Source organism: Streptomyces sp. TRD_SC_5 (genome assembly GCF_056836825.1).
In genome coordinates, this window is record NZ_JBWZZS010000001.1 from 4,537,501 (window position 1) to 4,595,171 (window position 57,671).

Genomic DNA, 57,671 nt, shown 5'->3' on the forward strand with positions numbered 1-57,671 from the left:
GGTGCTGGTTGCTCATGGGTGGAACGTTGACTACTCGGCACGGTTTGGTGGGTTCACAAGTACTGCTTCGGCGTGGAAAGTGAGCACAGTAAATCGGGTCGGGCACGCTGTTGGGTATCTGAGGGTACGGACTTCGGTCCTTATCTTCGCGATGCCGGCCCCAGTGCACTCGCCCGTAAGGGTGGGGTGATGGGTGGCTGGTCGTTGCTTGAGAACTGCACAGTGGACGCGAGCATCTGTGGGCAAGTTTTTAAGGGCGCACGGTGGATGCCTTGGCACCAGGAACCGATGAAGGACGTGGGAGGCCACGATAGTCCCCGGGGAGCCGTCAACCAGGCTTTGATCCGGGGGTTTCCGAATGGGGAAACCCGGCAGTCGTCATGGGCTGTCACCCATACCTGAACACATAGGGTATGTGGAGGGAACGCGGGGAAGTGAAACATCTCAGTACCCGCAGGAAGAGAAAACAACCGTGATTCCGGGAGTAGTGGCGAGCGAAACCGGATGAGGCCAAACCGTATGCGTGTGATACCCGGCAGGGGTTGCGCATACGGGGTTGCGGGATCTCTTTGTCACAGTCTGCCGACTGTGAGACGAGTCAGAAACCGTATGGATAGGCGAAGGACATGCGAAAGGTCCGGCGTAGAGGGTAAGACCCCCGTAGCTGAAATTCATACGGCTCGTTTAAGAGACACCCAAGTAGCACGGGGCCCGAGAAATCCCGTGTGAATCTGGCGGGACCACCCGTTAAGCCTAAATATTCCCTGGTGACCGATAGCGGATAGTACCGTGAGGGAATGGTGAAAAGTACCGCGGGAGCGGAGTGAAATAGTACCTGAAACCGTGTGCCTACAAGCCGTGGGAGCGTCGCGCATTGAGTTTACTCAATGCGTCGTGACTGCGTGCCTTTTGAAGAATGAGCCTGCGAGTTAGCGGTGTGTAGCGAGGTTAACCCGTGTGGGGAAGCCGTAGCGAAAGCGAGTCCTAATAGGGCGATTGAGTTGCACGCTCTAGACCCGAAGCGGAGTGATCTAGCCATGGGCAGGTTGAAGCGGCTGTAAGAGGTCGTGGAGGACCGAACCCACCAGGGTTGAAAACCTGGGGGATGACCTGTGGTTAGGGGTGAAAGGCCAATCAAACTCCGTGATAGCTGGTTCTCCCCGAAATGCATTTAGGTGCAGCGTCGTGTGTTTCTTGCCGGAGGTAGAGCACTGGATAGGCGATGGGCCCTACCGGGTTACTGACCTTAGCCAAACTCCGAATGCCGGTAAGTGAGAGCACGGCAGTGAGACTGTGGGGGATAAGCTCCATGGTCGAGAGGGAAACAGCCCAGAGCATCGACTAAGGCCCCTAAGCGTACGCTAAGTGGGAAAGGATGTGGAGTCGCAGAGACAACCAGGAGGTTGGCTTAGAAGCAGCCACCCTTGAAAGAGTGCGTAATAGCTCACTGGTCAAGTGATTCCGCGCCGACAATGTAGCGGGGCTCAAGCGTACCGCCGAAGTCGTGTCATTCCAGCACATACCCCCAACGGGGGCTGGGATGGGTAGGGGAGCGTCGTGTGCCGGGTGAAGCAGCCGCGGAAGCGAGTTGTGGACGGTTCACGAGTGAGAATGCAGGCATGAGTAGCGATACACACGTGAGAAACGTGTGCGCCGATTGACTAAGGGTTCCTGGGTCAAGCTGATCTGCCCAGGGTAAGTCGGGACCTAAGGCGAGGCCGACAGGCGTAGTCGATGGACAACCGGTTGATATTCCGGTACCCGCTTTGAAACGCCCAGTATCGAATCCATTAATGCTAAGGCCGTGAAGCCGTCCTGGAGCCTTCGGGCAAAGGGAAGTGGTGGAGCCGCCGGCCCAAGGTGGTAGTAGGTAAGCGATGGGGTGACGCAGGAAGGTAGTCCAGCCCGGGCGGTGGTAGTCCCGGGGTAAGGGTGTAGGCCGAGGGGTAGGTAAATCCGTCCCTCATTGAGGCTGAGACCTGATGCCGAGCCGATTGTGGTGAAGTGGATGATCCTATGCTGTCGAGAAAAGCCTCTAGCGAGTTTCATGGCGGCCCGTACCCTAAACCGACTCAGGTGGTCAGGTAGAGAATACCGAGGCGTTCGGGTGAACTATGGTTAAGGAACTCGGCAAAATGCCCCCGTAACTTCGGGAGAAGGGGGGCCATCACTGGTGATCCGTTTTACACGGTGAGCTGGGGGTGGCCGCAGAGACCAGCGAGAAGCGACTGTTTACTAAAAACACAGGTCCGTGCGAAGCCGTAAGGCGATGTATACGGACTGACGCCTGCCCGGTGCTGGAACGTTAAGGGGACCGGTTAGTGCGCTTTCGGGCGTGCGAAGCTGAGAACTTAAGCGCCAGTAAACGGCGGTGGTAACTATAACCATCCTAAGGTAGCGAAATTCCTTGTCGGGTAAGTTCCGACCTGCACGAATGGCGTAACGACTTCTCGACTGTCTCAACCATAGGCCCGGTGAAATTGCACTACGAGTAAAGATGCTCGTTTCGCGCAGAAGGACGGAAAGACCCCGGGACCTTTACTACAGTTTGATATTGGTGTTCGGTTCGGCTTGTGTAGGATAGGTGGGAGACTGTGAAGCATGCACGCCAGTGTGTGTGGAGTCAATCTTGAAATACCACTCTGGTCGTGCTGGATGTCTAACCTCGGTCCGTGATCCGGATCAGGGACAGTGTCTGATGGGTAGTTTAACTGGGGCGGTTGCCTCCTAAAGAGTAACGGAGGCGCCCAAAGGTTCCCTCAGCCTGGTTGGCAATCAGGTGTTGAGTGTAAGTGCACAAGGGAGCTTGACTGTGAGACCGACGGGTCGAGCAGGGACGAAAGTCGGGACTAGTGATCCGGCAGTGGCTTGTGGAAGCGCTGTCGCTCAACGGATAAAAGGTACCCCGGGGATAACAGGCTGATCTTCCCCAAGAGTCCATATCGACGGGATGGTTTGGCACCTCGATGTCGGCTCGTCGCATCCTGGGGCTGGAGTCGGTCCCAAGGGTTGGGCTGTTCGCCCATTAAAGCGGTACGCGAGCTGGGTTTAGAACGTCGTGAGACAGTTCGGTCCCTATCCTCTGCGCGCGTAGGAATATTGAGAAGGGCTGTCCCTAGTACGAGAGGACCGGGACGGACGAACCTCTGGTGTGCCAGTTGTCCTGCCAAGGGCATGGCTGGTTGGCTACGTTCGGAAAGGATAACCGCTGAAAGCATCTAAGCGGGAAGCCTGCTTCGAGATGAGTGTTCCCACCCCCTCTGAGGGGTTAAGGCTCCCAGTAGACGACTGGGTTGATAGGCCAGATGTGGAAGCCCGGTAACGGGTGGAGCTGACTGGTACTAATAGGCCGAGGGCTTGTCCTCAGTTGCTCGCGTCCACTGTGTTTGTTCTGAAGTAACGAACTGTGCCTTTACCGGTTTGTTCAACTTCATAGTGTTTCGGTGGTCATAGCGTTAGGGAAACGCCCGGTTACATTCCGAACCCGGAAGCTAAGCCTTTCAGCGCCGATGGTACTGCAGGGGGGACCCTGTGGGAGAGTAGGACGCCGCCGAACAATTATTGTGGGAAAGCCCCGCACCTTATGGTGCGGGGCTTTTCTGCGTTCAAGGCCCTGCCGTTCGTCGGCGGGGCCTTTCTTCGTAGGCGTGTGTCTTTACAGACGGCCTGCTGCTTTCAGTGCCAGATAGGCGTCGGCGAGAGCCGGGGCCAGGTCGTCCGGGCTGGCGTCGACGACGGTGACGTTGTGGCGGGTGAGCTTTTCCGCTGTGCGGCGGCGCTGTTCCTGGGACTGGGTGGCGGCAGCGGCTTCGTAGACCGCGTCCACTGTGCTCCGGCCGCCTGCCATGCGCTCGACGCGGGGGTCGGCCACCGAGGCCAGCAGGACGGTGTGGCGCCGAGTGAGCTGCGGGAGTACCGGGAGAAGGCCCTCTTCGATCGGGGCGGCGTCCAGGCCGGTCAGCAGCACGATCAGAGAGCCTCGTGGGGCGTTCGCCAGGGCTGTGGCGCTGAGGCCCCGCGCGTCGGTTTCCACCAGCGCCGGCTCCAGCGGGGCCAGCGCGTTGACCAGGGAGGGCAGGATGTCGCCTGCGGTGCGGCCCTGGGCCTGAGCGCGGACGCGCCGGTCGTAGGCCAGGAGGTCCACCCGGTCACCCGCTCGAGAGGCGAGCGCCGTGAGGAGGAGAGCCGCGTCCATGGAGGCGTCCAGACGCGGTACGTTGCCGACGCGGCCGGCTGAGGTGCGGCCGGTGTCGAGGACGATCAGGATGTGACGGTCGCGTTCCGGGCGCCAGGTGCGTACGGCGACGGTGTTCTGCCGGGCGGTGGCGCGCCAGTCGATGGAGCGCGTGTCGTCACCGGGAACGTAGTCGCGGAGGCTGTCGAATTCGGTGCCTTCGCCGCGGGTCAGGACGCTGGTGCGGCCGTCGAGTTCGCGGAGGCGGGCCAGCTTGGACGGGAGGTGCTTCCGGCTGGTGAAAGGGGGCAGCACGCGAAGCGTCCAAGGAACTTGGTGGCTGCCCTGGCGGGCGGCGAGGCCGAGCGGCCCGTAGGAGCGGACGGTGATGCGTTCGGAGTGGCGATCGCCGCGGCGGGTCGGGCGCAGAGCGGTGGTGAGGCGGCGTCGCTCGCCGGCCGGGACCGCCAGCTCGTGACGTGACGCTGCCTGTTCCGAGCCCGTTGGCCAGCTGCTGGGCGGCCAGGCATCGCGGAGCTGGGCGCGCAAGGGGCGGCCCGAGGGGTTCGTGACGGTCAGCTGGATCTCGGCACCGTCACCCAATCGAACTGACGTGTCACCACTTCGGGTGAAACGGAGCTTTCGTACTGGCGCAGCCAAGGCGTAGTCGCACAGAATTGCGAGTGTGAGGGGAGCGTTCACGGCGAGTACCCCGGACCAGTTCGGCGCGAGGACGCCGATGGGGATCGCGCCGAGGGCTGCGAGGAGTGCGGTTCGTCCGGTGAGGGCCACGGTCATCGCCTCAGCGGGGGACGGGGACGTGGGCGAGGATCGCGGTGATGACGGAGTCTGCGGTGACTCCTTCCATTTCCGCCTCGGGCCGGAGCTGGATGCGGTGGCGCAGGGTGGGCAGTGCCAGGGCCTTCACATCGTCGGGGATGACGTAGTCCCGGCCGGTGAGCCAGGCCCAGGCGCGGGCGGTGGAGAGCAGAGCGGTGGCGCCTCGGGGTGAGACGCCGAGAGTGAGCGAGGGGGATTCTCGGGTGGCACGGCAGATATCGACGACGTAACCGGTGATCTCGGCGGAGACCGCCGTCTTGGCCACGGCGGCGCGGGCCGCTTCCAGGTCGGCGGGGCCGGCGGCCGGGCGTAGGCCCGCTGCGTGCAGGTCGCGGGGGTTGAAGCCTTCTGCGTGACGGGTCAGGACGCCGATCTCGTCTTCGCGGGACGGGAGCGGGACCGTGAGCTTGAGGAGGAAGCGGTCCAGTTGGGCCTCGGGGAGGGGATAAGTGCCCTCGTACTCCACGGGGTTCTGGGTCGCCGCGACCAGGAAGGGGTCGGGCAGGGGGCGGGGCGTGCCGTCCACGGTGACCTGGCGCTCCTCCATTGCCTCCAGGAGGGATGCCTGCGTCTTGGGGGGCGTGCGGTTGATTTCGTCCGCGAGTAGGAGGTTGGTGAAGACGGGGCCGGGCTGGAAGGAGAACTCGGCGGTGCGGGCGTCGTAGACCAACGAGCCCGTGATGTCGCTGGGCATGAGGTCGGGGGTGAACTGGACGCGTTTCGTGTCCAGTTCGAGGGAGGCCGCGAGAGCGCGGACGAGCAGCGTCTTGGCCACTCCGGGGACTCCTTCGAGCAGCACATGGCCTCGGCAGAGCAGGGCTACGACGAGTCCGGTGACAGCGGGATCCTGGCCAACCACGGCCTTTGCGATCTCGGTGCGCAGGGCTTCGAGGGAGGCTCGGGCGCTGTCTGGGTTCTCTGCGGGCTGGGCGCTCATGAAGCGCGTACCTCTCTTTCGAGGGCGTCGAGTTCGTCTGCCAGGCGGATGAGGCCGGCGTCGTCGGGGGGTGCGGTGCCGAAGAGGAGGGCCGGGAGGTCCCGGTCGCTCGTCGGCAGGTGGGATGACACGGCTGGGAGCAGGGTGTCGGAGTCGTGGGCCCGCGAGGCGGGCGCGCCGAGAAGGGGGGCCAGGCGGATGCGGGTTGCCGAGCGCAGGGCCGAGGCTGCGCGGTCGCGGGCATTGGCTCTGCGGTAGAGGCGGGCACGGCCTTCGGTGGTCTCGGAGGCGCGGACGGCAACGGGGAGCTGTTCGGTGACGAGGGGGCCCAGCCGGCGGGCACGCCAGACGGCCGCGAGTGCGGCGGCCAGGGCGAGTTGGAGTGTTCCCCAGAGCCAACCGGGAGGGACCAGGTCGTAGAAGGTGCTTTCGCCGCCGTCGGTGGCGGAGGTGTCGCCGAGCGAGGGGAGGTACCAGACGAGATGAGGCCGGGAGCCGAGGAGTTGGAGGGCGAGCGAGGCGTTGCCCTGCTTGTCGAGACGGTCGTTGTAGAGGATGTCGGGAGCGCCCAGCAGGACGGTGTCGCTGCTTGCCGTGTGCGGTACGCGGAGGAGGGTGGCGAGGCCGTCGCTGAGGTAGCAGCTGTCGGCATCGGCTGCCTCGGCGGTGTAGCGGACGCCGCCGGTGTCGGCGTCGCCGGCGCGGAGCGCGGCGGGCAGCGAGCACTGGGGGGAGCGGGGCGAGACGCTGGTGCGCTTTTCGGCGCGTACGCCCGGGGCGAGGGTGGCGATCGAGGGGGCGCCGGGGGCGAGGAGGACCGTACGGGACGCGGAGTCCTGTGTGGTGGCGCGGAGTTGCCGCTGTTGGCGGGCCGTGAGGAGGTCGGGGGAGGTGACGAGGAGAGTGGTGCCGGGGGTCGCCGCGTCCGTGGCCTCGTCGAGGGTCGTGACCACGCGGGTGCTGACGCCGCGGTCCTTGAGCAGTTCGGCGACGGCGCGGCTGCCGTAGGGGTCCGCGGAGCGCGGGTCGAGCCGGCCGTGGTGGTCGCCGGAGCGTACGGCGGCGATGGCGATGCCGGCGACCAGGATGACGGCCAGGCCGAGGACGAGGCCGCGGGTGCGTGTCCAGACCTGGCGGGCGGTGGGGGATACCGAGGTGGAGCGTTGGGCGGCTCCGGTCATTCGGCAGCTCCTTGGGCCGCGCCGCTGAACAGTGGCTTTGTGCGGTCGACGTCCGTGTCGAGGTCGCTCAGGCGTCGGTACGCCTGCTCGTCGGCGGTGCGGCCGCCGTATGTGACGTCGTCGAACTCCCGGGCGGCGGCGCGCAGTCGGTCGGCGTGGCCGGGCAGGGACTGTCCGGCTTCCGCTGCGGCCTCGTCGGCGGTGCGGCCGGGGCGGTGGTCGAGAAGTGCGCGTTCTTCGAGTGAGCGCACGACGGCCCGCATCCGCTCCTGGACGGCCTGGTTCCAGCGGTGCGCGGCGGCGTGCGCCTCGGCGGTGGTGCGGTGCTCGGCGGCGCTGCGCGGGCTTTCGTCGAACAGCGTGCCCTCGGAGGGCGGGGTGCGCTGTGGGGTGCCGAGCCGCAGCCACAGGCCGACGGCGAGGAGTACCACGAGCACGACGACGACCACGAGCCCCACCGCGCCTCCGGGGGTTGCTCCGGAAGCAGCGCTGAACAGGTCGTTGACCCATTCCCAGAAGCGGTCGATGGCGCGTTCGAGGAAGCTCGGGTCGTTCTCGTGGTACATCGGCTCGGACAGTTCGCGCTCGGCGGCCTCGCGGGCCGGGACGCGCGGAGTGTCCACCGGTACGTCGTCGCTTGTGCGAGCCCAAAGGCTCGCTGCTGTCCTGCCCCCCGCTGTGGACACCGCATCAGCTCCCGGGTGTGGTGTCGGTGGACTGCTGGGGGCCGTAGCCGGGGATGCCTGCGGCGCGGGCGAGCTCGAGGTCGAGTGCCTCACGTCGGATGCGCTGGTCCACGTAGAGCAGGACGCTCACGCCGGCGTTGATGGGGTAGGTGATCGAGGAGGCGATCACGGCGCCGATGCCGGTGATGATCAGGAAGGGCCAGCCGAACTCGGGAGTCTCACCGGTGAGCAGACCGCCCAGGCCGTCGTCCGCGGCGTAGGCGATCAGTCCGAACGGCACGGCGATGATCATCGACACGATGAAGGTCAGCAGCATCGTGAGCAGCATGATGCCGAAGATCCGCCACCAGGCGCCGCTGACCAGCTTGGCCGAGCGGCTCAGGGACTTCCTGATGCTCTGTCGCTCCAGCATCAGTGCGGGGGAGGCGAGGCTGAACCGGATCATCAGCCACAGAACGACGACGAAGGCCGCGATACCGAGGAGCAGCGAAAGACCGATGCCCGCCCCGCCGCCGAGCAGGATGCCGGGCAGGATGCCGACGGTCATGATCGCGGCGGCCATGAGGGGGAGCAGCAGGGTCAGGCCGAGCAGCTGCGGCAGCTGGGGCTTGGCCTCGCGCCAGGCGTCGGCGAGCGTCACGGGGCGGCCGAGTACGGAGCGGCTGATCACCATGGTGAGCAGCGCCGTGGTGAAGAGCGTGCCGATGAGCGTGATCGCGAACGTGGGGGCCGTGTTGACCAGGGTGCTCTGCATCGCGTCGAGGGACTGGCTGAGGGCCTCGGTCGGTGTCGCGTTGGGGTCGACCTCGGGCGGCGTCGGGAGCAGGTAGCGCTGGATCAGGATGTCGCAGATCTGCGTGATCACCGCGACGGTGACCGTGATGCCGAGAACGGTGCGCCAGTGGGCGCGCAGGGTCGACACCGCTCCGTCGAGGATCTCGCCGACCCCGAGCGGGCGCAGCGGGATCACTCCGGGCTTGGCGGCGGGGGGAGGGCCGCCCCAGCCGCCTCCCTGAGGGCTGCCGCCCCAGTTCGGTGCCGGCTGCTGCCGCGGGGGGCCGGTGTGCCCGCCAGGGCCGCTGGGGGCGGACCACTGGCCTGCCGGGGGCTGCTCCTTCGACCACTTCGATGCGGAATCGCTCTGGTCGGTGGGCTCGGCAGGCCGGGGCACGCCCGGCTCCTGGCCGTCGGAGGGGGCGGATCCGGGCGAGGCCCAGCCCGGAGACTCATTCATTGTCGCTCCTTCACGGTGCCCGTCCGCGGTCGCGGCGGCAGGTTGGCAGCCATCGTGTCATGGGGCACTTGCCGGCGGACCGGGCCCCGTATCTCCTTCGCACCTTCAATTGTCGGTGCCTCAGCAGGCAGACTGGGCAGATGGCTGATCAGGACGCGCAATTCCCAGCGGGCGCCGAGCCGCCCGCGCTCCCTACGCTGCGCTGGGAGGAGCCGCCCGAGGGGCCCGTGCTGGTGCTGCTCGACCAGACGCGGCTGCCCGCGGAGGAGGTCGAGCTGGTCTGTACGGATGTCCCGGCCCTGGTGCGGGCCATCCAGACGCTCGCTGTTCGTGGAGCGCCTGTGCTCGGGCTCGCCGGTGCCTACGGGGTGGCGCTGGCTGCCGCGCGGGGGTACGACGTGGACGAGGCCGTCGGGCTGCTGGAGCGGGCGCGGCCCACCGCCGTGAACCTCGGGTACGGGGTGCGGCACGCGGCAGCGGCGTACCGGGCGGCCCTCGAGAAGGGGGCGGGCAGTGACCAGGCGTCGGCGTCGGCGCTGGCGGCCGCTCGGGAGCTGCACCGGGCCGACGCGGAGGCCAGTGTGCGGATGGCTGCGCACGGGCTGAATCTGCTGGAGGAGCTGCTGCCTGGAGGCGGGCACCGGGTACTGACTCACTGCAACACCGGGGCGCTGGTCTCGGGCGGGGAGGGCACGGCGTTCGCGGTGGCGCTGGCGGCGCACCGGGCGGGCAGGCTGCGGCGGCTCTGGGTCGACGAGACGCGCCCGTTGCTGCAGGGGGCCCGGCTCACGACGTACGAGGCGGCCCGGCACGGCATGGCGTACACACTGCTCACGGACAATGCGGCGGGTTCGCTGTTCGCGGCCGGTGAGGTGGACGCCGTACTCATCGGGGCGGACCGGATCGCGGCCGACGGTTCGGTGGCGAACAAGGTGGGGAGCTATCCGCTCGCGGTGCTGGCCAAGTACCACCACGTTCCGTTCATCGTCGTCGCGCCCGTGACCACCGTGGATCTCGGCACCCCGAACGGTGCGTCCATCGAGGTGGAGCAGAGGTCGGGGCAGGAGGTGACAGAGTTCACGGTGCCGTCGGTCCCGGTGGCTGGATCTGATGCCGGGATCGGGGCCGGGATGCCTGTGGCGCCGTTGGGGACACAGGCGTACAACCCGGCCTTCGACGTCACGCCGCCAGAACTGGTGACGGCGATCGTCACGGAGCAGGGTGCAATTTCCCCGGTCACGGGGGCCGCACTGGCGGACCTGTGTGCCAGGTCACGCCAGGTAACGATTAGCTAATGGGATGATGTCGTTTATGAAGGGACGCGTCCTTGTCGTCGACGACGACACCGCACTGGCCGAGATGCTCGGCATTGTGCTGCGTGGTGAAGGTTTTGAGCCGTCGTTCGTAGCGGATGGCGACAAGGCACTGGCCGCATTCAGGGAGGCCAAGCCTGACCTGGTGCTGCTGGATCTCATGCTGCCCGGACGGGACGGCATCGAAGTCTGCCGGCTGATCCGGGCCGAGTCCGGGGTGCCGATCGTCATGCTCACCGCCAAGAGCGACACCGTAGATGTGGTGGTCGGGCTGGAGTCCGGTGCTGACGACTACATCGTCAAGCCGTTCAAGCCCAAGGAGCTCGTCGCCCGTATCAGGGCGCGACTGAGGAGGTCGGAGGAGCCGGCGCCGGAACAGCTGGCAATCGGGGATCTGGTCATTGATGTGGCCGGTCATTCGGTGAAGCGGGAGGGGCAGTCCATCGCCCTGACCCCGCTCGAGTTCGACCTGCTGGTCGCGCTCGCCCGTAAGCCCTGGCAGGTGTTCACCCGTGAGGTGCTGCTGGAGCAGGTGTGGGGTTATCGCCATGCCGCGGACACCCGGCTGGTCAACGTCCATGTCCAGCGGCTGCGCTCGAAGGTCGAGAAGGACCCGGAGCGGCCGGAGATCGTTGTGACCGTCCGCGGGGTCGGCTACAAGGCCGGGCCGAGCTGACATGACCCGTGGCAGCGCTGCTCCGATGCCCGGGGGGCCGGGAGTCCGTGCGGGGCGGGCTGCCGGTCCTCGGCGAGGGTCGTCCAGGGTGGGCCGTTTTCTGCAGGGCGGTCCCGCCCTGCGGCTCTTCGCGCGCTGGGTGCGCCGGCCGTTGCTGCCTTCGTTGCGGCTGTGGCGGCGGAACATCCAGCTGCGCGTGGTCGTCGGCTCGCTGGTGATGTCGCTCGGCGTGGTGCTGCTGCTCGGGTTCGTCGTGATGTGGCAGGTCCGCAACGGCCTGCTCGACGCGAAGCAGGAGGCTGCCCAGAGTCAGGCGGCCGGTGGATTCGACGTGGCGGAGGAGAAGGCCCGTACCGTCGCGGGAACGGGTACGGGTACCGGTGCCGGCGACAGCGCGGAGGCCAGGGCCGCCGCGCGGAACTCCACCAACTGGAGGACCGAGCTGGTGGAACAGCTCGCCAGCGGCGGCCGGCAGGCATTCCATGTCGTGGCACTGAGTGCTGACTCGGACGACGAGAGTTCCAGCAATCGCGGGCCGCGTGCGTCGGGCGGTGTGAAGCAGAGCGAGAGTGTGCCGCAGAAGCTGCGGGACGCCATCGACCAGGGGACCGGCAAGGCGCACAAGGCCTTCGTCCGGATCACGTACGACGCTCAGGCGTCCGAGCCCGGCCTGGTCATCGGCAAACAGCTGAACGACAACAGCGGCCAGCCCTACCAGCTCTACTACCTCTTCCCGCTGACGCAGGAGGAGGAGTCGCTCAGCCTGGTGAAGACCACGCTCGCCACCGCGGGTGTGTTCGTCGTCGTCCTGTTCGGCGGCATCGCCTGGCTGGTCGTACGGCAGGTCGTCACGCCGGTGCGGATGGCCGCCGGTGTCGCGGAGCGGCTGTCCGCGGGCCGCCTCCAGGAACGTATGAAGGTCACAGGCGAGGACGACATCGCGCGGCTCGGTGAGGCCTTCAACAAGATGGCCCAGAACTTGCAGGTCAAGATCCAGCAGCTGGAGGAGCTGTCCCGGCTCCAGCGGCGCTTCGTCTCCGACGTCTCCCACGAGCTGCGGACGCCGCTGACGACCGTGCGGATGGCCGCCGATGTCATTCATGAGGCGCGTTCTGATTTCGACCCGGTGACTGCCCGGTCCGCCGAGCTGCTTGCCGGGCAGCTGGACCGCTTCGAGTCGCTGCTTGCCGACCTGCTGGAGATCAGCCGGTTCGACGCGGGCGCTGCGGCTCTCGAGGCGGAGCCCATAGATCTGCGTGAGGTCGTACGCCGGGTCATCGAGGGCGCCGAGCCGCTGGCCGAGCGCAAGGGCACCCGGATACGGGTGACCGGCGACGAGCAGCCGGTCGTAGCCGAGGCCGATGCCCGGCGGGTGGAGCGCGTCCTGCGCAACCTCGTGGTCAACGCCGTCGAGCACGGTGAGGGCCGGGACGTGGTGGTCCGGCTGGGCGCCGCCGGAGGGGCTGTCGCCGTGGCGGTGCGCGACTACGGCGTGGGGCTCAAGCCGGGCGAGGCGACCCGGGTGTTCAACCGCTTCTGGCGGGCCGATCCGGCGCGCGCTCGCCACACCGGCGGTACGGGCCTCGGTCTGTCCATCGCCGTGGAGGACGCGCGGCTGCACGGCGGCTGGCTCCAGGCGTGGGGCGAGCCGGGCGGCGGTTCGCAGTTCCGGCTGACCCTGCCGCGCACGGCGGACGAGTCGCTGCGCGGCTCGCCGATCCCGCTCGAGCCCGAGGATTCGCGGCGTGCGCGCGAGCGCGCGGAGGCCGACAGCCGGGTTACGGGCGCCCGCCCGGGCGGCGCCAACCGGCTCGCGACGGTGCCCGCTCAGCCGCGCGCCGAGCGGTCGCCGCTGCCTGCGGTGCCGCGTGCGGCGCCCGCGGCGGACCCGACGGCGTTGCCGGGCAGCGGTGCCCGGGTGGTGGCGCGGTCGTCGGGCGACGGTGACAGTTCATCGCAGGCGGAGCGGAAGGACATCACCCGTGGGCACTGAGCGATTGCGCGGCGGCCGGTGGCGGGTGCCGCGAGCGACGGTGCTGCTGGGGTGCGGCGGTCTGCTGCTGGCGGGCTGCGCGTCCATGCCGGAAAGCGGCGATGTGGAGGCGGTGGAGGCGTCCCCGCGCGGCGACTCGCAGGTGCGGGTGTACGGGATGGCGCCGCGGAAGGGGGCCCAGCCCAACGAGATCGTCGAGGGTTTCCTGGAGGCGATGACAGGCGACGACCCCCAGTTCGCCACGGCCCGCAAGTACCTGACGAAGACGGCTTCCAAGGAGTGGAACCCCGCCCAGGTCACGGTGCTGGAGAGCGGCCCGGTGCCGCAGGACCAGCGGGCCAATGACCGCGAGGGCGTGGCCTACACGTACGCGCTGACCGGCACGAAGATCGCCGAAGTGAACGAGCAGCGCGCGTACCAGCCGGTCAACCGTTCGTACCACGAGACGCTCCGTCTCAGCAGGCAGAACGGCCCGGACGGCAAGGAATGGCGCATCGACGGTCTGCCGCAGGGGCTGGTGCTCGGCGAGTCGGACTTCGAGCGCATCTATCACTCCGTCAACAAGTACTACTTCGCTTCCGGTACGGCGTCGGAGCGGACCGGCGCTGCCCACCCGTGGCTGGTCGCCGACCCGGTGTACGTGCGCAAGCGCATGGACCCGCAGACCCAGATGGACCAGGTCACGCAGACGGTCGAGGCGCTGCTGAGCGGCCCGACCAACTGGCTGAGGCCGGTGGTCGGTTCGAGCTTCCCCACGGGTACGGCGCTGAAGCTGGAGGACGGCGCCAAGTCTCTGGCGTTCGACGACCGCAACGCGCTCAAGGTGCCTCTCAACAACAAGGCGTCCAACGTCGGGCAGAAGCGGTGCAGGGAGATGGCGGCTCAACTGCTTTTCACCCTGCGGGACCTGACGTCGTACCGGGTCGGGCAGGTGGAGCTGCAGCGGTCGGACGGCTCCACGCTGTGCGTACTCGGCGGGGACCAGGCGGAGGACTTCGCTCCGGAGCGTGCGTCGGGGAGCCCGGACTACCAGTACTTCCTCGATACGAAGCAGCGACTCGTACGGATGGTGGCCAGCACCGAGAGCACCGGAGCCGACGAGGAGGCCGACCCCGTGCCCGGCCCGCTCGGCAACGGCGAGCGGCGCCTGAGCACGGTCGCGGTGGCGCGCAACGAACGGCAGGCGGCGGGTGTTTCGAAGGACGCGCGCTCGCTGTACGTGGCGTCCGTCGTCTCGGAAAGCGAGTCGGCGGAGCCGGTACTGACCAGCAGCGCGAAGCAGGAGAAGGACCGCCTCTCGGCGCCGAGCTGGGACGGCCGGGGCGACCTGTGGGTGGCGGACCGGGACCCGCGTCAGCCGCGGCTGCTGCGGCTGCCGGGCGGCGAGGGCGAGCCGCAGGAGGTCAAGGTCGTTGACGGCCTCGACGGTCTCGACGGGGCCCGTATCGAGGCTCTGAAGGTGTCGGCGGACGGCGTACGGATCGCGCTGCTGGTGTCGGACGGCGACCGGACGACTCTGAAGCTCGGCCGGATCGAGCGGCGCGGGCCGCAGGACAAGCCGGAGGTGTCCGTCACCGATCTGCGGCCCATCGCGCCGCAGATGGAAGAAGTGACGGCCGTGTCGTGGGCCGGGCGCAGCCGCCTGGTGGTGGTCGGCCGTGAGTCCGGCGGGGTGCAGCAGTTGCGGTATCTGCAGACGGACGGTTCGACGTCGGACGCCCAGTCGGTGCCGGGGGCGAACCGGGTGACGGCGGTCGCTTCGGCCGACGACGACCGGCTGCCGCTGCTGGCGCACTCGCTGGAGGACGGCATCGTGCGGCTGCCGCTCGGCGCGAACTGGAAGACCGTGGTCAGCGAGGGATCGTTCCCGGTCTATCCGGGATAGCCACCGGCCGGCCGGCTTCTCTCCGCTTGCGCGATCGCGTTGTCCACAGGGGTGGTTGCGGCGCGCGCGGCTGGGCACAGTGGATGCCATGCACGGGTGGTGGCGGGAATTCGCCGGTCTGGTGCTGCCGGTCGCGTGCGGCGGCTGCGGCAGGCCTCGCACAGTGCTGTGCGAGGAGTGCGGGCAGGCGTTGTACGGCGCCGGGGCGCGCCGGGTGCGCCCGTGGCCGGAACCGCCGGGGCTGCCGGTGGTTCATGCTGCCGCTCCGTACGAGGACGCGGTACGGGCCGTGCTGCTCGGCCACAAGGAGCGGGGCGCACTGGAGCTCGCGGGGGCGCTCGGGGGCGCACTGGCGGGCGCGGTGCGGGCCGCGGTGAGCGGGTTACCGGCCGGCGTGGCGGGGGCGGGACCGCTGTTGCTCGTACCGGTGCCGTCCGCGCGCGGCGCTGTCAGAGCGCGCGGGCACGATCCGGCGCGCCGTATCGCTCTGGCTGCCGCGGGAGCGCTGCGGCGCGCGGGGGGTGCCGTCCAGGGTGCTGGCGGTGCTCAGGCAGCGGCGGGCGGTCAGCGACCAGGCGGGCCTGAGTGCCGGTGAGCGCGCGGCGAATCTGGCAGGGGCTCTGGAGGTGGTCGCCGGGGGTGGGCGGCTCCTGGAGGGCGGCCGGGCCGTGCTGGTGGACGATCTCATGACCACGGGGGCTTCGCTGGCGGAGGCGGCCCGTGCACTGCGTGCCACCCGGGAATGGCCGGATTCCGTGTCCGGAGAGGTGAGCGCGGCTGTGGTCGCGGCTCCGTCGCTCTCGTTCGTAATAAACCGGAACTGACGGGGAACTCGGAACGTTGCAGGTAGAGAGAGGGGAAAAGCACTTGAATGGAGGTACGCGCCGGTAGCGGGTGCCGACATACGTCCGGGCGAGCTATGTTCGGTGGTGAGGAAAGCAGACCGTGCGCCTCACGTGTACCGGACGGGTGCGCTTCGGGTTTTCCTTCGACCCGAAGTCGATGGGGTGGGGATCTTGTCGACTGGGGAGGAGGAGGTGAAAGTCACCAAGTCCGAGGTTCCGGTGCTCACCGGAACCTGGTGCGAAAGGGAGACGCTCCGCCGCTGAAGCGGGGCTATCCGGGAACGGAGTTCTGCGTGGACATCGTCGTCAAGGGCCGCAAGACCGAGGTGCCCGAGAGGTTCCGCAAGCACGTGGCCGAGAAGCTGAAGCTGGACAAGATCCAGAAGCTCGACGGCAAGGTGATCAGCCTGGACGTCGAAGTGTCCAAGGAGCCAAACCCGCGGCAGGCCGACCGTTCCGACCGTGTGGAGATCACGCTTCACTCGCGTGGCCCGGTCATCCGGGCCGAGGCGTCGGCAGGCGACGCGTACGCAGCGCTGGACCTCGCCACGGGCAAGCTGGAGGCGCGGCTGCGCAAGCAGCACGACAAGCGCCACACGCGTCGTGGCACCGGCAGGCTGTCGGCCGCCGAGGTGGGTTCGACGGTGCAGGGCGCCGCGGCCATCAACGGCAATGGGGTACTGGTCGCCGAGGAGGCGACGCCGGCCATCCCCACCACCAGGATCGGATCGCTCGAAGTACAGGGCGAGGGACCGCTGGTGGTCCGCGAGAAGACACACGTCGCGGCCCCGATGACGCTCGACCAGGCGCTCTACGAGATGGAGCTGGTCGGGCACGACTTCTACCTCTTCGTCGACTCCGAGACGAAGGAGCCCAGTGTCGTCTACCGGCGGCACGCCTACGACTACGGTGTCATCCACCTGAATACCGACCCCCTCGCGGAAACCGAGGCGGGCGGCGCCGGCGGTGCACTCGGCGGGTGATTCGCCGGGCACGCTGAACCAATGCGGGCAGCGCGCCGTACCCATCTGTGGTGGTGGCCCCTGGAGCGCCTGTGCGCCCCCAGGGGCACCATCGTGCGACCGCAGGATCACCGCTCTGTCGTCCGGGCATGAAATCATGGCGTCGCAAGCCAATCGGTGCTCTGCACACTGTGGTTGGGGCAGCTCATGAATTTCGGGCCACGGCCTTCAGGGGGAGGAACGATGGCGGACAGCTTCGGTCCGGTGCGCGACGAGTCCGACATGGAGGACGCGGACGGCGGCGGCGGTCCCGGTACGGACACCGGGGGATCGCGCAAGGAGCCCATCAGGGTGCTGGTCGTGGACGATCACGCCCTGTTCCGCCGGGGGCTGGAGATCGTCCTCGCGCAGGAGGAGGACATCCAGGTCGTCGGCGAGGCCGCGGATGGGGCGGAGGCCGTGGACAAGGCCGCCGACCTGCTGCCGGACATCGTTCTGATGGACGTACGGATGCCCAAGCGCGGGGGCATCGAGGCGTGCACCTCGATCAAGGAGGTGGCTCCGAGCGCGAAGATCATCATGTTGACGATCAGTGACGAGGAGGCAGACCTCTACGACGCGATCAAGGCGGGCGCGACGGGGTATCTCCTCAAGGAGATCTCCACGGACGAGGTGGCCACCGCGATCCGTGCGGTGGCCGACGGCCAGTCCCAGATCAGCCCGTCGATGGCGTCCAAGCTCCTCACCGAGTTCAAGTCGATGATCCAGCGCACCGACGAGCGCCGGCTCGTCCCGGCGCCGCGGCTGACCGAGCGGGAGCTCGAGGTCCTCAAGCTGGTCGCGACCGGCATGAACAACCGCGACATCGCCAAGGAGTTGTTCATCTCCGAGAACACGGTGAAGAACCATGTCCGGAACATCCTGGAGAAACTGCAGCTGCACTCCAGGATGGAGGCGGTGGTGTACGCGATGCGGGAGAAGATTCTGGAGATCAGGTGAGGCGGTCTTCGGGTCAGGTCAGGCGGGACAGTTCGGCGGTCAGCGGCTCGCGCAGGTCCGGTGCGTCGACACGCTCCAGTCGTACGTTCGTGCAGCCGGCCCACTCCGCCGCCTCGACCAGGGCCTCGGCCATCGGCCGGACCGCCTTCCCGTTCTTCAGTGAGACCTGGCGCGCCACCAGCGTCTTGCCCTCGCGCGCCGGGTCGACCCGGCCCAGCAGTCGGCCGCCCGCGAGCAGCGGCATCGCGAAGTACCCGTGTGTCCGCTTGGGTTTGGGGACGTAAGCCTCCAGCCGGTGCGTGAAGCCGAAAATGCGCTCGGTGCGCGGGCGGTCCCAGATGAGGGAGTCGAAGGGCGACAGCAGTGTCGTGCGGTGGCGGCCGCGCGGGGCGCTCGCCAGGGCCTCGGGGTCCGCCCAGGCGGGCTTGGCCCAGCCCTCGACCTCGACCGGGACCAGCCCCGACTCGGTGATCACCGCGTCGACCTGCTCGCCCTTGAGGCGGTGGTAGTCCGCGATGTCGGCGCGCGTACCGACGCCGAGCGACTGACCGGCCAGCCGTACCAGTCGGCGAAGGCACTCGGTGTCATCCAGGTCGTCGTGGTAGACGGCGTCGGGGACGGCGCGCTCGGCGAGGTCGTAGACCCGTTTCCAGCCGCGCCGCTCGGTGCACACCACCTCGCCGTACATCAGTGCCCGCTCGACGGCGACCTTCGACGCGGACCAGTCCCACCACTCGCCGCCGTTCTTCGCGCCGCCCAACTCCGTCGCGGTCAACGGGCCTTCCGCGCGCAGCTGCTTGATCACCGTGTCGTACGCGCCGTCCGGCAGGTCGTGGTGCCATTGCGGGCGGTCGCGGTACGCGCGGCGGCGGAACGCGAAGTGCGGCCACTCCTCCATGGGCAGGATGCAGGCGGCGTGCGACCAGTACTCGAAGGCGTGAGCGCCGGTCCAGTAGGCGGCGTCGACGGCCGTACGGCCTACGGCGCCGAGGCGGGCGTACGGAATCAGCTCGTGCGAGCGGGCCAGCACGGAGATCGTGTCGAGCTGCACCGCGCCCAGGTGGCGCAGCACGCCGCGCACCCCGCCCCGCCGGTCCGGAGCGCCCAGGAATCCCTGGGCGCGCAGGGCGATCCTGCGGGCTTCGTCGGCGGACAGCGAGGCGGCGGGCGGCAGCAGACTGGTCGGACTGGTCATGACCGCACTCTAAGCGCCGCCACTGACAACACGCCCTGGCCTGCGGGGATTCAGGCCTTCGCGGGCAGAGCCCCGGAGGGCAGGTACGGGCTGGGTGCCGGCAGTGCGAGGTCGGACGGGAGCAGCGCGCCGGTCCAGCCGTCACGGCGTACGCCCTTGTTCGCGATGCCGGAGCGCTGGATGCCCTCGATGAGGAAACCGGCCTTCTCGGCCACCGCGCGCGACGCGTCGTTGCCGACCTCGGCCCGCCACTCCAGGCGTTCCACGCCCGCCGTGGTGAAGGCCCAGTGGGCGACGGCCCTCACCGCTTCCGTGACGTAGCCCCGGCCGCGGTGCGGCTTCGCCGCCCAGTACCCGATCTCAGCGGCGCCCTCGCCGCGCATGATCGACGACACGGCCGCCACCAGCTCCCCGCCGCCCCTGGTGAGCACCGCGAACGCGTACACGATGTCGAGGCGCCAGCCGTCCGGCACGATCTGGCGGACGAATCCCTCCGCGTGCTCACGTTCGTACGGCGAGGGGATCGTCGTCCAGCGCTGGATGTCGGGGTCCTGACACGCGCGGAATACCGCTTCCGTGTCCGCGGGTTCGAAAGGGCGCAGCAGCAGACGCTCGGTGGTGAGGATGGTGGGTTCCATCGGCTGATTCTCGGCTCGGGCGGGCGGGGTGCGCCAGTCCGTCGGGGAGAGTGCGCCAGACCTTTTCGGGATGGCCCGGCACCTTCCGGGCTCCCTGTCCGTTCTCTTTGCGGGTAACAGTGGGCCTTCCTGCGGGCGGACCTCCCGGCGTGGCGGGGTCCTCGCTTACGATGGCCGATGCGGTGGGGACCACCTGCCGTGCCCGCGCCAGAGTCCATACGACCCAGTGCACAGGCCCGACCGGCAAGGAGACCAGCCTCAGTGTCCGTCTTCAACAAGCTCATGCGTGCAGGCGAAGGCAAGATCCTGCGCAAACTGCACCGCATCGCGGACCAGGTCAACTCCATCGAAGAGGACTTCATCAACCTCTCCGACGCCGAGTTGCGGGCGCTCACCGATGAGTACAAGGAGCGGTACGCCGACGGCGAGAGCCTGGACGACCTGCTCCCCGAGGCATTCGCGACCGTTCGCGAGGCAGCCAAGCGTGTTCTCGGTCAGCGCCATTACGACGTCCAGATGATGGGTGGCGCCGCCCTGCATCTCGGTTTTGTCGCCGAGATGAAGACCGGTGAGGGCAAGACCCTCGTCGGCACGCTGCCCGCGTATCTGAACGCGCTGTCCGACAAGGGCGTCCACCTGATCACGGTGAACGACTACCTGGCCGAGCGCGACTCCGAGATGATGGGCCGGGTGCACAAATTCCTCGGCCTCGAGGTCGGTTGCATTCTTGCCAATATGTCGCCCGCGCAGCGCCGTGAGATGTACGCCTGCGACATCACGTACGGCACGAACAACGAATTCGGCTTCGACTATCTGCGCGACAACATGGCGTGGTCGAAGGACGAGCTTGTCCAGCGCGGCCACAATTTCGCGATTGTCGACGAGGTCGACTCGATCCTGGTCGACGAGGCCCGTACGCCGCTGATCATTTCGGGCCCGGCCGACCAGGCGACCAAGTGGTACGGCGACTTCGCCAAGCTGGTCGTCCGCCTGAAGAGGGGCGAGCCGGGCAACCCGCTCAAGGGCATCGAGGAGACCGGCGACTACGAGGTCGACGAGAAGAAGCGCACCGTCGCCATCCACGAGCCCGGCGTCGCCAAGGTCGAGGACTGGCTGGGCATCGACAACCTCTACGAGTCGGTGAACACCCCGCTCGTCGGATACCTGAACAACGCCATCAAGGCCAAGGAACTCTTCAAGAAGGACAAGGACTACGTCGTCATCGACGGCGAAGTCATGATCGTCGACGAGCACACCGGCCGTATCCTCGCCGGCCGCCGCTACAACGAGGGCATGCACCAGGCGATCGAGGCGAAGGAAGGGGTGGACATCAAGGACGAGAACCAGACGCTCGCCACGATCACCCTGCAGAACTTCTTCCGCCTCTACGGCAAGCTCTCCGGCATGACCGGTACGGCGATGACCGAGGCCGCGGAGTTCCACCAGATCTACAAGCTGGGCGTCGTGCCGATCCCGACGAACCGGCCGATGGTCCGCGCCGACCAGTCCGACCTCATTTACCGCACCGAGGTCGCGAAGTTCGCCGCCGTCGTCGACGACATCGCGGAGAAGCACGAGAAGGGCCAGCCGATCCTGGTCGGCACGACCTCCGTGGAGAAGTCGGAGTACCTCTCGCAGCAGCTCTCCAAGCGCGGTGTGCAGCACGAGGTCCTCAACGCCAAGCAGCACGACCGTGAGGCGCCGATCATCGCCCAGGCCGGCCGCAAGGGCGCCGTCACCGTCGCCACGAACATGGCCGGTCGCGGTACGGACATCAAGCTCGGCGGCAACCCGGACGACCTCGCCGAGGCGGAGCTGCGCCAGCGCGGCCTCGACCCGGAGGAGCACATCGAGGAGTGGGCCGCCGCGCTGCCCGCCGCCCTCGAGAAGGCCGAGCAGGCCGTCAAGGCCGAGTTCGAAGAGGTCAAGGAGCTCGGCGGGCTGTACGTGCTGGGTACGGAGCGGCACGAGTCGCGTCGTATCGACAACCAGCTGCGCGGCCGCTCCGGCCGTCAGGGCGACCCGGGCGAGTCCCGCTTCTACCTGTCGCTGGGCGACGACCTGATGCGCCTGTTCAAGGCCGCGATGGTCGAGCGCGTGATGTCGATGGCGAACGTCCCCGATGACGTACCGATCGAGAACAAGATGGTGACGCGCGCGATCGCGTCCGCCCAGTCGCAGGTCGAGCAGCAGAACTTCGAGACGCGCAAGAACGTCCTGAAGTACGACGAGGTGCTCAACCGGCAGCGCGAGGTCATCTACGGTGAGCGCCGCCGGGTCCTGGAGGGTGAGGACCTGCAGGAGCAGATCCGCCACTTCATGGACGACACCATCGACGCGTACATCCAGGCGGAGACCGTCGAGGGCTTCGCCGAGGAGTGGGACCTCGACCGGCTGTGGGGCGCGTTCAAGCAGCTCTACCCGGTGAAGGTCACCGTCGAGGAGCTGGAGGATGCGGCGGGCGACCGGGCGGGCATCACGGCCGAGTTCATCGCCGAGTCCATCAAGGACGACATCTACGAGCAGTACGCCGAGCGTGAGGGGCAGCTCGGCTCCGACATCATGCGTGAGCTGGAGCGGCGCGTGGTGCTGTCCGTCCTGGACCGCAAGTGGCGCGAGCACCTCTACGAGATGGACTATCTCCAGGAGGGCATCGGCCTGCGTGCGATGGCCCAGAAGGACCCGCTGGTCGAGTACCAGCGCGAGGGCTTCGACATGTTCAACGCCATGATGGACGGCATCAAGGAAGAGTCCGTCGGCTACCTGTTCAACCTGGAGGTCCAGGTCGAGCAGCAGGTCGAGGAGGTTCCGGTGCAGGCGGCCGTGCCGGATCAGACGGCGGGCGCGAGGCCGTCGCTCCGCAAGGAGGACGCGGTGCCTGCGGGCGCGGGCGGCGGGCGTCCGGAGATCCGGGCGAAGGGGCTCGACGCTCCGCAGCGGCCGGACCGGCTGCACTTCTCCGCTCCCACGGTGGACGGTGAGGGCGGCGTCATCGAGGGCGACTTCGAGAACGGTGACGGGTCGGCACGGTCCGAGTCGGACGGCATGACGCGTGCCGAGCGGCGCAAGGCGCAGAAGGGCGGCAGCCGCCGCCGGAAGAAGTAGGCGCGCGCGGTACGTACCGCTTTCTTGCTTTCCCGGCCGGGGCCGGACACCGATGTGGTGTCCGGCCCCGGCCGCGTTGCGGCTGTGCTGCGTTCCGGCTGTGCTGCGTGGGGCTAGGCCGGGGTGCAGGCGGACGGCGCCGGGGCGCCGCCCAGCTCGACGGCGGCGCACCGCCAGCGCAGGTCGCGGCCCTGCTCCAGGCGGAACGCCATCGCCCGTACCTGCTCGCCTGCCGCGATGCTCGCGAAAGCCTCGACCACGCCCGGGCGCGGGTGGAAGCCGCCGCAGGTGCGGACGACGGGGAGGGTGCCGCGCGTGCGCAGCGGGGTCCGGGGCGCGAGCTGGACGAGCTGCTCGTACGCCTCACCGATGGTGTGGCCGAGCATCCAGTGCACGGGGCGGCGGCCGCTGAGTACCGCCAGGAGGCGCTCGGCGAACTGCTCGTGCGGGGTCGGGCGGTGGCGGTGGCGGAGTGCCGTGGATGCGGGTGTGGGTGTGGGTGCGGGTGTGGGGCTGGTCGTGGCTGCCCTGGCTGCCGGTGCGCCGGGCCTGCGCGGGTCGCGGCGTCCCTGCGGCCGGGTCCTGTCCTTGTTCATCTCTGTGCCCCCGCTCTGCTGGCCCGGCTGCGATACCGGGCAGTAACTTCTGCTGGTGATCTTTTACGGGGCCGGGGGAGGCGGCGGCAAGGAGAGGTGGCCGTGGGAGGCGGCGGCCGACGGAATCACCTATCCGGGTGACGAGAGGCAGCCCTGGTGCGGGCGCCGGCCGACGGGTGGTTCGTCGAGTGGACGTCTCGGGGGCCGGGGACCACCACCCCGAAGGGGGACTCCGTACGTATCCTTGAATCCGTCTTCCGACTACGAAAGCGGCCTGCTAATGCGCGTCTACGTCCCCCTGACCCTGCACGGCCTCGCTGAGGCGCACAAGGCGGGACAGCTGGGGCCCGGCCCGCTGACGGCCTACGCCGTGACGCCGGGCCTGCGCGAGTGGTACGTCTCGGACGACATCGAGGAGCTCGAGTACGCCGCGCTCAACCGGGCGGCGGCGGCGTCGCTGCGGCTGCTGGCGGGGGACCCGGGTGCGGCGCGGCGCCGGGTCGTCGTGGCCGTCGACGTACCGGACGGTGACGCGGTCGCCGACCCGGACCGGGGGCTGGACGCGGCAGGGCTCGGCGAGGTGCGGATCGCTGCCGCGGTGCCGCTGAAGAAGGCGGCGGCGGTGCATGTCGACGCGGACGACGCGGAGACGGACGTGACGGCGGCGGCCGCGGCGCTGGGGGCGGCGGACCACGGGGACGACGACGCGCAGTTCACGGTGGACGGGGCGGAGGACCACGAGCTGCTGTGGTTCGCGGTGCAGGAGATCCCCAATCTGATCGGCTGATCCGGCCCCGGGGTGCCGGATCGCCCGGATGTCTGCGTTGTCGTACCCGGTGGGTACCTTCTTGGGATGGGGAAGCACACGACGACGCATCTGGTCTGGGACTGGAACGGGACGCTGCTCGACGACATCAGTGCGGTCATCGGCGCGACGAACGCCGCGTTCGCGGAGATCGGGATCGGGCCGATCACGCTCGCGCGGTACCGGGAGCTGTACTGCGTGCCCATTCCCCGTTTCTACGAGCGGCTGATGGGGCGGCTGCCGACGGAGGCGGAGTGGCTGGTCATGGACGAGGCCTTCCACCGGCATTACACCGAGCTGCGGGTGGTGTGCGCGCTGGCGCAGGGGGTGGAGGAGCTGCTCGTGGAGTGGCGGTCCGCTGGGCGCAGCCAGTCGCTGCTGAGCATGTACGGGCATGAGCAGTTGGTGCCGGTGGTGCGGCAGTACGGGATCGAGCGGCACTTCGTACGGGTGGACGGGCGGACCGGGCCTTCCGGCGGCAGCAAGGCGGCGCACATGGCGCGGCATGTGGCGGCGCTGGGCGGTGTCGCGCCGGAGCGGGTGGTTGTCATCGGTGACGCGGTCGATGACGCGGTGGCTGCGGCGCATGTGGGGGCGCGGGCGGTGCTCTATACGGGGGGCTCGCACAGTCGGGCCAGCTTGGAGCCGGCCGGGGTGCCGGTGGTGGACACGCTTGCGGAGGCGGTGGAGCTGGCGGAGCGGTGGATGGGGTGACGTCGCTTCCCCCGCTCCGCGATACCGGGCCTGCGGCGCTGTCCCCTCCCCACCCCTTCCCGTTGTGACACCACCTTGCGGCTCCGCCGCGAGAGGGGCCGCTGCCCCAGGCCTCGGTCCTCAACGCCGGACGGGCTGAGAAGCGCGGGAGCGGGTGGCCTCCTGGGGCTCCGCCCCAGACCCCGCTCCTCAAACGCCGGAGGGGCTGGAATGACCCCTGGGCTTTGTGCGCCGCGGCGCACAAAGCCCAGCCGACGGGCCCGGCGGAGCCGCACCTCGGAGCGGGGCGCACAGCCGGCCGGGGCTGGAGCCGTTGTGGGGCGCCGGCGCCGGTCTACGTCACCGGATTTTTGGTGCGGAGGATTTTGAGGAACTCGCGCATCCAGGCTGAGTGGTCCGGCCAGGCGCGCGCCGAGACCAGGGTGCCGTCCACCACCGTCTCGGCGTCCTGGAACGTCGCCCCTGCGGCCTGCATGTCCAGTTCCAGAGCCGGGTACGCCGTGACCCTGCGGCCGGCCAGGCCCTCGACTGCGGCCGTCAGGAGCGGGCCGTGGCAGATCTGCGCCACCGGCTTGTCCGAGTCGAAGAAGGCCTTGAGGATCTTGCGCAGCTCCAGGTCGTTTCGCAGGTACTCCGGAGCCCGCCCGCCGGGGACCACCAGGGCGGCGTACTGGCTCGGTTCGACTTCGGAGAACGCCAGGTCGGCGGGCCAGGTGTAGCCGGGCTTCTCGGTGTACGTATCGAAGCCTGGCTCGAAATCGTGGATCACGAACCTGAGCTTCTTGCGGGTCGGGGCGGCGATATGGACCTCGTACCCCTCCTCGCACAGGCGTTGGTACGGGTAGAGGACTTCCAGCGACTCGGCTGCGTCGCCGGTCACGATGAGGATCTTCGGTGCCATGGCTTGGTGCTCCCGTCGGGTCTGGGCCGTCGGTGTCAACGTGCACCCGTGGGTGGTGTTTGCCAAGGCGCCGGGCCGGGGTCGGCGGTCGGAGGCCGGCGCAGCGGTCTGGAAGCTTGTGCGGCGCCCTCGCGCCCTCGCGCCTGGCGCCGTGCGATGCGGGTGCGAAAGGCGCGTTGTGTGCTGCCCTCGGGCAGCCTGTGCCGTGCCGTCCAGTGCGACGCGCACCGGCCCGCGGCGTTTGCCCAAGGTGCTTCCGCGGGGCCGATGACAGACCCGCGCCGTGGCGTCGCTGTCCAGAGTGTCAAACTTCGCGGCTGGTTTTGTACACCGAACGGACATGACGGGCCCCCGGTGCGGGGAGATAGCCTGGTGCCGTGATCAGCGCGATAGCCCTCGGGGGCAGTGAAGCCCCCGGCATGCGCCCGGAGCACCACCGTGCCCGGGCGATCGCTGGTCCCCGAAACCCCGACCGGCCGTCAAAGTTGGCCAATAACGTCAGGGGTATCTCTCATCGCGGCATAACGTCGACAGGACCGGATACTCCGCGTCGTGGCGTTGTGTCATCTTTCTTCACCTACGTCACGCAACGGCGCGCGACAGGAGCCAGAGGACATGCAGACCAAGCTGGACGAAGCCAAAGCCGAGCTGCTCGTACGGGCGGCCCGGGTAGCTGAGAACAGCCCGGCCGGGGGGCAACCTTCGACTGGGTCCACGAGCGAAGGCATTCCCGACAGGGACACGCTCCTCGCGTACCTCCAGCGCTACTACCTGCACACGGCCCCCGAAGACCTCGCCGACCGCGACCCGGTCGATGTATTCGGCGCGGCGCTCTCGCACTACCGGCTGGCGGAAAACCGCCCGCAGGGGACCGCCAGCGTCCGGGTGCACACCCCGACCGTGGAGGAGAACGGCTGGACCTGCAGCCACTCCGTCGTCGAGGTGGTCACCGACGACATGCCCTTCCTTGTGGACTCCGTCACGAACGAGCTGTCCCGGCAGAATCGCGGCATCCATGTCGTGATCCACCCGCAGGTCACCGTGCGCCGCGACGTCACCGGCCGGCTGATCGAGGTCCTGCCCGCCGACGGCCGGCGCAGGGGCGAGACGCTGCCGCACGACGCGTGCGTCGAGTCCTGGATCCACGTCGAGATCGACCGCGAGACCGACCGCTCCGACCTCAAGCAGATCACCGCCGACCTGCTGCGCGTCCTCAACGACGTCCGTGAGGCCGTCGAGGACTGGGAGAAGATGCGCGACTCGGCGCTGCGTATCGCCGACGAGCTGCCGAGCGAGCCGACCGCCGACGACCTGCGCGACCAGGAGGTCGACGAGGCCCGCGAGCTGCTGCGCTGGCTGGCCGCCGACCACTTCACCTTCCTCGGCTACCGCGAGTACGAGCTGACGCAGGAAGACGCGCTGTCCGCCGTCCCCGGCACCGGCCTCGGCATCCTGCGCTCCGACCCGCACCACAGTGGCGACGAGGACCACCCGGTCAGCCCGTCCTTCAGTCGGCTGCCCGCCGACGTCCGGGCCAAGGCCCGCGAGCACAAGCTGCTCGTACTGACGAAGGCCAACAGCCGCTCGACCGTGCACCGGCCCAGCTACCTCGACTACGTCGGCGTGAAGAAGTTCGACGCGGACGGCAACGTCATCGGCGAGCGCCGCTTCCTCGGGCTGTTCTCCTCGGCCGCGTACACCGAGTCCGTACGCCGCGTCCCCGTCATCCGCCGCAAGGTCGCCGAGGTCCTCGAGACCGCCGGCTTCTCGCCCAACAGTCACGACGGCCGCGACCTGCTCCAGATCCTGGAGACGTACCCGCGCGACGAGCTCTTCCAGACGCCCGTCGACCAGCTGACGTCCATCGTGACGAGCGTGCTGTACCTCCAGGAGCGGCGCCGGCTGCGGCTGTACCTGCGACAGGACGAGTACGGGCGCTACTACTCCGCGCTGATCTACCTGCCCCGCGACCGCTACACGACCGGTGTGCGGCTGCGGCTCATCGACATCCTCAAGGAGGAGCTCGGCGGCATCAGCGTCGACTTCACCGCCTGGAACACCGAGTCGATCCTCTCCCGCCTGCACTTCGTCGTGCGCGTCCCGACCGGCACCGAGCTGCCCGACCTCACCGACGCCGACAGCGAGCGCATCGAGGGCCGGCTCGTCGACGCCGCCCGCTCCTGGGCCGACGGTTTCTCCGACGCCATGAACGCCGAGCTGGGCGAAGAGCGCGCCGCCGAGCTGCTGCGCCGGTACGGTCACGCCTTCCCCGAGGGCTACAAGGCCGACCACTCGCCGCGCTCCGCCGTCTCCGACCTCGTCCACCTCGAGCAGCTGACGCACGGCCGCAACAGCTTCTCGCTTTCCCTGTACGAGCCGGTCGGCGCGGGACCCAACGAGCGCCGTTTCAAGATCTACCGGATCGGCGAGCAGGTCTCCCTGTCCGCCGTCCTGCCCGTGCTCCAGCGGCTCGGCGTCGAGGTCGTCGACGAGCGTCCGTACGAGCTGCGCTGCACCGACCGTACGCACGCGTGGATCTACGACTTCGGCCTGCGCATGCCCAAGTCGAACGGCAACGACGGCTACCTGGCCGACGACGCGCGCGAGCGCTTCCAGGAAGCCTTCTCCGCCGTGTGGACCGGGCAGGCCGAGAACGACGGCTTCAACGCGCTGGTGCTGAGCGCGGGCCTGGACTGGCGGCAGGCGATGGTGCTGCGCGCGTACGCGAAGTACCTGCGTCAGGCCGGTTCGACCTTCAGCCAGGACTACATGGAGGACACCCTCCGCAACAACGTCCACACCACCCGGCTGCTGATCTCGCTCTTCGAGGCGCGGATGTCGCCGGAGCGTCAGATCGCGGGCACCGAGCTGATCGACGGGCTGCTCGAAGAGCTCGACGGCGCGCTCGACCAGGTCGCGTCCCTCGACGAGGACCGGATCCTGCGGTCCTTCCTGACCGTCATCAAGGCCACGCTGCGGACGAGCTTCTTCCAGAAGACCGCCACCGGTGAGCCGCACAGTTACGTGTCGATGAAGTTCGACCCGCAGGCGATTCCCGACCTTCCCGCGCCCCGCCCGGCGTACGAGATCTGGGTGTACTCGCCGCGCGTCGAGGGCGTCCACCTGCGCTTCGGAAAGGTCGCGCGCGGTGGTCTGCGCTGGTCGGACCGGCGCGAGGACTTCCGGACCGAGGTGCTGGGCCTGGTCAAGGCGCAGATGGTCAAGAACACGGTGATCGTGCCGGTCGGTGCCAAGGGCGGGTTCGTCGCCAAGAACCTGCCGGACCCGTCCGTCGACCGTGACGCGTGGATGGCCGAGGGCATCGCCTCGTACAAGACCTTCATCTCGGCGCTCCTCGACATCACCGACAACATGGTGGCGGGCGAGGTCGTGCCGCCGAAGGACGTCGTGCGCCACGACGAGGACGACACGTACCTCGTCGTCGCCGCCGACAAGGGCACCGCGACCTTCTCCGACATCGCCAACGAGATCGCGGTCGCCTACAACTTCTGGCTCGGTGACGCCTTCGCGTCGGGCGGCTCGGTCGGTTACGACCACAAGGGCATGGGCATCACCGCCCGAGGCGCCTGGGAGTCCGTCAAGCGGCACTTCCGCGAGCTCGGGCACGACACCCAGAACGAGGACTTCACGGTCGTCGGTGTGGGTGACATGTCGGGTGACGTCTTCGGTAATGGAATGCTGCTGAGCGAGCACATCCGGCTCGTCGCGGCGTTCGACCACCGGCACATCTTCATCGACCCGAACCCGGACGCGGCCACCTCGTACGCCGAGCGCCGCCGGCTCTTCGAGCTGCCGCGCTCCTCCTGGGCCGACTACGACACCGAGCTGCTGTCGGCGGGCGGTGGCATCCACCCGCGCAGCGCCAAGGCGATCCCGATCAACGCGCACATCCGCGAGGCGCTCGGCATCGAGCGGGGCATCACCAAGATGACCCCGGCCGATCTGATGCAGACGATCCTCAAGGCGCCGGTCGACCTGCTGTGGAACGGCGGCATCGGTACGTACGTCAAGTCCTCGGCGGAGTCGAACGCCGACGTCGGCGACAAGGCGAACGACGCCATCCGCGTCAACGGCGAAGACCTGCGGGTCAAGGTCGTCGGCGAGGGCGGCAACCTGGGCGCGACCCAGCTCGGCCGCATCGAGTTCGCCCGGCGCGGCGCGGGCGGCGAAGGCGGCCGGATCAATACGGACGCCATCGACAACAGCGCGGGCGTGGACACCTCCGACCACGAGGTGAACATCAAGATCCTGCTGAACGCGCTCGTCGCGGACGGCGACATGACCGTCAAGCAGCGCAACAAGCTGCTCGCCACCATGACCGACGAGGTCGGCACGCTCGTCCTGCGCAACAACTACGCGCAGAACATGGCGCTCGCCAACGCCGTCACCCAGGCGCCCTCCCTGCTCCACGCCCACCAGCGCTTCATGCGCCGCCTGGGCCGCGACGGGGCACTCGACCGCGCGCTGGAGTTCCTGCCCACCGACCGGCAGATCCGCGAACTGCTCAGCGCGGGCCGTGGCCTGAGCCAGCCGGAGCTGGCCGTGCTCATGGCGTACACCAAGATCACGGTGGCGGAAGAGCTGATCCACACCGGCCTGCCGGACGACCCCCACCTGCGGGGCCTGCTGCACGCGTACTTCCCCGAGGCGCTGCGCGAGAAGTTCGGCGAGCAGATCGACGCGCACGCGCTGCGCCGCGAGATCATCACGACGGTGCTGGTCAACGACACCGTGAACACCGGTGGCTCGACCTTCCTGCACCGGCTGCGGGAGGAGACCGGGGCGTCGATCGAGGAGATCGTACGGGCGCAGTTCGCGGCCCGCGCGATCTTCGGGCTCAGCGAGGTCTGGGACGCCGTCGAGGCGCTCGACAACCAGGTCGGGGCCGATGTCCAGACCCGGATCCGGCTGCACTCGCGCCGCCTCGTCGAGCGCGGTACGCGCTGGCTGCTGGGCAACCGGCCGCAGCCGTTGGAGCTCGCCGAGACCATCGAGTTCTTCAGTGCCGGGGTCACGCGGGTCTGGGACGAGCTGCCGAAGCTGCTGCGCGGCGCGGACCTGGAGTGGTACCAGGGCATCCTCGAGGAGCTGACCGACGCGGGCGTTCCCGAGGAGCTGGCGCTGCGGGTGGCCGGGTTCTCGTCGGCCTTCCCGTCGCTCGACATCGTCGCCATCGCGGAGCGCACCGGCAAGACGCCGATGCAGGTCGCCGAGGTGTACTACGACCTCGCCGACCGCCTGTCCATCACCCAGCTGATGGACAGGATCATCGAGCTGCCGCGGGCCGACCGCTGGCAGTCGATGGCCCGTGCCTCCATCCGCGAGGACCTGTACGCGGCGCACGCCGGCCTGACGCAGGACGTGCTGTCCGTGGGCAACGGCGAATCGACGCCGGAGGAGCGGTTCAAGGCGTGGGAGGAGAAGAACGCGGCCATCCTCGGCCGCGCGCGCACGACGCTGGAGGAGATCCAGGGGTCGGACGCCTTCGACCTGGCGAACCTGTCGGTGGCCATGCGCACGATGCGGACCATGCTGCGTACGCGCGTCTGATCGGTACGTAGGAGAAGGGGCGCCCCGCACCGGAACGACTCGGTGCGGGGCGCCCGTTTTCACGTACCTCTTGCCGACGTCCACAGCCTGCGGCAGGACAGCAGGGCGGCGGCGAGCAGCAGGCCGTTGCGTACGACCATGAGCGCGCAGCCCAGTGGCGTGCCCGACACCACGTCCTCGTACAGCACCGGATAGGCGAGCGCGCTCACGGCCGCAGCCGGCAGCAGCAGCGCCGCGACCGGACGCTGGGTCGTGGCGCGCGTGGTGAGGCAGACGGCGGCCAGTCCGAGCAGCCACACCAGGTACTGCGGACTGATCACCCGGCTGGTGACGGTGAACAGGAGCACGGCGGCCAGCGCGGCGTCGAACGGCGTGGCGGGTGTCCAGCGGCGGGCCCTGATCCGCCACAGCAGCAGCCAGCAGAAGGCGGCGGCCGTGAGGAGGAGGGACGCGTGGGCCAGGGACGAGACGTACGGCCCGGTCAGCTCCATGGCGCCGTACCGGTATTCGACCGTGCCCGGCCAGCCCGCGAGCCGCCCCAGGGACAGCGCGGTTCCGGCCATCGACTCGATCTGCACGCCTCTGCTGCCCTGCTGGCGCAGAAAGCCGAGGGTGTGCGAGAAGGCGAACGCGAGGACGGCGAGCAGCGCTGCCGCGCCGGCGGCGGCGGACAGCCAGGCGGCTCGGGTGGTACGTCCACGGGGGGCGCCCAGCAGCGTGAGGACCGGCCAGACCTTCACCGTCGCACCGAGCCCGGCGAGCGCACCGCCGATGCGCGGCCGCCGGTGCAGCGCGAGCAGGGCCAGTGCGGCGAGTGCGGTGACCTGGACGTCGTACCGGACGAGCGGCAGATGCAGGAGCAGCGGCAGCGCGCACACCCACATCCACGCACCGGCCGTGCTGCGGCCGGGGCGCCGGCCCGCGCGTGCGAGGGCGCAGGCGACCAGCGCGTCGGCGGCGAGGGTGAGGACGAGGAACGCCTGGAAGTACGTGAACCAGGGCAGCGCGCCCGGCGCGAGGATCACCAGGGCCGCGCCGGGCGGGTACTGCCACATGGCGTCGTCGAGGGGGAAGTCGCCCCGGGCGAGCTGCTCGTACCAGCCGTAGTAGATGTGGTGGACCTCGCTGCTGATCGTTCCCACGTCGAAGGCGGCGAGCGGCTGCGCGAGCAGGGCGAGCATGACCAGGCGGGTGGTGAGCCAGACGGCGGCGAGTGCGCGGGCGCGGCGGCGCGCGGCGGCCGCGGACGTGGGAGAGCCGGGGTCGGTGTTCGCGTCGGAGGCCGCGATCTGGTCGGTCGTCATCAACGCGCACTTTAGCCACTTTTTATGCTATTTCTTCGCCTTTGTGTACTTCTCGTAGGCGGCGACGACGTCCTTGGCCGGCCCGTCCATCCGCAGAGTCCCTGCCTCCAGCCAGAGCGCGCGGTCGCACGTCTCGGTGACGGTCCTGTTGTTGTGGCTGACCAGGAAGACGGTGCCCGCCTTCGTGCGGAGCTCGGCGATGCGGGCCTTGCTGCGGCGCTGGAAGGCGGCGTCGCCGGTGGCGAGCGCCTCGTCGATCATCAGTACGTCGTGGCTCTTGGCGGCGGCGATCGAGAAGCGCAGGCGGGCGGCCATGCCGGAGGAGTACGTACGCATCGGCAGCGTGACGAAGTCGCCCTTGTCGTCGATGCCGGAGAAATCGACGATCTGCTGGTAGCGCTCGCGGATCTGGCGGCGCGTCATGCCCATCGCCAGGCCGCCGAGGACGATGTTGCGCTCGCCGGTCAGGTCGTTCATCAGCGCGGCGTTGACACCGAGGAGTGAGGGCTGCCCCTGGGTGTAGACGTGGCCGCGCGCGGGCGGGAGCAGTCCGGCGACCGCCTTGAGGAGGGTGGACTTCCCGGAACCGTTGGAGCCGATGAGGCCGATGGCCTCGCCCCTGTGCGCGACGAAGGTGACGCCTTTTACGGCGTGGACTTCGCGGGCGGTGCCTCCGCTCTGGACCTTGTACATGACGTGGACGTCGTCCGCGATGACGGTGGGGGTGCGTTCGGAGCGTTCGGATTGCTGCTCAGCCACGGCCGTATGTCTCCTCTGCCCGCCAGAAATAGATGAAGCCGCCCATGCCCGCGACGAGCGCCCAGGCCGTGGCGACGAGCCAGACATGCTGGGGCAACTGGGCGTCGGTGAAGCTGTCGATGAGTGCGAAGCGCATCAGGTCGATGTAGACGGCGGCCGGATTGCATTCGAGCGCCACGGCCACCAGGTGCGGCACTTTGTCGTTCCGCACGGTGTGGTCCACGCTCCACATGACGCCCGATACGTACATCCAGGTACGCAGGGCGAACGGCATCAGCTGTGCGATGTCGGGGGTACGGGACGCCAGCCTGGCCATGATCAGCGCCAGGCCCGTGTTGAACAGTGACTGGAGCGCGAGTGCGGGGAGTGCCAGCAGCCAGGAGGGGCGGGGGAACTGCCCGAAGCAGCAGAGGATCACCGCCAGCGCGGCCATCGAGAAGAGCAGTTGCTGGAGTTGCTGTACGGCGTACGCGACGGGAAGCGAGGCGCGCGGGAAGTGGAGGGCGCGCACGAGGCCGAGGTTGCCGGTGAGGGCGCGGGTGCCCGCCAGGACGGTGCTGCTGGTGAACGTCCAGACGAAGACGCCGGTGACCAGGAACGGGACGAAGTCGGGGACGTCGTCCTTGGTGCGGAGCAGTACGCCGAAGACGAAGTAGTAGACCGCCGCGTTGAGCAGCGGGGTCATGATCTGCCAGAGCTGTCCCAGTCTGGCCTGGCTGTACTGCGCCGTCAGCCGGGCGGTGGCGAACGCGGTGATGAAGTGGCGGCGGCCCCAGAGGCTGTGCGTGTACGCGGCGAGCGAGGGGCGGGCGCCGCTTCGGGTGAGGCCGTGGCGGGCGGCGAGGGCGGCCAGGTCGGGGGTGGATCCGGGGGGCGTTGTGGTGCGCGCGGGCGGTGGCGTGGTTTTCGTGGTCGTCGTGGTCGTTGTGTTCAGGGGCACATCGGCGGCTTTCGGTGAGGGACACGGGCAGCGCTTACGACGGGACGGGGCCGTATCGTCGTAACGGTGACAGTAGATCCGTCCCACGTCGAAACGCAACCGTTCCGTCGTGACGCTATGCTTCCCCGTATGAGTGCCGACCCGCGTCCGACCACGCCACCCCGCCGCGCCCCCGCCGGAGCCGCCGTGCTCAGGGAGGACGTGACCGACGCCATCCGCACCGCCGTCTTCGAGGAGCTGGCCGCCGTCGGCTACGCGCGCATGTCGATCGAGGGCATCGCCCGCAGGGCCGGCGTCGGCAAGACGGCGGTCTACCGCCGCTGGAAGTCCAAGCTCGCTCTCGTCCTCGACCTCGTCACGGCCGTCGCCGTCCAGGGCCTGCCCGCACCCGCCACCGGTTCGCTGGACGGCGACGTACGCGCTCTGCTCGAAGTGGCCGCCCACGCGCTGCGGCACCCCGTCGCCTCGCAGGTCGTTCCCGATCTGCTGGTCGAGGCCGCGCGGCACCCCGAGATCGCCGACGCGATCAAGTCGGCCCTTCTCGACGGGCAGCACGGCGTCGCCGCCGCTGTTGTACGGGACGCGGTCGCGCGCGGCGAGCTGTCCGAGGGGGCCGACGTGGACCGGGCCCTCGACCTGATCGTCGGGCCGCTGTACTGGCGGCTCGTGGTCGTGCGTACCGCAGTGCCCGCCGGATATCTCGACGACCTCGCGGCGTCGGCGGTCGCCGCGCTCAAAGCCTGACCGGGCGGGCCAAGCCTGACCGGGACGGCCCGGGATGGCCCCGGACCGGCCTCGGACGCACGACGGCGGCCCGGTCGTGGGGACCGGGCCGCCGTCGTGGGCGGTCGAGCCCGCCTGCTACTTCACCGCCCCGGCCATCACGCCGGACACGAACTGCCGCTGGAACGCGAAGAAGACGATCAGCGGGATGATCATCGAGATGAAGGCGCCGGGCGCCAGGATGTCGATGTTGTTGCCGAACTGCCGGACCTGGCGCTGGAGCGCCACCGTGATCGGCGGGTTGGCCGAGTCGGCGAAGATCAGCGCGACCAGCATGTCGTTCCAGACCCACAGGAACTGGAAGATGCCGAGCGAGGCGATGGCGGGGCCGCCGAGCGGCATCACGACGCGCGTGAACAGCCGGATCTCGCCCGCCCCGTCGAGCCGCCCCGCCTCCAGGAGTTCCTTGGGGATCTCCGCGAAGAAGTTGCGGAGCAGGAAGATGGCGAAGGGGAGGCCGAAGGCGACGTGGAAGAGGACCACGCCCGCCGTGGTCTCGAAGATGCCGATCGTTCCGAAGAGTTCGGACACGGGGACGAGGGCGACCTGCACCGGCACCACCAGCAGCCCGACGACCACCAGGAACCACCAGTCACGGCCCGGGAAGTCCATCCACGCGAACGCGTACCCGGCCAGCGAGCCGATCACGACGACCAAGGCGGTCGACGGGACAGTGATCATGATCGTGCTGAGCAGGGAGTCGACGATGGTGCTGTTGTCCAGGAGATTGGCGTAGTTGTCGAGGGTGAGGTCGGAGGGGGCGGAGAAGACCTTCCACCAGCCCGTCTCCGCGATGTCGGTGGGGCTGCGCAGCGACGAGAACAGCAGCCCGATCGTCGGCATCAGCCAGAACAGCGCGACCAGGATGAGGAAGACGCTCACCGCGCCGCTGCTCGCGCGCGCCGCGATCCGGGCGGGGAGGGACTGCTTGGGCTTCGTGCCGGCCGGGTTCGTCCTTGTTGTGGTCATCGGCGGCTCTCCTTTCGCATCCGTCGGATGTTGAAGAGCATCACCGGGACGACCAGCAGCAGGAGCAGTACGGCGATGGCGCTGCCGATGCCGGGGTGCGCGTCCGTACCGAACGACGAGCGGTAGAGCTGGAGCGCCAGCACGTTCGCGTCGTCCTGGGACGACCCCGGCGCGATGATGAACACCAGGTCGAAGATCTTCAGTACGTTGATCATCAGGGTGACCAGCACCACCGCGAGCACGGGCGCGAGCAGCGGGACCGTCACACGGCGGAAGACCTGCCACTCGTTGGCGCCGTCGACGCGGGCCGCCTCCAGGAGCTCGCGCGGCAGGCCCGCGAGCCCGGCCGCGATCAGCACCATCGCGAAGCCCGCCCACATCCATACGTAGCTGCCGATGATGGCGGGTGTCACCAGGCTCGGGCCGAGCCAGTCGACGCCGTTGTACGGCTCACGGAAGTTCGAGGCGGGGAAGCGGAGTTCGGCTCCGTCGGCCTTGGCGGAGAGGGCGAACGTACCGTCGGCGCCGGCCTTCGCCGAGTCCACGACCTTGCCGTCCTTGACCGCCTCGATCTTGATGCCCTTGAGGCCGAACTCTTTGGGGTCGATCGTGTTCGGCTTGCCGCCGCCGCCCTTCGTGAAGTCCAGCCAGGCTGTGCCGGTGACCTTGTCGGGCGCGGTCTCGGCGGGCGCGGCGATCTCGGCGTCGCCCGGCATCTTGGCGGGCGGTACGCCGATCAGGGGCAGCAGGACCTGCTCACCCGCCCTGACGGGCTGTTCGGTGACGAAGGAGCCGCCGCCGCCCGCCTTCAGCGGATGGACGGGCAGGGGGCGGGCCTTCGGGAAGCCGGCCGACTCGGAGAACATGTCGTGGACGCTCACCGCCACCGCGTTGGCGACCCCGCGCTCCGGATTCTGCTCGTACACCAGGCGGAAGATGATGCCGGCGGCGAGCATGGAGATCGCCATCGGCATGAAGACCAGCAGCTTGAACGCCGTACCCCAGCGGATGCGTTCGGTGAGTACCGCGAATATGAGGCCCAGCGCGGTCGAGACGGCCGGGGCGACGACCACCCAGATCGCGTTGTTCTTGACGGCCGTCAGGATGGTGTCGTCGGTGAAGATCTCGACGAAGTTGTCGAGCCCGGCGAAGCTGTCGCCCGTCCTGTCGAAGAAGCTCCGGTAGACCGAGTACCCGATCGGGTAGACCACGAGCGCGCCCAGCAGCACCAACGCGGGCAGCAGGAAGCCGACCGCCATCGTTTTGCGTGTGCCCGTCACGCTCTTGCGTTTGCCGGGTCCGGCAGGGGGCGGCGGAGTCTTCCCGGCGCCCCCCGCGGTCGCTGACGTCATCGCGTCAACCCGTCAGCTCTTGTAGGCCTTGGCCGCGTCGGACTCCAGCTGCCGCTGGGTCCCCGCGATGTCCTTCGGGTTCTTCAGGAAGTCCTGGAGCGCCTTCCACTCGCCCTTGCCCGGCGTACCGCCGAACGACTGCGGGGCCTGGTCCGACATGTCGAAGCGGAAGTCGTCGCCCGCCGCGATCAGCGCCTTCGCGATGTCACGCTGCACGTCGTTCGGGTACGCCGCCACGTCCAGGGACTTGTTCGGCGATACGAACCCGCCCGCCCCCGCCCAGATCTTCGCGGCGTCCGTCGAGGCCAGGAAGGTCAGCAGGGCTTTCGCGCCCTTGGAGTCCTTCAGTGCCACCGCCGCGTCGCCGCCGGTCACGACCGGGGACTCGCTGCCCACCGCCGGGAACGGGAAGACCTTGGCGTCCGTGCCGATCTTCGCCTTCGTCTGCGCGATGTTGACCGCGACGAAGTCGCCCTCGAAGACCATCGCGGCCTTCGGTTCCTCGGCGAACGTCTGTGTGACGGACGCGGGGAACTCCGTCTGCAGCGCGCCGTCCTGCCCGCCCGCGATGAGCTCCTTCTTGCCGAACAGCTCCGCGAGTGTGGTGAGGGCTTCCTTGACGGAAGGGTCCGTCCACTTGATCTCGTGCTGGGCCAGCTGGTCGTACTTCTCCGGGCCCGCCTGGGAGAGATAGATGTTCTCGAACCAGTCGGTGAGGGTCCAGCCGTCCGCGCCGCCGATCGATACCGGGGGGACGCCGGAGGCGGAGATCGTCTCGGCCGTGGTCAGGAATTCCTTCCAGGTTTTCGGCTCCTCGGCGCCGGCGTCCTCGAAGGCCTGGGTGTTGTACCAGATCAGGGACTTGTTCGCGGCCTTGAAGTACACGCCGTACTGGGTGCCGTCGACAGCGCCGATGTCCTTCCAGCCCTGCGAGTAGTTCTTGTCCAGCTGGGCCTGGGTCGGCGCGTCGACCGGCTTTGCCCACTTGCGCTTGACTGCCTGCTGGAGCGCGCCGACCTGCGGCAGCATCGCCACGTCGGGGGGCGAGCCCCCTGCGATCTTGGTGCCGAGGAAGTTGACGATGGGGTCCTGGGCCGGGACGAAGGTGACCTTCGCGCCCGTGCGCTTCTCGAACTCGTCGAGGACCTTGGTGAAGTTCTCCTGCTCGGGGCCCGTCCAGACCGCGGCGACCTGGACCTCCTCGCCGTTCAGCTTGGGGAGCTCGACGGAGGACGAGGGTTGTGTGGTGGCTCCGCTTCCCTCGTTTCCTTTGTCTTTGTCCTTGTCGTCGCCGCCGCCGCAGGCGGTGAGGGCGAGCGTGCTCGCGGCGATCATCGCCAGGGCGGCCCTTCGAGCCCTGCGTCCCCTGTGTGTGCGAAGAGTTGTGTGCATCACTGCCCCGTCTCTCCTGTGCGCGTACGGACCGGCGCAGCCCTCGGAGAACCCTGGCGCCGATGCCGGTCTAGCTGTCCCGTGGGTCAGTCCTACGCCGGGTGACCGGCCCCGGCAATAGCGCCTTCCGTGTCAACCGGGTGATCGTGATGGGCTCGTGACGTTGAGTCAGGCGTCGCGGGGGGCGTCGAGAGGTGGCAGTGGCGTCGCGTTGACCGTACGGGCGGCACGGTCCAGGGCGCTGGCCAGCAGCGCGAGGTCCGTCGGGCCGTTGCCCAGTTCGCGCACCGGGCGGCGGGCCGGCGGATCGCCCATCCGCTCCCACTCGAGGGGGACCACGGTGGGGCGGAGTGTTGCCGTGCGGGGGATGCGGCCGGTGACTCGGCCGGCCTGGAAGGGGGTCGTGGTGGCGTTCTCGTGTGCGTTTGGGTGTGGGTGTGCGTTTTGGGGTGCGGCTCCCTGACGCAATAGCCTGCCTCGTCCTGGGGCGGGCTCGTCCTGCGCGGGTGCGGACGGCGGGGGGTCCAGCACCACGCGCAGCCGCGCTCCGCGCGCCAGCTCGGTGTCCGCCGTACGGTCCGGCCTCGCGGACGTCGCCACCAGGTGTACGCCGAGCCGCTCGCCCTCCCTGGCCACCGCTTCCAGGGCCCGTACGACCGAACCGGCCGTGGGCCTGCCCGTACTGCCGAGGGCGGGGGCGACCAGCGCGTCCAGGTCGTCCACCAGGACGACTAGGCGGGGGAGGGGGGAGGGGGCCGTGTCGGCGCGGGCCTGGCGCTCCCGGGATGTCGTGGTGCGCAGGCGCAGGGTGCCGCTGGGGGGTGAGTCCAGGTCGCCGTTCTGTTCGGCGGCGCTGGGCGTGCGCTGGCCGATCATCCGGCCCGACACCTCGCGCCGCGTGTGCCATTCGGCGAAGCCGAGGCTGCCGAGGAGCTCGTGGCGGCGCTTCAGCTCCCCGTTCAGGGCCTGGGCGAACTCCCGCATGCGGACGGGGTCGGAGGCGACCAGGTGGGTCGAGACGTGCGGCAGTTCTGTGCAAGCGCGCAGGCCTTCGCCGCGTTCGCCGCCGGCGCCGTCGACCAGGACGAGGCCGAGGCGGTCCGGGCGGGCCGCGGCCGCGAGTGACGCCGCTACGGAGCGCAGCAGCTCGGTGCGGCCGCTGCCCGCCGGGCCCTCGATCAGGAGGTGCGGGCCCTCCGCGGTGAGGTCCACGCAGAGCGGGCCGCGCCGGCCCGCCCCGAGCACCGCCCACGCGCGGGTGGCGCCGGGTGCCTGGCCGTCGTCGGCGGCCGCCGCCCAGCGGGCCATCAGGGAGGCCGGGGTGGCTCTGGCCAGGCCCAGCTCGTCCAGGAGGCGGGAGGACGAGGGGAGGGGGGTGGAGCGGGTCGGGCGGGTGGTGTGGTTCGTGGCGGTTGGGTGGCCGTCCGTGCGGAGGGGGGCCAGGGCCCGGGCGAAACGCTCGGCCCAGGCTGCGGACACCGCGTCCACCGCTGCGAGCGTGCCGTGCCCCGCGGGCTCGCCACCTGCCGTGCGCAGCAACCGCAGGGCGGTGGCCACATCGCCGCTGAGCAGGGCGGCCGCTCCGCACTCGCGGAACGCCGGTGATGCGGCGCAGGCGGCCTCGTACGTCGCGGCCACCGGGGAAAGCGGCGAGGCGGCGGGCGTCTCGGCCAGGCAGATGAGGTGGATGCCGGAAGCCGCGCCGGTCGCGGCGAGGCGGGTGGTGGACTCGCGGAGCGCGGCTGAGCCGGGGTCGCCGTCGATGATCACGACCGTGTATGGACCTGTTTGGTCGTGCGGTTCTTCTTCCGTCCGGCGCATCAGCTCGGCGATCCGGGCCGTGGCCTGGTCGCGGTCGTACGCGAGAAGCAGCCGGCAGTCCTGGCCGTGGGAGGGGCGCAGGTGCGGCAGCCAGCCCAGCCAGGACCACTCGGCTGTGCGCTCGCTGAGTGGCCTTGCTCTGTCTGTGCTGAGCAGGACGATTTCGAGGTCGATGGGGGAGTGCAGCGCGGTGAGCTGCGCGATCGCTGATCTGGCGAGCCCGGCCAGGCGGGCGCGGGGGCCGGCCAGGCCCAGCGAGCCCACTTCGCGCAGGCCTACGGTCACGGGCACGGCGGCCAGCGGGCGGCCGCCGTCGGGCGCGGGCCTGTCGGCGGTGCCCAGGCGCAGTGCCAGTGCTTCGGGGTGGCCGGGGCCGCGCTCCCACAGGCGGGGGCCGGGGCCCAGCGCGGTCAGCAGGAGCGTGGCGGGGTCGGGCCAGGCGTCGGGCAGGGGGGTGGCGGGGTTCGCGGTGGGGTTCGCGCCGGCCGGGGGCATGCCCAGAGGGGTGGCCTCGGCGGGGGCGTACTCGTCCACGGGCTCGGGGCGGGCGCCCGTGAGGCGGCGGGCCCAGGCTCCTATTCCACCGCGGCGGGCGGGTGCGGCGGGGGGCGCCGTCTGCGCTGGTTGCGGGGGCTCCGGGGTCGGTGCCGCGTCGGGGCGTCTCCTCGGGTGCCGAACGTTCGGGTACTGGGGATCTTCGGGCTCGTTGCGTTCGACACCCTGCGGGGAGCGCCCCGACACGTCCCCTCCCGCCACCGTGGAGTGCTGGGCGGGAGGCATGGCCTCGGGCGATGGCGTGGAGTGCGGGGCGGGAGGCGTGCCTTGGGCGGAGACTCTGCGGCCGCCGGGTGTGGGGTCCGGGCGGCGTGGCCTGCTCGGGGTCGGGCCCTGGGGCGGGGGTGCGGTTCGGTGGGGGGTGTCCGTCGTTCGGGTCAGGCGCAGGTGGCCCTCGCCGTCGGGGGTTGTCGGGAGGGACGGGGAGCTGTCGCTGCCCTGGGTCAGGCGGAGGGCTGATTCACCCAGGCGCAGCAGCGCCCCGGGGGTGAAGGGGACCGGGCGGTCGGTCAGGTCTTCGCCGTCGAGTGACGTGCCGTTCGTGGAGTGGAGGTCCGCCACTGAGACGTGGCCGTCTTTCGTCAGTGTCACCGCGCAGTGCAGCCGTGACACGTCCGGGTCGTCCAGGGGGACGTCCGCCTCGGACGAGCGGCCGATGCGGATCTGGCCGCCGTGCAGGAGGTGCACGCCGCCCGCGTCCGGTCCTGCTACGACGTGCAGTTGGGCGGGGGCGTCGGACGTACCGTCGGGCTCGGGTGCGGGGGCGTGGAGGGACAGGACCGCGCCGTCGGTCAGTGGTGGCTCGCCCAGTGCGCAGCGCTGGGCGTCGAGGCGTTCCCGTCCCGCGTAGACCACTACGGCGCCCGTGGTCTCCGGGGCCGATCCGGGAGCGGAGACGGTGGCGGCCAGGCCGGAGGCGACCGCGGCCAGCGCGGTTCCCGCGGGTGCGGTGACGAGCACGTCGCACACGCGCCCGGCGGCCGGGGCACCCTGGCCCTCGGCGTCGCGCGTGGTGTGCGCGCGTGGCGCGAGGACGGTCAGCCGGATCTGCATCGCGTCAGCGGTCCCTTCTGCGCGAAGTGCCCGGCAGGGGTACCGCCCTGTGATTCCCCCCACCCGGCACGGACGCGTCGTCCGGTACAGGTCGGCACGTGGCGCGGGGCTCCCGACCCCACAGTCCGTGCTGCAGGCATCCTCGCACCTGCCACTGACAACACGCCCGGCACCCACCTTCAAGTGATCTTGAATGGTCGGCTGTGGGCGGAAAAGGGCAGGCTTCGACATATGCGGCACGCACGTTCGGCAACCATCGGCGCGGGGAGCGCGTCTACCCTCGGTACGCGGCCCCGGTCGGAGGCGGTCGGGCGGCACTACAGTGGATCGGAACTACGGGCCGAGCGCCCGGGACGACGCAAGACCACGAGGACACGAGCAGCAGGGAGCGCATGACGTGCGGCCGGTCGGCAGTAAATACCTGCTCGAGGAGCCGCTCGGGCGCGGCGCCACGGGTACCGTCTGGCGAGCCCGCCAGCGTGAGACCGCGGGCGCCGAGGCGGCCGTGGCCGGCCAGCCCGGCGAGACCGTAGCGATCAAGGTCCTCAAGGAGGAGCTCGCGAACGACGCGGATGTCGTGATGCGGTTCTTGCGCGAGCGCTCTGTGCTGCTGCGCCTTACGCATCCCAATATCGTGCGGACCCGCGACCTCGTTGTCGAGGGGGATCTGCTCGCTCTGGTGATGGACCTCATCGACGGGCCCGACCTGCATCGCTATCTGCGGGAGAACGGTCCGTTCTCGCCGGTCGCGGCCTCGCTTCTCACCGCGCAGATCGCCGACGCTCTTGCCGCCAGCCACGCCGACGGTGTCGTCCACCGTGACCTCAAGCCCGCCAATGTCCTGCTCGACGAGCGCGACGGGCAGATGCACCCGATGCTCACCGACTTCGGCATCGCGCGACTGGCCGACTCGCCGGGTCTGACCAGGACGCACGAGTTCGTCGGTACGCCGGCGTATGTCGCCCCGGAGTCGGCCGAGGGGCGTCCGCAGACGTCCGCCGTGGACATTTATGGCGCGGGGATTTTGCTGTACGAGCTGGTCACCGGGCGTCCGCCGTTCGCGGGCGGCAGCGCGCTGGAAGTGCTTCACCGGCACCTGAGCGAGGAGCCCCGTCGGCCCACCACCGTTCCCGAGCCGCTGTGGACGGTCATAGAGCGCTGCCTGCGCAAGGAACCGGACGAGCGGCCCAGCGCCGAGAACCTCGCCCGCGCCCTGCGCACCGTCGCGGCCGGCGTCGGCGTGCACTCGTCGTCCGCACAGGTCGAGGCGGCCATGGGTGTCGGCGCGCTGCTCGCGCCCGACCCGGACCCCGCGCCGGTCCCCGGCGCGCCCGGTGCCGCCGACCCGACACAGGTCCTGCCCAGCAACGCCGGTTCGTACGACCCGGCCGCCGCGACCAGCGTCCTGCCGTCGACCGGCGCACCGCAGTACGGCGGCGCAGGGCAGTATGCCGACCCGACCGCCGTCATGCCGCCCGTACCGCCGCGCCCCGACGGCGCACCCGGCGGGGGCCCCGAGGACCCGCACCCCTGGCAGAACCAGCTGCGGGCCGCCCGTGACCGCAACGAGCAGACGCAGGTCCAGTACCTCGACCCGAGCCAGGACCCGCTGCGCCGCCGCCCGCAGCGCCAGCCGCAGCCCCTGCAGCGCCAGCCGCAGCAGCCCCCGCAGCGTCAGCAGCAGCAACAGCAGCCGCAGCGGTATGCCCCGCCGCCGCCCCCGCAGCAGCGGTACGCGCCGCCGCAGCAGCCGTCCCCGCCGGCCCAGCGCCCGCCGCGCGAGCCCCGCGAGCCGCGCCGTCGCAGCGCGAACCCGATGCGGATCCCGGGGCTCGGCTGTCTCAAGGGCTGTCTGTTCACGCTCGTGCTGTTGTTCGTGGGGTCCTGGCTGATCTGGGAGTTCTCCGGGCTGCAGGAGTGGATCGGTACGACGAAGGGCTTCTTCGCCCAGATCGGTGACGTGATCGACAAGGTCACGAAGTTCTTCAGCGATCTCGGCAGTTCCACCGGCGCGTGAGTCGCCGGGTTCGTTGATTTGTCGACTTCTGGGGGTGGATTTCGCCCCCAGAAGTCGAGGTTGACGCCATACGGGGCACCGGACGCCCCGTCAGCCGCGTAGCCTCAGGGCGACCGTCAGCCGCTGAGGGAGCAGTCTTGGCACGGAAAATCGGCAGCCGGTACACGGCCCACCAGATCCTTGGGCGGGGCAGCGCCGGCACGGTGTGGCTCGGTGAAGGTCCCGAGGGGCCTGTCGCCATCAAGCTCCTGCGCGAGGACCTCGCGTCCGACCAGGAACTCGTCGGACGCTTCGTCCAGGAGCGCACCGCGCTGCTCGGACTCGACCACCCCCGTGTCGTATCGGTTCGCGATCTTGTGGTGGACGGCACCGATCTCGCGCTCGTCATGGATCTCGTACGGGGTACGGATCTGCGTACGCGGCTCGACCGCGAGCGACGTCTTGCCCCCGAGGCGGCCGTCGCCATCGCCGCCGATGTCGCCGACGGGCTCGCCGCCGCGCACGCGGCCGGCGTCGTGCACCGGGATGTGAAGCCCGAGAACATCCTGCTGGACATGGAGGGGCCGCTCGGGCCCGGCGGCGCGCACCCCGCGCTGCTGACCGACTTCGGCGTCGCCAAGCTCATCGACACCCCGCGCCGCACCCGCGCGACGAAGATCATCGGTACGCCCGACTACCTCGCCCCCGAGATCGTCGAGGGCCTGCCGCCCCGAGCCGCCGTCGACATCTACGCCCTGGCGACCGTGCTGTACGAGCTGCTCGCGGGCTTCACGCCCTTCGGCGGCGGCCACCCCGGTGCTGTGTTGCGCCGCCATGTGACCGAGACCGTCGTGCCGCTGCCGGGCATCCCGGAGGAGCTGTGGCAGCTGCTGGTGCAGTGCCTGGCCAAGGCCCCGGCGTCGCGGTTGCGCGCTTCTGAGCTCTCCGCCCGGCTGCGTGACCAGCTGCCGCTTCTTGCCGGGATGCCTCCGCTGGACGTGGACGAGCCGGGCTCGGAGGACGAGGAGGAGCGCTACGCGGCGTACGACGAGCCGCAGCCCGCCACGGCCGACGAACCGCGCCGCCGCGGCGCCGTCCCGCTCGTGCCGGGCTCGTCGCCGGACTCCAACCGCGACACCCACACGAGCATGCGCGTCCCCGCCCCCGACGAGCTGGCCGGCGGCGCCCGCGGTACGGCCCGCGCGCCCCGGGCCGCGGGCCAGCGCCGCCCCGGCTCGGCCCGCCACAAGTCGGACACCGTACGCAGGCGACGCCTCGTACTCGGCGGAGCCGCTGTCCTGGTGGCCGCTGCGATAGGCGTGGGCGGCTGGCTGGCGGTGACGGGCGAGGGGACGGACCAGGCCCCGCAGGACACCGAGCAGTCGTCCCCCGCGCAGCCGTAGCCCGGGGGGAGTGACAAGGCGCTCCTCCGGGGGAGGGGAACGTACGGCCGCCCAGCCGTTACGCTGGACCCGTGGCAGTCGTCGATGTATCCGAAGAGCTCAAGTCCCTCTCCTCGACCATGGGGTCGATCGAGGCCGTCCTGGACCTCGACAGGATGAGGGCCGATATCGCCGTGCTCGAGGAGCAGGCCGCGGCCCCGTCCCTGTGGGACGACCCCGAGGCCGCGCAGAAGATCACGAGCAAGCTCTCCCACCTCCAGGCCGAGCTGCGCAAGACCGAGGCGCTCCGCAGCCGCATCGACGATCTCTCGGTGCTCTTCGAGCTCGCCGAGATGGAGGACGACGCCGACACCCTCGTGGAGGCGGAGGCCGAGCTGATCTCCGTCCGCAAGGCGCTGGACGAGATGGAGGTACGTACCCTCCTGTCCGGCAAGTACGACGAGCGCGAGGCTCTCGTCAACATCCGCGCCGAGGCCGGTGGCGTCGACGCCTCCGACTTCGCCGAGCGGCTGATGCGCATGTACCTGCGCTGGGCCGAGCGCCACGGGTACGCGAGTGAGCTCTACGAGACGTCGTACGCGGAAGAGGCCGGCATCAAGTCCGCCACCTTCGTCGTCAAGGCGCCGTACGCCTACGGAACGCTCTCCGTGGAGCAGGGCACGCACCGCCTGGTCCGTATCTCCCCCTTCGACAACCAGGGCCGCCGTCAGACGTCCTTCGCGGGTGTCGAGGTGCTGCCGGTCGTCGAGAAGACCGACCACATCGAGATCGACGAGTCCGAGCTGCGTGTCGATGTCTACCGCGCGTCGGGTCCCGGTGGTCAGGGCGTCAACACGACTGACTCCGCTGTCCGTCTGACGCACGTTCCGACCGGCATCGTCGTCTCCTGCCAGAACGAGCGCTCGCAGATCCAGAACAAGGCGAGCGCCATGAACGTCCTCCAGGCGAAGCTGCTCGAGCGCCGCCGCCAGGAGGAGCAGGCGCTGATGGACTCGCTCAAGGGCGACGGCGGCAACTCCTGGGGCAACCAGATGCGTTCGTACGTCCTGCACCCCTACCAGATGGTCAAGGACCTGCGTACGGAGTTCGAGGTCGGCAACCCGCAGGCGGTTCTCGACGGCGAGATCGACGGCTTCCTGGAAGCCGGAATTCGCTGGCGCAAGCAGCAGGAGAAGTAAGCCCCGGTAACTCGCTTTGTCGACACGGTAACTGCCGCCCATGAGGCGGCAGTTGCGTTTTGTGTCACAGTCGTATTCCCGTACGACGGGCAAGTGCCTTCATTCCGGACATCGAGCCCGGAATGACCTTGACGCTCCCTTTAAAAGTGGCAAAGCTGACGCGCGGCATGCGTATCTCTGGGGCGTGTGTGACCGGGGGGAAGTACAAACCCCCAGTGTCTGTCGCCCCTTGCGCTGCTCCACTGACGAATTCAGCTACTGGGGGTAGCAAGCAGATGACCAAGAAGACGCGGATCCGCGTTGCGCGTATAGCAGCCGGTGCGGTGATCGCCGCCGGTGCTTCGCTGACCGCCGCGGGCGCCGCTTCGGCCGTCGGTATCGGCGTCGACGTGGCCGGCCTCAGCGCCGACGCCAGCGTCGACCAGGAGGGTCTCGACATCTCCCTCGCCGCCGACCCGGCGGACCCGGCCGATCCGGCCGACCCTGCGGACCCGGCCGACCCCGCGGACCCGGCCGACCCGGCCGATCCTGCGGACCCGACCGACCCGCTCGACCCGATCGACCCGCCCACCGACCCGACGGACCCGGTGGACCCGCCCACCGACCCGACGGACCCGATCGACCCGCCCACCGACCCGACCGACCCGGTGGACCCGCCGACGGACCCGACGGACCCGGTGGACCCGCCCACGGATCCGACCGACCCGGTGGACCCGCCGACCGACCCGACCGACCCGGTCGACCCGCCGACCGACCCCACTGACCCGACCGACCCCGGCAGCAACGGCGGGAACGGCAACGGCGGTAACGGGAACGGCGGTAACGGGAACGGCGGCAACAACGGCAACGAGAACGGTGGCGGCGGCAACGGCGGCACCGACGGCGGCGGCACCGTGACCGGTGGCTCCGACGGTGGCACCGGCGGCGACGCCGGTACCTGCACCCTCGACCTCGACGGTGCCGAGTGCGAGGACAACACCGACACCAACAACGCCGGCTCCCAGCCGGTGGCGCAGGGCAAGGCCAAGGAGGAGCTCGCCGAGACGGGCGCCGCCGAGACCTCGTTCCTGCTGATCGGTGCCGCGACGATGATCGCCGGTGGCATCGGCTTCCGCATGCTGCCGCGTCTGGTCAGCGGCCGCACGGTCGCCTGAACCACTTAGGCGCAACTGAGGGGCCCGGAGCGCGCTGAGCGCTCCGGGCCCCTCTCTTTGGTCTCCGCCGGCCCTCAGAGGGGCCGTGAAAGCGTTACGGGCGGCAAAAGCCGGCGTACCGAGCGGTAGGGCCGGCCGGGTGCTACGCGGTCTGGTGCGCCAGCAGGGCCACCGCCGCCACCAGCAGGGCCACGAGCGCCAGCAGCGCGACGGGGCTCAGCCCGCCCAGCGGGCCGCCTTCCTGCTGCATCCTCGCCCTGTTGGCCCGGCACACCGGGCAGCGGCCCTGATTCACCGGGGCCGCGCAGTTCGCGCACACCAGTCGGTCATAGGTCATGCGCTTTCCTCCTCCCGCGCGGCGGGAGCCGCCTTCGCGCGCTTCTCTCACCCAACGCTCAGGGGAACGTGACTGTTCCCCCTCTCACTGTGCCAGCTCCCACGCGTTCCGGCGCGCCCCGCCGGGTTACGGCCGTTCTGTTCCGGTCGGAATGCGGCTCCGATCCGTGATAAATCGCCCATCGCAGGACGCCGACTGCGCGGTCCTCCCCGCGTCGCGTATGGTCACGCTCACCTACTCCCGGCGACCGTGGTGCACCCGTGATCCGATTCGACAACGTCTCCAAGACCTACCCGAAGCAGAGCCGCCCCGCCCTCAGGGATGTTTCCCTGGAGGTCGAGAAGGGCGAATTCGTCTTCCTCGTGGGCTCTTCCGGCTCCGGTAAGTCAACCTTCCTGCGGCTGCTGCTGCGTGAGGAGCGCGCCAGCCACGGCATGGTGCACGTACTGGGCAAGGACCTCGCGCGCCTGTCCAACTGGAAGGTGCCGCAGATGCGGCGCCAGCTCGGCACCGTCTTCCAGGACTTCCGCCTTCTCCCCAACAAGACCGTCGGGGAGAACGTCGCGTTCGCGCAGGAAGTCATCGGCAAGTCGCGCGGAGAGATCCGCAAGTCCGTGCCCCAGGTCCTCGATCTCGTCGGCCTCGGCGGCAAGGAGGACCGGATGCCCGGTGAGCTCTCCGGTGGTGAGCAGCAGCGCGTGGCGATCGCGAGGGCGTTCGTCAACCGCCCGATGCTGCTGATCGCGGACGAGCCGACCGGCAACCTCGACCCGCAGACCTCTGTCGGCATCATGAAGCTGCTGGACCGCATCAACCGCACCGGCACCACTGTGGTGATGGCGACCCACGACCAGCAGATCGTCGACCAGATGCGCAAGCGCGTCATCGAACTCGAGGGGGGCCGCCTCGTGCGCGACCAGTCTCGCGGCGTCTACGGCTACCAGCACTGAAAGGACGCCATGCGCGCCCAGTTCGTCCTGTCGGAGATCGGCGTCGGTCTCCGCCGGAACCTCACCATGACCTTCGCAGTGGTCATCTCCGTCGCCCTCTCCCTCGCCCTGTTCGGCGGGGCTCTGCTCATGCGCGAGCAGGTGAGCACGATGAAGGGCTACTGGTACGACAAGGTCAACGTCTCCATCTTCTTCTGCAACAAGAACGACGCGGAGACCATCCCCAAGTGCGCCAAGGGGGCGGTCACCGCCGAGCAGAAGAAGCAGGTCAAGACCGACCTCGGCAAGATGGACATCGTCAAGACTGTCGAGTACGAGTCGGCCGACCAGGCGTTCAAGCACTACAAGGAGCAGTTCGGGGACTCCTCGATGGCCGACACCATCACCCCGGACCAGATGCAGGAGTCGTACCGGGTCAAGCTCAAGGACCCGGAGAAGTACAAGGTGGTCGCCACCGCGTTCGCCGGCCGGGACGGCGTGCAGTCGGTCCAGGACCAACGCGGCATTCTCGACAACCTCTTCGAGTTGATGAACGGCATGAATGTGGCCGCGCTCTGCGTGATGGCCCTGATGCTGGTCATCGCGCTGATGCTGATCGTCAACACGGTGCGTGTTTCCGCCTTCAGCCGTCGGCGTGAGACCGGCATCATGCGGCTCGTCGGCGCGTCGAGCTTCTACATCCAGATGCCGTTCATCATGGAGGCCGCGTTCGCGGGCCTGATCGGCGGCGTGGCCGCGTGCGGAATGCTGCTCGTGGGCCGGTACTTCCTGATCGACCACGGCCTGGCGCTGTCCGAGAAGCTGACTCTCGTCAACTTCATCGGCTGGGACGCCGTACTGGCCAAGCTCCCGTTGGTGCTGGCGATCGGTCTGCTGATGCCCGCCCTCGCGGGCTTCGTGGCGCTGCGCAAGTACCTCAAGGTGTGACATGAGCCCCTGGCGTCGTACGGTCAACCGGCCGTACGGCGCCATCTGTTTGTCCTAGACTCGGCGCCATGCCGGGCCCGGAAGTCACTCCCCATCCCCGCGGTGTTCGCCGCGGGGCGGCCCTGACATTGCTTTTCGCGACCGTACTCGTCACCGCGGCCGCCACCGACTGCTGGCAGCGCGACGACGAGAAGTCCCCTTCGCTCTCCGCCCGTTCCGTCGCGGCCACGGCCGACCGTGAGGCGGTCGCCGAGGCCGCCGCCGAGGCGATGGCCGACGGCAAGTCCGGCAAGGAGGCGGCCGAAGAGGTCGTCAGCCGGAGCGGGGACCGGTGGGGCGCGGTCTACGACCCTGTGGAGTACGAGGAGTTCGAGCAGGCACTCGGCGGTCAGTACACCGGCGTCGGTCTGTGGGCCGAGCGCGGCGAGGACGGCCGCATCGAGGTGTCCAAGGTGCAGCGCGGGGGCCCCGCCGAGCGGTCCGGAGTCAGGGCGGGCGACCGGCTCCGTACGATCGACGGCCGGCCGGTGGAGAACCGCCCCGTCACCGAAGTCGTCCAGCTCCTGCGGGGCGACGCCGACGGGGACGACGGGCAGAAGGCCGGCAGCTCGGTCGTGCTCGGCCTGGAACGTGGTGCCCGCCGGTGGAGCGAGCGGCTGCTCCGCGCCCGCCTCAGCACCGAGGCCGTCACCGTCGAGCGGCTCGCGGACGGCGCCACGCTGATCAAGGTGGCGTCCTTCACCAAGGGCTCGGGCGAGCGGGTACGGGAAGCGGTCCGCGCCGTACCCGAGGATCACGGCGTGCTCCTGGATCTGCGCGGCAACGGCGGCGGGCTCGTCACCGAGGCCGTCACCGCCGCTTCCGCCTTCCTCGACGGGGGGCTGGTGGCGACGTACGACATGGAGGGCGAGCAGCGGGCGCTGTACGCGGAGCCGGGCGGGGACACCGGCCGCCCGGTGGTGGCGCTCGTCGACGGCGGCACCATGAGCGCGGCGGAGCTCGTCACGGGCGCGCTCCAGGACCGCGGCCGGGCGGTCACGGTGGGTTCCCGTACGTTCGGGAAGGGCTCGGTGCAGATGCCGAGCCGGCTGCCCGACGGTTCTGTGGCGGAGCTGACCGTCGGGCATTACCGCACGCCGGCGGGCCACAGGGTCGACGGCAGGGGGATCGTTCCGGACCTCGCGGTGAGCGAGAGGGCCGAAGAGCGGGCCCGGACAGTATTGAGTGGCCTCGGGGGAGGGTCGTAGTGCGAAAATGGCCGCACTATGGCTAAGGAAAAAGGGCGCAAGATCATCGCGCAGAACAAGAAGGCGCGACACGACTACCTCATCATCGACACGTACGAGGCCGGCCTGGTGCTGACCGGCACCGAGGTGAAGTCCCTGCGCCAGGGACGCGCCTCGCTGGTCGACGGCTTCGTACAGCTCGACGGGGGCGAGGCGTGGCTGCACAACATCCACGTACCCGAGTACACGCAGGGCACCTGGACCAACCACTCCGCGCGCCGCAAGCGCAAGCTGCTGCTGAACCGGGCGGAGATCGACAAGCTCGCGAGCAAGACGCAGGAGACGGGTCACACGATCGTGCCGCTCGCGATGTACTTCAAGGACGGCCGGGCCAAGATCGAGATCGCGCTGGCCAAGGGCAAGAAGGAGTACGACAAGCGGCAGACGCTGCGCGAGAAGCAGGACACACGCGAGACGAACCGGGCGATCTCGGCCGTGAAGCGCAAGGAGCGCGGGCGGATCTGAGGGCGCGCCGCCGGCCGGCAGGAATAGGCTGGCACGGTCGTGCGTTGTTCACGTACGATGGCGCTTGTGCCCCTCGGGGTGCGGCACCACATTGATAAAAAAACATGGGGATGATCGGTTTCGACAGCGGATGTCGAGGCAGGGGAAGCGAGTCGAGGAAGCGGCAATGATCTCGTTAACCATATGTCGCAACCAATAATCGCCGATTCCAAGCGCGATTCCTTCGCCCTCGCTGCCTAAGTAGCGACTGCGTGAAGTGTCAGCCCGGGGGTGTTCCCGACCCGGATCCTGGCATCATCAAGGGAACTAAACCACTCGGTCCGGTCACGGGATCGGGTGGGAAATCAAACAGTGACTGAGCCCGTCGGAGACTTGTCCGTGTGATCTCCGGGGCCGAGAAAAACGTAGCGGACTGCACTCGGAGAAGCCCTGTTTCTGCACCGTTGGACGCGGGTTCGATTCCCGCCATCTCCACAATTCCCATGTGAGGCCGAGGCCCCGCCGTCCTAGGACGGCGGGGCCTTTGTCGTTCCCCGGCGCACCGCGCAGAGCACCAGGGCGATCGCCGCGGCTGTCACCGGGGCCGCGTAGCCCGAGACCGGGGACGCGTGCTCCGACAGCCAGCCGCCCGTCGCCGAGCCCGCGGCTATGCCGCCGAGGATCGCGGTGACGGCCAGGGTCATGCCCTCGTTCAACTGGGCCCGCGGGACCACGCGTTGCAGCAGGGTCATGCCCGTGACCATCGTGGGGGCCGTGGCCGCTCCCGCCAGGAGCAGGGCGCCGGCGACCGCCACCAGCGAGCCCGTCGAGGCCGCGAGCAGAGGCAGTGACATCAGCAGCGTCATCGCCGCCACGCAGGCGAGCAGGCGCCGGTGCGGGTTCGTCGCCGGGCGCGCGGAGCCGTACAGCAGGCCCGCCACGCACGAGCCCGCCGCCTGCAGGGCGAGGACCGGGCCCGCTGCCGCGCCGTGGCCCAGACCGTCGGCGAAGGCCAGGGTGACGACCTCCATGGAGCCGAAGACCCCGCCCGTGGCGAGGAAGACGGCCAGCAGTGCGGGCATGCCGGGCAGGCGGAGCGGTGAGCGGACGGTCGTCGTGCGCGGGGCGACCGGCGGCTGCGTGGACCGCTGGGCCGCGAAGATCAGGATGCCGGTCATCAGGAGGATCGCGCCGGTGAGTGTGCCGGCCTCGGGGAAGAGCGCCGAGCAGAGGAACGCGGCGGCGACCGGGCCGAGCATGAAGCACAGCTCGTCGGCGGCCTGCTCGAAGGAGTTGGCGGTGTGCTGGGCCGCCGGGTCGTCCCGGTGCAGGTGGGCCCAGCGGGCGCGGGACATGCCGCCCGTGTTGGGGGTGGTCGCGGTAGCGGCGTACGCGGCGAAGAGCGTCCAGTTGGGCGCGCCGTTACGGACGCACAGGAGCAGGGCGAGCGAGCCCAGTACGGCGACGGCGGCGGCGGGCACCGCGACGCGGGCCTGCCCGTGCCGGTCGACCAGCCGGGCCGTCCAGGGCGCCACCAGGGCGGTGACGGCGAGGCCGACCGCGGTGACGGCGCCTGCCAGGGCGTACGAGCCGCGCGAACCGGCGATCATCATGACCGCGCTCACGCTGAACATTCCCATCGGGAGCCGGGCGAGGAGATTGCCCGCGGTGAAGGCGCGGGCGCCGGGAGTGGCGAAGAGGCGGCGGTAGGGGGAGAGGCGGCCGGGCCTGCGTCGGCGCGGTTCGTACGGGTAGTGGCCGGGGCGGTCCGCGGCTATCAGGACGTCGCCGGAAACGGCCAGGAGCGGGGAGAAGGGTTCTTGGAGGGGCATGGATCAAGCTTCACGGCGGGGTCCGCCGGCGGTCCAACACCTTCCGTGCGTCGATTCACGCACCTGCGTTGTAAGTTCACGGCGTGCCCCACGACATCGAACCCCGTCTGCTGCGCGCCTTCGAGGCGGTCGCCGAGGATCTGCACTTCACCCGCGCGGCAGCCAGGCTCTACGTCGCCCAGCAGGCGCTCAGCCGCGACATCCGCCGCTTGGAGCGGGAGTTGGGCTCCGAGCTGTTCGTACGGTCCACCCGGAGCGTGTCACTGACGGCGGACGGCGAGCGGCTCCTGCCGTACGCGCGACGCGTGCTGGCGGCGTACGACGAACTGGGCGCGGCCCGTGTACTGGACGAGCGTCCGCTGGTGGTGGACGTCGGTGCGCCGGTCGGCACCGCGTACCAGGTGCTGGAGGCGACGCGGGCGGCGGCGCCCGACGTCGAGTTCGTCGCGCGCTTCCACAGCGGCCTCACGGGAGCGGCGGCCGCGATCCTCGCGGGCCGGCTGGATGTGTCCTCGGGGCGGGTCGCCGGGCTCGATCCCGCCGTGCTCGACCAGCTGGAGCACCGGCCGGTGCGCTTCGAGCGGATGGCCGTACTGCTCTGCGAGGACCATCCGCTGGCCGCGCTGGACGAGGTGCCGCTGGACGCGCTCGCGGGGGAGACCCTCTACGCGGGAGCCGGCAATCCGGCCACCGCCGAGTGGACCAATCTCGCGGTACGGCTCTTCGCGGGGCGGGGCATCGAGGTGGCGGCGCCGTTCCCGGAGATCGAGGGCGCCGAGGAGTTCGTCCGGGTCATTCGCAAGCGGCGCTGGTCCGTACTGGCGAGTACCGAATTCATCGCGGTGCCCGGCATGGAACTGCGGCCGATCGTAGACCCCGTACCACTGTCGCCCATCTCACTTGTCTGGCGAAAGGGCCTCCACCATAAGGGGCTTGAGGCCCTAAAAGGGACGATTGGTGAGCTCATGACGCGGCATATGTGGCTGGAAATGCCCGTAGGTGGCTGGCTGCCCGAAACCGATGTGTCACTGATGCTCAACAACACCTGACTCGGCAGCCCGACTGTCATCGGCGTGCGCTACATTCATCGCCTGGGTGCGGTGTGGTAGGGGGCGCTCGGGGTGGGTGGGGGCCCAATCCGACGGCAGGTATCCAGGCAGTCGCGCGCGCTCCCCGAATCACTTCTGTGGGGGATGTGCGTACAACTGTGGACAATTTGCGAGATGATGCCCGATTCGGGTATCCCCAAGATCTGAGTCCGAGCGAGATCACGGTCGAGCTCGGCGCCGTGCAGCTGGACGGCGTCGGCCGGCAGCTGCCGGATTCGACGCAGCTGCTTGGTGCCCCCGAGCTGCCGGGTGTTCCGGAGCCCCAGGAGGGCTCCGACGGGCCGGTCTTCGTCGACGAGAGCGGCCGCAGGAGCAAGAAGCTGCGGCGTATCGGCTGGGTTCTCGCCTTCACCTGCGCCGTTTACGGAGCGGTGCTGGTCGCCACCATGATCGGCGGCAACTCCAGCGCGCCCTGGCTGCTCATACCCGGCCAGACCGATGGCAAGAAGGCGGAAACGGTCAAGGTTTCCCCGGCCCCCACCGAGCCCGCCGGGCCGTCCGCCACCGAGGGCCCGGGCAAGGCGCCCGGCGAGCCCGGCCCCACCACCGACTCCAGCGGGACGGCCGTGACGGCCCCGCCCGCCCGCGGCGGCTCCGGCGACGCGCCCGCGCCTCCCGGCCCCCTCGGCCCTCCGGCGACCTCCCCGAAGGCCAAGCCCTCGGGCGCCACCGTCGTACCGCCGCCGGGCCCCGACAGGTCGTCCAGCCGGCCCGCCCCGGGCGACCCCGGCCCCGAGCCGGGCCCGGACAAGCCGCCCGAGCCGGTCGAGCCCGACCCCGACCCCAGCGAGAGCGCCCCCACACCCCCCGTCATCGAGCCCGACCCGCCCGCAGGAGAAAACGCATGACAGCCAGACGCCGAGCCATCAGGCGCCGCCGCAGGCTGCCCATGCGCTACCTGCTTCCCTCGGTCTTCCTCGCCGCGCTCTTCGCGATGCTGATGCTGCGGGGGTACGTGCACAACGAGATCCAGCCCGACCACCGCATCAGGCTCCTCGACGACAAGCGCCAGGTCCCCGAGGAGATCCACAAGGGCGGGCCCGTCATCGACGCACGGCAGCCGGACAAGCCCGTCAGCCTGCGCGTACCGGACGACAAGATCGTCATCACCTTCGACGACGGTCCGGACCCGGTCTGGACGCCCAAGGTCCTCGACCAGCTGAAGAAGTACGACGCCCACGGCGTCTTCTTCGTCACCGGAGCCATGACCTCCCGCCACCCCGACCTGGTCGAGCGGATGGTGGAGGAGGGGCACGAGGTGGGCCTGCACACCTTCAACCACCCCGATCTCTCCCTCCAGTCGCAGTCCCGCCTCGACTGGGAGCTCTCCCAGAACCAGATGGCGCTCGCGGGAGCGGCCGGTGTCCGCACGTCCTTCTTCCGGGCGCCGTACTCGAACTTCGTCTGGCACCTGGACAACAAGAACTGGAACCTCGTCAAGTCGATCGGCGGCCGCGGGTACATCACCGCGTTCAACGACACCGACAGCCACGACTGGCGGCGCCAGGGCGTAGACAAGATCATCAGCAACGCCACGCCCAAGCCCGGCAAGGGCGCGATCGTGCTGATGCACGACTCCGGCGGTGACCGTTCCCAGACCGTCGAGGCCCTCGGACGCTTCCTGCCCGCCATGCAGGACAAGGGCTACGAGTTCACCACGCTCAGCAAGGCGCTGAACGCGCCCACCGCCCACACCCAGGTCACCGGCCCGGAGCTGTGGAAGGGCAAGGCGTTCGTCTACGCCGTCGGCATATCGGAGAACATCACCACCGTCCTGGTGGCCGGCCTCAGCATCGTCGGTGTCCTCGTCATGGGGCGCTTCGGCCTGATGCTGATCCTGGCGTTCGTGCACGCCCGCAAGGTGCGTGGACGCAACTTCAGCTGGGGCGCCCCGGTCACCGAACCGGTCACGGTGCTGGTCCCGGCGTACAACGAGAAGGCGTGCATAGCCAACACCGTCCGCTCGCTGATGGACAGCGACCATCCGGTCGAGGTCATCGTCATCGACGACGGCTCCGTTGACGGCACCGCGGACATCGTCGAAGCGATGCGGCTGCCGAACGTACGCGTCGTACGCCAGGAGAACTCCGGCAAGCCCGCCGCGCTCAACAACGGCATCGCGCACGCCCGCTACGACATCGTCGTGATGATGGACGGCGACACCGTCTTCGAGTCGTCCACGGTCCGCGAGCTGGTGCAGCCCTTCGGCGACCCGGTCGTCGGCGCGGTCGCGGGCAACGCCAAGGTCGGCAACCGGGACAGCCTGATCGGCGCCTGGCAGCACATCGAGTACGTGATGGGCTTCAACCTCGACCGCCGCATGTACGACGTACTGCGCTGCATGCCCACCATCCCCGGCGCGGTCGGCGCCTTCCGCCGCAGCGCGCTGGAGCGGGTCGGCGGCATGAGCGAGGACACCCTCGCCGAGGACACCGACATCACCATGGCCATCCACCGGGACGGCTGGAAGGTCGTGTACGCCGAGAACGCGCGTGCCTGGACCGAGGCCCCCGAGACCGTCCAGCAGCTGTGGTCGCAGCGCTACCGCTGGAGCTACGGCACCATGCAGGCCATCTGGAAGCACCGCCGCTCCCTCGTCGACAAGGGCCCTTCCGGCCGGTTCGGCCGCGTCGGCATGCCGCTGGTCTCGCTCTTCATGGTGGTCACGCCGCTGCTCGCGCCGCTCATCGACGTATTCCTCCTGTACGGCCTGGTCTTCGGCCCGACCGGGAAGACGATCGCCGCCTGGCTGGGCGTACTCCTCCTGCAGGGCGTCTGCGCGGCGTACGCCTTCCGCCTGGACAAGGAGAAGATGACGCACCTCATCTCGCTCCCCCTCCAGCAGCTCCTCTACCGGCAGCTCATGTACGTCGTGCT

The 57,671-nt window shown here is 69.5% G+C and carries 40 protein-coding genes, 2 rRNA genes, 1 other RNA gene and 1 pseudogene (1 of these 44 running past the window's edge); 26 read left to right on the forward strand and 18 right to left on the reverse strand.

Annotated features, from left to right (window positions below):
* Positions 1–240: 240 nt before the first annotated feature.
* Positions 241–3,365, forward strand: a 23S ribosomal RNA gene (locus AC1P0E_RS20990).
* Between the two features lie 74 nt (positions 3,366–3,439).
* A 5S ribosomal RNA gene (rrf, locus tag AC1P0E_RS20995) occupies positions 3,440–3,556 on the forward strand.
* A 99-nt stretch (positions 3,557–3,655) separates the two neighbouring features.
* Here the strand turns inward: rrf and AC1P0E_RS21000 are convergent.
* Genes AC1P0E_RS21000 through AC1P0E_RS21020 form a run of 5 tightly spaced genes read right to left on the reverse strand, consistent with a single transcriptional unit; the run spans position 3,656 to position 9,052 of the window.
* Positions 3,656–4,966 (reverse strand): DUF58 domain-containing protein, encoded by a 1,311-nt coding sequence (locus tag AC1P0E_RS21000; RefSeq protein WP_482745847.1) that lies wholly within the window; start codon positions 4,964–4,966, stop codon positions 3,656–3,658.
* A 10-nt stretch (positions 4,967–4,976) separates the two neighbouring features.
* A complete protein-coding gene (locus AC1P0E_RS21005) occupies positions 4,977–5,951 on the reverse strand; it encodes an AAA family ATPase (RefSeq protein ID WP_482743675.1) in 975 nt (324 codons plus the stop codon).
* Positions 5,948–7,132: a DUF4350 domain-containing protein gene (locus tag AC1P0E_RS21010; protein WP_482743676.1), complete on the reverse strand. Its 1,185-nt coding sequence runs from the start codon at positions 7,130–7,132 to the stop codon at positions 5,948–5,950. The genes AC1P0E_RS21005 and AC1P0E_RS21010 overlap by 4 nt, the downstream gene beginning before the upstream one ends.
* The gene (locus AC1P0E_RS21015; protein WP_482743677.1) at positions 7,129–7,818 is read right to left on the reverse strand and encodes a DUF4129 domain-containing protein; all 690 of its coding nucleotides are present in this window, start codon (positions 7,816–7,818) and stop codon (positions 7,129–7,131) included. The genes AC1P0E_RS21010 and AC1P0E_RS21015 overlap by 4 nt, the downstream gene beginning before the upstream one ends.
* A 4-nt stretch (positions 7,819–7,822) precedes the next feature.
* Positions 7,823–9,052, reverse strand: coding sequence for a DUF7847 domain-containing protein (locus tag AC1P0E_RS21020; RefSeq protein WP_482743678.1), 1,230 nt, complete (start codon positions 9,050–9,052; stop codon positions 7,823–7,825).
* 140 nt (positions 9,053–9,192) lie between these two features.
* Between AC1P0E_RS21020 and mtnA the strand changes: the two genes are divergently transcribed.
* From mtnA to AC1P0E_RS21055, 7 genes and pseudogenes are all read left to right on the forward strand, one after another.
* A complete protein-coding gene (gene mtnA, locus AC1P0E_RS21025) occupies positions 9,193–10,347 on the forward strand; it encodes an S-methyl-5-thioribose-1-phosphate isomerase (RefSeq protein ID WP_482743679.1) in 1,155 nt (384 codons plus the stop codon).
* Between the two features lie 4 nt (positions 10,348–10,351).
* Positions 10,352–11,041, forward strand: a complete 690-nt coding sequence (gene mtrA, locus AC1P0E_RS21030; protein ID WP_187281934.1) for a two-component system response regulator MtrA — start codon at positions 10,352–10,354, stop codon at positions 11,039–11,041.
* Position 11,042: 1 nt separating this feature from the next.
* Positions 11,043–13,034: an MtrAB system histidine kinase MtrB gene (gene mtrB, locus AC1P0E_RS21035; RefSeq protein ID WP_482743680.1), complete on the forward strand. Its 1,992-nt coding sequence runs from the start codon at positions 11,043–11,045 to the stop codon at positions 13,032–13,034.
* Positions 13,024–14,919: an LpqB family beta-propeller domain-containing protein gene (locus tag AC1P0E_RS21040; RefSeq protein WP_482743681.1), complete on the forward strand. Its 1,896-nt coding sequence runs from the start codon at positions 13,024–13,026 to the stop codon at positions 14,917–14,919. Before mtrB ends, AC1P0E_RS21040 begins: the two co-directional genes overlap by 11 nt.
* Before the next feature lie 88 nt (positions 14,920–15,007).
* Positions 15,008–15,743: pseudogene (locus tag AC1P0E_RS21045) on the forward strand (ComF family protein).
* Positions 15,744–16,057: 314 nt separating this feature from the next.
* Positions 16,058–16,747, forward strand: a complete 690-nt coding sequence (gene hpf, locus AC1P0E_RS21050; RefSeq protein ID WP_482743682.1) for a ribosome hibernation-promoting factor, HPF/YfiA family — start codon at positions 16,058–16,060, stop codon at positions 16,745–16,747.
* A 222-nt stretch (positions 16,748–16,969) separates the two neighbouring features.
* Entirely contained in the window at positions 16,970–17,725 is a 756-nt protein-coding gene (locus tag AC1P0E_RS21055) for a response regulator (RefSeq protein ID WP_482743683.1), read from the forward strand.
* 13 nt (positions 17,726–17,738) lie between these two features.
* On the opposite strand, the gene AC1P0E_RS21060 is transcribed toward AC1P0E_RS21055, so the two are convergent.
* Both AC1P0E_RS21060 and AC1P0E_RS21065 read right to left on the reverse strand, forming a co-directional pair.
* Positions 17,739–18,902 (reverse strand): winged helix-turn-helix domain-containing protein, encoded by a 1,164-nt coding sequence (locus tag AC1P0E_RS21060; protein ID WP_482745848.1) that lies wholly within the window; start codon positions 18,900–18,902, stop codon positions 17,739–17,741.
* A 68-nt stretch (positions 18,903–18,970) separates the two neighbouring features.
* Positions 18,971–19,558 (reverse strand): GNAT family N-acetyltransferase, encoded by a 588-nt coding sequence (locus AC1P0E_RS21065; RefSeq protein WP_482743684.1) that lies wholly within the window; start codon positions 19,556–19,558, stop codon positions 18,971–18,973.
* Between the two features lie 261 nt (positions 19,559–19,819).
* Here AC1P0E_RS21065 and secA point away from each other — a divergent pair, with 261 nt between their 5' ends.
* Positions 19,820–22,663 (forward strand): preprotein translocase subunit SecA, encoded by a 2,844-nt coding sequence (gene secA / locus AC1P0E_RS21070; RefSeq protein WP_482743685.1) that lies wholly within the window; start codon positions 19,820–19,822, stop codon positions 22,661–22,663.
* Positions 22,664–22,776: 113 nt separating this feature from the next.
* Here secA and AC1P0E_RS21075 read toward each other — a convergent pair whose 3' ends face one another.
* A complete protein-coding gene (locus tag AC1P0E_RS21075) occupies positions 22,777–23,259 on the reverse strand; it encodes an Rv3235 family protein (RefSeq protein ID WP_482743686.1) in 483 nt (160 codons plus the stop codon).
* 280 nt (positions 23,260–23,539) lie between these two features.
* Here AC1P0E_RS21075 and AC1P0E_RS21080 point away from each other — a divergent pair, with 280 nt between their 5' ends.
* Positions 23,540–24,046, forward strand: a complete 507-nt coding sequence (locus tag AC1P0E_RS21080; RefSeq protein ID WP_482743687.1) for a DUF6912 family protein — start codon at positions 23,540–23,542, stop codon at positions 24,044–24,046.
* A gap of 66 nt (positions 24,047–24,112) precedes the next feature.
* The gene (locus AC1P0E_RS21085; protein ID WP_482743688.1) at positions 24,113–24,778 is read left to right on the forward strand and encodes an HAD family hydrolase; all 666 of its coding nucleotides are present in this window, start codon (positions 24,113–24,115) and stop codon (positions 24,776–24,778) included.
* Between the two features lie 334 nt (positions 24,779–25,112).
* Here AC1P0E_RS21085 and AC1P0E_RS21090 read toward each other — a convergent pair whose 3' ends face one another.
* Positions 25,113–25,679, reverse strand: coding sequence for a DJ-1/PfpI family protein (locus tag AC1P0E_RS21090; protein WP_482743689.1), 567 nt, complete (start codon positions 25,677–25,679; stop codon positions 25,113–25,115).
* A 615-nt stretch (positions 25,680–26,294) separates the two neighbouring features.
* Between AC1P0E_RS21090 and AC1P0E_RS21095 the strand changes: the two genes are divergently transcribed.
* Positions 26,295–31,250, forward strand: coding sequence for an NAD-glutamate dehydrogenase (locus tag AC1P0E_RS21095; protein WP_482743690.1), 4,956 nt, complete (start codon positions 26,295–26,297; stop codon positions 31,248–31,250).
* Positions 31,251–31,309: 59 nt separating this feature from the next.
* On the opposite strand, the gene AC1P0E_RS21100 is transcribed toward AC1P0E_RS21095, so the two are convergent.
* The 3 genes from AC1P0E_RS21100 to AC1P0E_RS21110 are packed head-to-tail and all read right to left on the reverse strand — an operon-like array spanning position 31,310 to position 34,166.
* On the reverse strand, positions 31,310–32,554 hold the full coding sequence (locus tag AC1P0E_RS21100) for a glycosyltransferase 87 family protein (protein ID WP_482743691.1): 1,245 nt from the start codon (positions 32,552–32,554) through the stop codon (positions 31,310–31,312).
* A 27-nt stretch (positions 32,555–32,581) separates the two neighbouring features.
* Positions 32,582–33,247, reverse strand: coding sequence for an ABC transporter ATP-binding protein (locus AC1P0E_RS21105; protein ID WP_482745849.1), 666 nt, complete (start codon positions 33,245–33,247; stop codon positions 32,582–32,584).
* Positions 33,248–33,305: 58 nt separating this feature from the next.
* A complete protein-coding gene (locus tag AC1P0E_RS21110; RefSeq protein ID WP_482745850.1) occupies positions 33,306–34,166 on the reverse strand; it encodes an ABC transporter permease in 861 nt (286 codons plus the stop codon).
* Positions 34,167–34,370: 204 nt separating this feature from the next.
* Here AC1P0E_RS21110 and AC1P0E_RS21115 point away from each other — a divergent pair, with 204 nt between their 5' ends.
* Positions 34,371–34,997, forward strand: a complete 627-nt coding sequence (locus AC1P0E_RS21115) for a TetR/AcrR family transcriptional regulator (protein WP_482743692.1) — start codon at positions 34,371–34,373, stop codon at positions 34,995–34,997.
* 117 nt (positions 34,998–35,114) lie between these two features.
* On the opposite strand, the gene AC1P0E_RS21120 is transcribed toward AC1P0E_RS21115, so the two are convergent.
* The 4 genes from AC1P0E_RS21120 to AC1P0E_RS21135 all read right to left on the reverse strand — a co-directional run bounded on the left by AC1P0E_RS21120 (position 35,115) and on the right by AC1P0E_RS21135 (position 42,178).
* Entirely contained in the window at positions 35,115–36,005 is an 891-nt protein-coding gene (locus AC1P0E_RS21120) for a carbohydrate ABC transporter permease (protein WP_482743693.1), read from the reverse strand.
* Positions 36,002–37,357 (reverse strand): carbohydrate ABC transporter permease, encoded by a 1,356-nt coding sequence (locus AC1P0E_RS21125; RefSeq protein WP_482743694.1) that lies wholly within the window; start codon positions 37,355–37,357, stop codon positions 36,002–36,004. Before AC1P0E_RS21125 ends, AC1P0E_RS21120 begins: the two co-directional genes overlap by 4 nt.
* A 12-nt stretch (positions 37,358–37,369) precedes the next feature.
* The gene (locus AC1P0E_RS21130) at positions 37,370–38,692 is read right to left on the reverse strand and encodes an ABC transporter substrate-binding protein (protein ID WP_482743695.1); all 1,323 of its coding nucleotides are present in this window, start codon (positions 38,690–38,692) and stop codon (positions 37,370–37,372) included.
* Positions 38,693–38,917: 225 nt separating this feature from the next.
* The gene (locus AC1P0E_RS21135) at positions 38,918–42,178 is read right to left on the reverse strand and encodes an FtsK/SpoIIIE domain-containing protein (RefSeq protein ID WP_482743696.1); all 3,261 of its coding nucleotides are present in this window, start codon (positions 42,176–42,178) and stop codon (positions 38,918–38,920) included.
* A 397-nt stretch (positions 42,179–42,575) separates the two neighbouring features.
* On the opposite strand from AC1P0E_RS21135, the gene AC1P0E_RS21140 reads away from it, so the two are divergent.
* The 4 genes from AC1P0E_RS21140 to AC1P0E_RS21155 all read left to right on the forward strand — a co-directional run bounded on the left by AC1P0E_RS21140 (position 42,576) and on the right by AC1P0E_RS21155 (position 47,909).
* Positions 42,576–44,195: a serine/threonine-protein kinase gene (locus AC1P0E_RS21140; protein ID WP_482743697.1), complete on the forward strand. Its 1,620-nt coding sequence runs from the start codon at positions 42,576–42,578 to the stop codon at positions 44,193–44,195.
* A gap of 137 nt (positions 44,196–44,332) precedes the next feature.
* Positions 44,333–45,577 (forward strand): serine/threonine-protein kinase, encoded by a 1,245-nt coding sequence (locus tag AC1P0E_RS21145; protein WP_482743698.1) that lies wholly within the window; start codon positions 44,333–44,335, stop codon positions 45,575–45,577.
* A gap of 71 nt (positions 45,578–45,648) precedes the next feature.
* Positions 45,649–46,755 carry a peptide chain release factor 2 gene (gene prfB / locus AC1P0E_RS21150; protein WP_482743699.1) on the forward strand — a complete coding sequence of 369 codons (1,107 nt, stop codon included), beginning with the start codon at positions 45,649–45,651 and terminating at the stop codon, positions 46,753–46,755.
* Positions 46,756–47,030: 275 nt separating this feature from the next.
* Positions 47,031–47,909 carry an LPXTG cell wall anchor domain-containing protein gene (locus tag AC1P0E_RS21155; protein WP_482743700.1) on the forward strand — a complete coding sequence of 293 codons (879 nt, stop codon included), beginning with the start codon at positions 47,031–47,033 and terminating at the stop codon, positions 47,907–47,909.
* Between the two features lie 142 nt (positions 47,910–48,051).
* Here the strand turns inward: AC1P0E_RS21155 and AC1P0E_RS21160 are convergent, their stop codons facing one another.
* Entirely contained in the window at positions 48,052–48,246 is a 195-nt protein-coding gene (locus tag AC1P0E_RS21160) for a hypothetical protein (RefSeq protein ID WP_482743701.1), read from the reverse strand.
* A gap of 260 nt (positions 48,247–48,506) precedes the next feature.
* Here AC1P0E_RS21160 and ftsE point away from each other — a divergent pair, with 260 nt between their 5' ends.
* The 5 genes from ftsE (at position 48,507) to ssrA (ending at position 52,351) form a co-directional block, all read left to right on the forward strand.
* Positions 48,507–49,196, forward strand: coding sequence for a cell division ATP-binding protein FtsE (gene ftsE / locus AC1P0E_RS21165; RefSeq protein WP_028815006.1), 690 nt, complete (start codon positions 48,507–48,509; stop codon positions 49,194–49,196).
* Positions 49,197–49,205: 9 nt separating this feature from the next.
* On the forward strand, positions 49,206–50,123 hold the full coding sequence (gene ftsX / locus AC1P0E_RS21170; RefSeq protein ID WP_482743702.1) for a permease-like cell division protein FtsX: 918 nt from the start codon (positions 49,206–49,208) through the stop codon (positions 50,121–50,123).
* A gap of 68 nt (positions 50,124–50,191) precedes the next feature.
* The gene (locus AC1P0E_RS21175; protein ID WP_482743703.1) at positions 50,192–51,370 is read left to right on the forward strand and encodes a S41 family peptidase; all 1,179 of its coding nucleotides are present in this window, start codon (positions 50,192–50,194) and stop codon (positions 51,368–51,370) included.
* 18 nt (positions 51,371–51,388) lie between these two features.
* A complete protein-coding gene (smpB, locus tag AC1P0E_RS21180; protein ID WP_482743704.1) occupies positions 51,389–51,874 on the forward strand; it encodes an SsrA-binding protein SmpB in 486 nt (161 codons plus the stop codon).
* A gap of 106 nt (positions 51,875–51,980) precedes the next feature.
* Positions 51,981–52,351: a transfer-messenger RNA gene (gene ssrA / locus AC1P0E_RS21185) on the forward strand.
* Positions 52,352–52,380: 29 nt separating this feature from the next.
* Here ssrA and AC1P0E_RS21190 read toward each other — a convergent pair.
* Positions 52,381–53,685 carry an MFS transporter gene (locus tag AC1P0E_RS21190; RefSeq protein ID WP_482743705.1) on the reverse strand — a complete coding sequence of 435 codons (1,305 nt, stop codon included), beginning with the start codon at positions 53,683–53,685 and terminating at the stop codon, positions 52,381–52,383.
* Positions 53,686–53,768: 83 nt separating this feature from the next.
* Between AC1P0E_RS21190 and AC1P0E_RS21195 the strand changes: the two genes are divergently transcribed.
* From AC1P0E_RS21195 to AC1P0E_RS21205, 3 genes are all read left to right on the forward strand, one after another.
* Positions 53,769–54,734, forward strand: coding sequence for a LysR family transcriptional regulator (locus tag AC1P0E_RS21195; protein WP_482743706.1), 966 nt, complete (start codon positions 53,769–53,771; stop codon positions 54,732–54,734).
* A gap of 158 nt (positions 54,735–54,892) precedes the next feature.
* Positions 54,893–55,642: a hypothetical protein gene (locus AC1P0E_RS21200; RefSeq protein ID WP_482743707.1), complete on the forward strand. Its 750-nt coding sequence runs from the start codon at positions 54,893–54,895 to the stop codon at positions 55,640–55,642.
* A protein-coding gene (locus AC1P0E_RS21205; protein ID WP_482743708.1) for a bifunctional polysaccharide deacetylase/glycosyltransferase family 2 protein crosses the window boundary here: on the forward strand, positions 55,639–57,671 show its 5' portion. 130 nt of this gene lie beyond the right edge of the window; the window shows 2,033 of its 2,163 coding nt (coding positions 1–2,033); the start codon lies at positions 55,639–55,641; its stop codon lies off the right edge, out of view. The genes AC1P0E_RS21200 and AC1P0E_RS21205 overlap by 4 nt, the downstream gene beginning before the upstream one ends.

Coding starts and splice junctions, on each gene's coding strand:
- AC1P0E_RS21005 (WP_482743675.1), bottom strand. CDS start 5,951: ATGAGCGCCCAGCCCGCAGAGAACCCAGACAGCGCCCGAGCCTCCCTC.
- AC1P0E_RS21010 (WP_482743676.1), bottom strand. CDS start 7,132: ATGACCGGAGCCGCCCAACGCTCCACCTCGGTATCCCCCACCGCCCGC.
- AC1P0E_RS21020 (WP_482743678.1), bottom strand. CDS start 9,052: ATGAATGAGTCTCCGGGCTGGGCCTCGCCCGGATCCGCCCCCTCCGAC.
- mtnA (WP_482743679.1), top strand. CDS start 9,193: ATGGCTGATCAGGACGCGCAATTCCCAGCGGGCGCCGAGCCGCCCGCG.
- mtrA (WP_187281934.1), top strand. CDS start 10,352: ATGATGTCGTTTATGAAGGGACGCGTCCTTGTCGTCGACGACGACACC.
- mtrB (WP_482743680.1), top strand. CDS start 11,043: ATGACCCGTGGCAGCGCTGCTCCGATGCCCGGGGGGCCGGGAGTCCGT.
- AC1P0E_RS21055 (WP_482743683.1), top strand. CDS start 16,970: ATGGCGGACAGCTTCGGTCCGGTGCGCGACGAGTCCGACATGGAGGAC.
- AC1P0E_RS21065 (WP_482743684.1), bottom strand. CDS start 19,558: ATGGAACCCACCATCCTCACCACCGAGCGTCTGCTGCTGCGCCCTTTC.
- AC1P0E_RS21075 (WP_482743686.1), bottom strand. CDS start 23,259: ATGAACAAGGACAGGACCCGGCCGCAGGGACGCCGCGACCCGCGCAGG.
- AC1P0E_RS21080 (WP_482743687.1), top strand. CDS start 23,540: ATGCGCGTCTACGTCCCCCTGACCCTGCACGGCCTCGCTGAGGCGCAC.
- AC1P0E_RS21085 (WP_482743688.1), top strand. CDS start 24,113: ATGGGGAAGCACACGACGACGCATCTGGTCTGGGACTGGAACGGGACG.
- AC1P0E_RS21090 (WP_482743689.1), bottom strand. CDS start 25,679: ATGGCACCGAAGATCCTCATCGTGACCGGCGACGCAGCCGAGTCGCTG.
- AC1P0E_RS21095 (WP_482743690.1), top strand. CDS start 26,295: ATGCAGACCAAGCTGGACGAAGCCAAAGCCGAGCTGCTCGTACGGGCG.
- AC1P0E_RS21100 (WP_482743691.1), bottom strand. CDS start 32,554: ATGACGACCGACCAGATCGCGGCCTCCGACGCGAACACCGACCCCGGC.
- AC1P0E_RS21105 (WP_482745849.1), bottom strand. CDS start 33,247: ATGTACAAGGTCCAGAGCGGAGGCACCGCCCGCGAAGTCCACGCCGTA.
- AC1P0E_RS21115 (WP_482743692.1), top strand. CDS start 34,371: ATGCTTCCCCGTATGAGTGCCGACCCGCGTCCGACCACGCCACCCCGC.
- AC1P0E_RS21120 (WP_482743693.1), bottom strand. CDS start 36,005: ATGACCACAACAAGGACGAACCCGGCCGGCACGAAGCCCAAGCAGTCC.
- AC1P0E_RS21125 (WP_482743694.1), bottom strand. CDS start 37,357: ATGACGTCAGCGACCGCGGGGGGCGCCGGGAAGACTCCGCCGCCCCCT.
- AC1P0E_RS21130 (WP_482743695.1), bottom strand. CDS start 38,692: ATGATCGCCGCGAGCACGCTCGCCCTCACCGCCTGCGGCGGCGGCGAC.
- AC1P0E_RS21135 (WP_482743696.1), bottom strand. CDS start 42,178: ATGCAGATCCGGCTGACCGTCCTCGCGCCACGCGCGCACACCACGCGC.
- AC1P0E_RS21155 (WP_482743700.1), top strand. CDS start 47,031: ATGACCAAGAAGACGCGGATCCGCGTTGCGCGTATAGCAGCCGGTGCG.
- AC1P0E_RS21160 (WP_482743701.1), bottom strand. CDS start 48,246: ATGACCTATGACCGACTGGTGTGCGCGAACTGCGCGGCCCCGGTGAAT.
- ftsX (WP_482743702.1), top strand. CDS start 49,206: ATGCGCGCCCAGTTCGTCCTGTCGGAGATCGGCGTCGGTCTCCGCCGG.
- AC1P0E_RS21175 (WP_482743703.1), top strand. CDS start 50,192: ATGCCGGGCCCGGAAGTCACTCCCCATCCCCGCGGTGTTCGCCGCGGG.
- smpB (WP_482743704.1), top strand. CDS start 51,389: ATGGCTAAGGAAAAAGGGCGCAAGATCATCGCGCAGAACAAGAAGGCG.
- AC1P0E_RS21190 (WP_482743705.1), bottom strand. CDS start 53,685: ATGCCCCTCCAAGAACCCTTCTCCCCGCTCCTGGCCGTTTCCGGCGAC.